Genomic DNA, 57671 nt, shown 5'->3' with positions numbered 1-57671 from the left:
GCCGGCCGGTGCTGGGCGTGGTGCGCCCGGTGCCCGGCACCGACTGGTATCTGGTGGTGCAGATCGAGCGCGAGGCGCTGCGCCGCGAAAGCCTGGGCCGCGCCGCCTGGGTGTTGGGCCTGGCCGCGCTGGCGCTGCTGGCCACCTGGGTGAGCGCCTCGCGCCTGCGCGACCGCCAGGCGCTGCAGGCCGCGGGCATCCGCCAGGCCGAGCGCGAACGCGCCGAGGCCGAGTTGCGCGACAGCGAGGCCACCCAGCGCGCGCTGCTGGCGGCCATCACCGACGGCATGTTCGTGGCGCAGGATGATCGCTTCGTGTTCGTCAACCCGGCGCTGGAGGCCCTGCTGGGCTGGCCCGCCGGCGGCCTGCTGGGCCAGGGCTTTGCGGCCGTGGTGGCGCCCGACGACCTGGCGCTGTGGCACCTGCGCCTGCAGACCCGTGCCATGGCACACGGAGCGCCCGACGAGCTGCCGGCCCAGCGCCTGGCGGTGCGCCTGCTGCCGCGCGGCCGGCACACGCCGCTGTGGGTGGAGGTCAATGCCTGCGGCATGGTGCACCGCCAGCAGGCCGCGGTGCTGGGCCTGGTGCGCGACATCAGCGCCCAGCGCGAGGCGCAGGACGAGCTGGCGCGCCACCGCCACCAGCTCGAGCAGCTGGTGACCGCGCGCACCGCGGCCTTGCAGCAGGCCAATGCCGCGCTCACCGAGAGCGAGCGCTTCCTGCACACGGTGGCCGACAACCAGCCCGGCCTGCTGGCCTACTGGGATGCCGGGCTGCGCTGCCGCTTTGCCAACCGCGCCTATTGCGACTGGTGGGGGCGCAGCGCGGCCGAGCTGGACGGCCTGCCGCTGCAGGCCCTGGTGGGTAGCGAGCGCAGCGCCGACATCGAGGCGCTGCTGCCGGCGCTGGCGCGTGGCGAGCTGCAGCAGTCGCTGCGCCTGTCGCGCAGCGTGGCCGGGCGCGAGATGTACGGCATGGTGAGCTACATCCCCGACCGCGTGGACGGCCAGCTGCGCGGCCTGCTGCTGCTGGTGTCGGATGTCAGCGAGCTCAAGCGCGCCGAGCTGCAGCTGCAGCAGGCCAATGCCGAGCTGGTGCGCTCGCGCGATGCGGCCGAGGCCGCCAGCCGGGCCAAGAGCGCCTTTCTGGCCAACATGAGCCACGAGATCCGCACGCCGCTCAACGCCATCACCGGCCTCACCCACCTGCTGCGCCGCGAGGCCGGCGACGAGCGCACCCGCGAGCGCCTGGGCAAGGTGGCCGATGCCGCGGGCCACTTGATGCGGGTGGTCAACGACGTGCTCGACCTGTCCAAGATCGAGGCGGGCGCGGTCGAGCTGTCGCGGCTGCCGTTCTCGCTGGCAGCGGTGCTGGCGCATTGCGAATCGCTGGTTGGCGAGCGCGCGCGCGCCAAGCAGCTGCATTTGCGGCTGGACCGCGGCGCGGCGCCCGATGCGCTGTGCGGCGACGCCACTCGCCTGACCCAGGCGCTGCTGAACCTGCTGGGCAATGCGGTGAAGTTCACCGAGCAGGGCGAGGTCTCGCTCGAGGTCACGGTGCAGGCGCAGCAGGCGCAGCGCATCGGCCTGCGCTTCACGGTGCGCGACACCGGCCTGGGCATCACCGAGGCGCAGCTCGAGCAGTTGTTCGAGCCCTTCGTGCAGGCCGACGCCTCCACCACCCGCCGTTTCGGCGGCACCGGCCTGGGCCTGGCGATCACCCGCCATCTGGTGCAGCTGATGGGCGGCGAGGTGGGCGTGCTGAGCCAGCCCGGGCATGGCAGCGAGTTCTGGTTCAGCGCCTGGTTCGACCGGGTCGAGGCGCGGGGGCCGGCGCGGCTGGCGGCCGGCTCAGGCGCTGCAGAGGGTGATGGTGAAGGTGAGGGCGAGGGCAAGGGCGAGGTTGATCGCGCGGCCCGTGGCGAAGTGGGTGGCGAGGTGGACGGCGAGTTGGATGGCGAGGCCCGCCTGCGCCGCTGCCATGCCGGGGCCCGCGTACTGGTGGCCGAGGACAACGCGGTCAACCAGGAGGTGGCCACCGAGCTGTTGCGCGCCGCCGGCCTGCAGGCCGCGGTGGCACCCGACGGTGAACTGGCCCTGGCCATGGCCCAGGCGCAGCCCTTCGACCTGGTGCTGATGGACATGCACATGCCGCGCATGGACGGCCTGGAGGTCACGCGCCGCCTGCGCGCGCTGCCGGCGCTGGCCGGCGTGCCGATCATCGCGATGACCGCCAATGCCTTTGCCGAAGACCGCGCCGCCTGCCTGGCCGCCGGCATGAACGCCCATGTGGCCAAGCCGCTTGATCCGGCGCGGCTGTATGCCGCGCTGCTGCAGTGGCTGCCGCCGCGCCCGGCAGGCGCGGCCGGCGTGGCCGACGCGCTGCGGCCCGAAACGCCACCCGAACCGCCGCCTGAACCGCCGCCTGAACCGCCGCCTGAACCGCCACCATCCCGCGCCGCCGCCTGGGCCGAGCCCGCCGTGGCCCTGCCGCTGCCGCTGCCGCAGATCGCCGGCCTGCATGCCGCGGCCGTGGTGGCGCAGCTGGCCGGGCGGGTGGACCTGTACCGGCGCGTGCTGGCGCAGTTCGTCAAGACCTATGGCGATGCGCAGGGGCCGTTGGCGCGGGCGCTGGCCGACACGCCGCCCGCGGCGCTGGGCGAGGCGGTGCACAGCCTGCGCGGCGCGGCCGCGGCCATCGGCGCCGAGCCGCTGGCTGCGCTGGCCGGGGTGATCGAGGGCCGCGGCGGTGGCCAGGCGCTGTCGGCCGCGCAGCGCGCGCTGGCGGTCGGCCAGTTGCAGCAGGCGCTGTCGGAGCTGCTGACCGAATTGCGCCACTGGCTGGCCGAGACCGAAGCGCCGGCTTCGCCACCACCACCCGTCCCGCCACCGGTGCCGCCACCGGCGCACTCGCCAGCGCCATCGCCACCGCCAGCGCCACCGCCATCATCGCCGTGACCGGCCGGCTGGCCGCGGCGGCCGCTCTCAGCGGCCGTGAAACTGCGCCAGCCGCTTCTCGGCCAGTGCACGCTGGCCTTCCTGCAGGTCGTCGCTGGCGGCGCACAGCGCCTCGCGCTCGCGCAGCACCGACAGGTGGTACTCGGCGCGGGCCACCTCGTTGAGCGAGCTTTTCATGCCGCGCAGGGCCAGCGGCGCGCCGGCGCCGAGGGCCGCCACCAGCTGCGCCACCTCGGCGTCCAGCCGGTCGGCCGGCACCAGGCGGTCGAGGTAGCCCATGGCCAGCAGCTGCTCGGCCGCCACCTCCTCGGCCAGCAGGAACAAGCGCTTGGCCTGCTGCAGGCCCAGCCGTGTGACGTATCGGCGCAGGCCGCTGGCGTAGTAGTGCAGGCCGATGCGTGCGGCCGGCATGCGCAGCACCATGCCCTGCACGCCGACGCGGAAGTCGCAGGCCAGCGCCAGATCGGTGGCGCCGCCGTACACGCCGCCCTGCAGCCGGCACACCGTGGGCACCGGCAGCGCCTCGAGCGCATCCACCGTCTCCTCGAACAGGCGCGGCCCGGCGCCCACCGCACCCGGCGTGCCGCTGTCGGCGGCGGCCAGCGCGCCCAGGTCGAAGCCCGAGCAAAAGCTCTTGCCACCGGCGGCCAGCACCACCACGCGCAGCTCGGGCAGGGCCTGCAGGGTCTGCACATGCTGTTGCAGGGCCAGCAGGTCTTCCACCTGCAGGCGGTTGTGGTGGGCCGGGCGGCTCAGCGTGATGGTGGCGTGGCCCGCGCTGATCTGCAGGCGCGGCGGGCCGGGGGGCAGGGCATCGGTGTTCATGCGCCGATGGTAGCCAGCCGGCGTGACGCGGCGCTGGTGGCCGGGCCCGGCCTCGGCTCAGGCCCCGGCTCAGGCTCAGGCTCAGGCTCAGGCTCAGGCTCAGGGCCCCAGCTGCTGCACCCGCTGCTCGGCAGCGCCCACGTCCTTGGTCAGCTCGGCCAGATAGCGCGAGCGCTCCTCGCTGGTCCACTCGGTGCTGGCAAACGCGGCCAGGCTGGCCACGGCCGACTGCAGCACCAGGCCCGGCAGGCGCGGCAGCATCACGCGGTCGGGTGTGGTGTCGGGCAGCAGCAAGAAGGCCTCGACATCGCGCAGCCGCAGCGGCAGCGCCGGCCGGCGGTCATGCACCAGGCGGCCGTTGACCGGCAACCTGAAGCGCGTGGCGCCCGCCGGCAGCTCGCCGTTGAAGCTGATCAGCGCAAAGGGCTGGCCCTGGGCATCGTCCACCCGGCCGCTCACCACGTAGCGGCCGGCCAGGCGGATCTCCACCGGCAGCACAAAGTGCAGCGCGCCGTCTACCAGGGTTTCGTGGGCGCCCGGGCGCCATTCGGCGGCCGTCTGCGGGCTGTAGATCAGGTCGAAGTAGATGAAGCCCGGCTGGCCGGCGTGTTCGAGCAGCAGCTCCAGGCGGATCAGGCCGGCGTAGGCGCCGAAGCCCTGCGCCGCGGGCCGCATCACCGCGGTGAACACGCCGTCGCCGGCCAGCAGGTCGCCGGCCACGCCGCCATCGTTGACCGGCATCGCGAACTCGGCGGTGCTGGCGGTGCGCCCGGGCGGCGTGACTTCGCGCATCACCGCGCGGCCCACGCGCAAGGGCAGCTTGCGGCCCTCGCCGTCCACCAGGGCCAGGGTGATGCGGCTGCTTTCGCTGCCGGCGGCAAACACGCGCTCCTGCGTGGTCTGCAGCCGCACGCCCTGGGCCACGCTGCCGCCACCGGGCATGCGCAGCGGGTGGCTTTCGGCCACCGGTGCAAAGGGCTGCTGCTGGTCGGGGTGCTCGTCGATCGGGCGGCTGTCGTGCGGGTAGCGCGCGGCCTTCTGGTAGGCGGCCAGGGCTTCGCGTGCGCGCTCGAGCTGCTGCCGGGCCAGCGCCAGCTGCTCGCGGCGCAGCGCCTCGCCCTGGGCGCTGAAGGGTGCGGCCGACGCCGCGGCGCGGGCCGGCGCGGGCGGTGTGGCGGCCAGGCCGGCGGGTGGAGCCGGCGTGGCCGCCGGGCCGGCGATCACGCGCACGGCCTGGTGCGCAGCGGCCGATTGCAGCCGCCACAGCAGGCCGCCGCCCAGCAGCAGCACGGCCACCACCGCCACGGCCAGCAGCAGCCGCCCGGGCGCGCGGCCGCGCGCCAGGCTCATTGCGCGTTGGCGGCCATGTCGGCGCGGGCACGGCCCACCACGCCGGCCCAGTTGCCCTGGGTGTAGTGGTTGGCGGCCTCGGCATCGTCGCGGAACACCACCGAGTGGTTGCTCCACTTGGCGCGGCCGCCCTGGGCCGCGGCGGTGCCCAGCGTCAGGTCATTGCACAGCCAGTCGGAGGGGTTGCAGTAGCTGGCGCCACCGCTGCCCGAGATGCCGCCCGACGAGTGGTAGGCAATGGCCTCGTCGTCCTGCCCGGGCAGCACAAACGAGTACAGCGTGCCGCTGGCACCGGCGTACATGTAGAACATGCGGCCACCGGTGGCGTTGTGGTTGTACATCGCGCGGGCGGTGCTGGTCTTGAGGTCGGCCACCAGCGGCTCGCTGAGCGCCCAGTCGCCGGCATTGGCCAGCTCGCTGCCACCGGCGGCGCCGCCGGCCACGTTCACCCACTTGATGTTCCAGCCGGTCTGCGTGCCGCCGTCGCTGTTGCTGCACTGGCCGCCGGCATTGGGGCTGGGCGTCTTCTTGTAGCGCGCGCTGGTGCCGTACAGCGACAGCGCGTAGCCGATCTGCAGGTTGCCGGCCGAGTGCGCGGCCACGTAGCACCAGTTGCTGCCGGTGCAGTAGCAGTCGAGCGCATCGCGCACGATGCCGTTGGTGTTGGCGATGTTGTTGTAGCCGTCCCAGTTGATGGCCTTCTTGTTCACGCCGGCGGCGGTGGTGGCCGGGCCCCAGTAGCTGAAATCGGCATGGTTGTGCACCTGGCCGCCACCGGTGCGGCCATTGATCCACAGGCTGTAGTTGGTGGCCTGGGCGGCCAGTGCCAGGGCGCCGGCCAGCGCCATGGCGCCCAGCATCAAGGTGCGACGAATCGTGGACATGGGGCTCCTCCCGCAGGGTGCGGCCGGCGCCGGGCGGCGCAGCCGGACACGGAGTGTTCGTGAAGCGCCGGCGATGCTGCCTGAGGATTTGCCATGATTGCGTGACAGCCCGAGCCGGCTGCAAGTCCGCCCGCGGCAACAGCGCGCTATCCCGGGGGTGGCGGGCCGCGGCAACAGCGCGCTATCCCGGGGGTGGCGGGCCGTGGTGGCAACCCACAATCGGCGGCATGCGCACGGCCCTCAACCCTCCGCCCGAGCCGGGCCCCCAGCCCGATTCAGCGGCCGCCTGGCGCCGGCTGATGATCACGCTGGCGCTGATGACCATCGGCTCGGCCGGCATGTACGTGGTGTCGGTGGCGCTGCCGGCGGTGCAGGCCGAGTTTGGCGCCACGCGGGCCGAGGCCTCGCTGCCCTACACGCTGCAGATGATCGGCTTTGGCCTGGGCTGCCTGCTGGCCGGACGCCTGACCGACCGCTTCGGCCTGGTGCCGGTGGTGCGCATGGGTGCGGTGTGCCTGGGCGCGGGCTTTGCGCTCAGCGGGCTGGCGGCCAGCCTGTGGCTGTTTGCGCTGGTGCAGGGCGTGCTGGTGGGCCTGCTGGGCGCGGCCACCAGCTTTGTGCCGCTGGTGGCCGACACCACGCTGTGGTTCGTGCGCCGGCGCGGCATCGCGGTGGCGGTGTGCGCCAGCGGCAACTACGTGGCCGGCGCGCTGTGGCCGCCCATCGTGCAGCCGGCGGTGCAGTGGCTGGGCTGGCGCCACACCTACATGGCACTGGGCCTGTTCTCGCTGCTGAGCATGCTGGCGCTGTCGCGCGGGCTGCGCGGGCGCTCACCGGCGGCGCCGGTGCAGGCCGTGGCGGCCGGGGCCGCCGGCCACGCTGGCGCAGCCGCGCCGGCCGGCCAGGTGCCGCACGGTCAGCGGCCCTTCGGCCTGGCGCCCAGGCTGGCGCTGGCCCTGCTGTGCGTGGCCGGCACCGCCTGCTGCGTGGCCATGGCCATGCCCCAGGTGCACATCGTGGCCTACTGCGGCGATCTGGGCTACGGCGTGGCGCGCGGCGCCGAGATGCTGAGCCTGATGCTGGGCTGCGGCATCGTCAGCCGCCTGGTCTCGGGCGCCATCTGCGACCGCATCGGCGGCGTGCGCACCCTGCTGCTGGGCTCGCTGCTGCAGGGGCTGGCGCTGCTGCTGTTCATCCCCTTCGACGGCCTGCTGTCGCTGTACCTGGTGTCGGCGCTGTTCGGGCTGTTCCAGGGCGGCATCGTGCCCAGCTACGCGATCATCGTGCGCGAGCACTTTGCGGCGGCGCGCGCCGCCACCACCACCGGCTGGATCATCATGTTCACGCTGTTCGGCATGGCGCTGGGCGGCTGGATGAGCGGCAAGGTGTTCGACCTCACCGGCAGCTACCACGCGGCCTTTCTCAACGGCATCGCCTGGAACGCGCTGAACTTCAGCGTGGCGCTGTTCCTGTGCTGGCGCACCGGCGGGCGCGGACGCGCGGCGCCGCCGCTGGTGCTGCCGGCGGCCAGCAAGGCGTGATTCACGCGCTGCGGGCGGGAGGGTGCCGTGCGCCGCCTGTCACCAGCTTTCCGAGTAGGGCCGCAGGTCGAGCTCGAAGCTCCAGGCATCGCGCGGCTGGCGGTGCAGCTGCCAGTAGCTCTCGGCGATGTGCTCGGGGTTCAGGATGCCGTCCTGCGCCTTGAGCGCATACCGCTCGGGAAAGTTGCTGCGGATGAACTCGGTGTCGATCGCGCCATCGACCACCACATGCGCCACATGGATGCCCAGCGGCCCCAGCTCGCGCGCCATGCTCTGCGCCAGCGCGCGCAGCGCATGCTTGGCGCCGGCAAAGGCGGCAAACCTGGCGGCCCCGCGCAGCGAGGCGGTGGCGCCGGTGAACAGGATGCTGCCGCGGCCGCGCGCCACCATGCGCCTGGCCACCTCGCGGCCATTGAGAAAGCCGCCAAAGCAGGCCATCTCCCAGATCTTGAAGTACTTGCGCGCCGTCTCGTCGAGGATGCTGCAGGGCACGTTGGCGCCGATGTTGAACACCAGCACCTCGATCGGTCCGATCTCGCGCTCGATGCGCTCGACCAGGGCCACCACCTCGTCCTCCTGGCGGGCGTCGGAGCTGAAGCCGTGTGCGCGGCCGCCAGCGGCCTCGATGGCCTGCACCAGCGGCACCAGCTTGTCGGCGGTGCGCCGGGTGACGCAGGCGGTGTAGCCACCCGCGGCAAAGCGCCGCGCAATGGCGCCGCCGGTGGCATCGCCGGCGCCCACCACCAGGGCCACGCCGGGGCGGGGGTCGGGGGCGGGGTGGGCGCCGCTGGCCGGGCGGGCCTGGGTGCTGCGGTCGGGGTCGGTGGCGGTGTCGGTGTCGGTGTCGGTGTCGGGGTTCATGGCCTGTCTCCGGCAAACGGTTCAAGCGGGGCTGGACGCGGCGTCGCCGGGGCCTGCGGCCGCGGCCAGGGCCACGCGCCGGTTGGCGGCCAGGATCTCGTGGCGCGTGCGGTCGCTTTGCACCACCCGCGCCAGCATCAGGGCGCCCACGCACTGCGACAGCAGCGCCCAGGCAGTGTCGCCATCGCCCGCCAGCGCGCCGGCCCATTGCTGCTGCAGTTGCCGCAGCGACTGCTCCACGCCCGTGCGCACCGCCGGCCCGGCGCGGGCGATCTCGGCGCCCAGCGCCGGCAGCGCGCAGCCGGCCTCGGGCTGCTGCGCATGGGCGTGGCTGAGGTAGCGCTTGAGGCTGCGCGCCAGCTGGCTGCGGGCGGCGGCGGCAGTGCGGCCGGCCGGCGGCGGCCCGGCGGCCTGGCCCAGCAGGGCCGCGCTGTGTTCGAGCTCGCGTTCCACCAGGGTCGCAAACAGCTCGGCCTTCGAGCCGAAGTGGCTGTAGAACGCGCCACCGCTCAGGCCCACGGCCTGCATCAGCGCATCGACCCCGCTGCCGTCGAAGCCGCGGCGCTTGGCGATGGCGCGGCTGCTGTCGAGCAGGCGCTCGCGGGTGGCCTGCTTGTGCGTGGCGGCATAGCGCATGGGCTGGGGGATTCTCGGGTTGACGTTGAGGCGGTGGCCAGCATACGCTGGCTTTGACAAACGGTCGTTCAGTCATAACCCGCAAAGACGCAGGGCGACCCAACGGCCTGTCAATCCAGCGACCTGGCGACCTGGCGCCTCAGGAGATCCCCATGAACACCCGGCAGGCAGAGTTCTTCTTCGACGTGGGCAGCCCGGCCAGCTACCTGGCCTGGACCCAGCTGCCCGCGATCTGCGCCGCGGCTGGCGCCGAGCTGCTGCTGCGGCCCATGCTGCTGGGCGCGGTGTTCCAGGCCAGCGGCAACGCCTCGCCGATCACGGTGCCGGCCAAGGGCCGCTACATCATGCGGGACTTCCAGCGCTACGCCCGCCGCTACGGCGTGCCGCTGCTGATCAACCCGCACTTCCCGATCAACACCCTGGTGCTGATGCGCGGTGCGGCGGGCCTGCAGCGCGAGCAGCCCGAGCGGCTGGACGCCTACCTGCGCTGCGTGTTCGAGGCCATCTGGGTGCACGGCCTGAACATGAACGACCCGGCCGAGGTGGCGCGCGTGCTGGCGGCGGCGGGCCTCGATGCCGCGGCGCTGCTGGCGCTGGCCAACGCCGATGCCACCAAGGCCGCGCTGCGCGCCAGCACCGATGAGGCCGTGGCGCGCGGCGTGTTCGGCGCGCCGAGCATCTTTGTCGGCGGCGAGCTGTTTTTCGGCCAGGACCGGCTCGATTGGGTGCGCGAGGCGCTGGCCGGCTGACACGCGGTGAACGGCCGTGCTGCGCGGGCCCGTTCACAGCTTGCGGGGCCTGGGTTGGCCCGAGCGGCCGCCGCAAGCCCTCACAGGTGCAGGTCGCGCTCCAGTGCGGCCAGCACCGCGTCGATCACCACCTGCGTGCCCAGCCGGCAGGCCAGGGTTTCGCTGCCGGCCAGCGTGCCCAGCTCGGCCAGCTTGTTGGCCGGCGCGCCGCCCAGGCACAGCCGCCAGTGCGCGCAGCCGCTGCGGCAGGCGGCCACGCCGGTGTCGATCTCGGCCTGCCAGCGCCGCAGCGCGGCCTGCTGGCCCAGGCCAGGCCAGTCGATCGCGTCGCTGGCCAGGTTGCCCAGCAGCGCCGGCCCAAGGCGCGCATGCCGCGTGCCCAGCAGCTCGGGCGACCAGAAGCAGTAGCCGCCGTCGTGGGCCACGCTGAGCAGCTGCCCGGCCTGGTTCTGCACATTGCCGTGGCGCTGGCCGAAGGCCGGGTCGCGCAGGCCGGCCAGCACCTGGGCCACCTCGCGCACACGCAGCGCGCCCGGCGCGGCGGCCAGGCGCTCGATCAGGCGTTGCCAGAAGGCGCGCGCCGCGGCCTCGGCGCCCGCGGCCTGCAGCGTGGTGTGGCCGTGTGCGGCCTCCAGCTCCTCGGTGTTGAAGCCGGCCTCGCGCGTGCCGAGTGCGGCAAAAAAATCGAACACTGCATCGGGCTGATCGAGGGCCGGGCGGGTGAGCACGGCAATGGTGTGAAAGCCGATGCCGGCCTCGCGCAGCGCTGCGATGCCCTGCAGCACCCGGGCATGCGTGCCGCGGCCGCTGCGGGTGCGGCGCTGGGCGTCGTGCAGCACGGCGGGGCCGTCGATGCTGACGCCCACGCGCACGCCGTGGCGCTGAAAAAACGCACACCAGGCCGCGTCGATCAGCACGCCATTGGTCTGGAAGTGGTGGGTCACCGGGCGGCCGCCGGCATGGCGGGCGATCACGGCAAAGGCCGCCTCGTACCAGCGCCGCGGCACGGCCATTGGCTCGCCGGCGTGCCACACCACGCTGAGCCGGTCGCCCACCAGGCCACTGGCCATCACCTGGGCCATCACGCGGTCGAGCACCGGCAGGGCCATGCGCGCACGCTGCTGGCGGTCGGGCAGGTAGCAGTAGCCGCAGTCGAGGTTGCAGAACGGGCTGGGCTGCAGCACCAGCAGCTGCAGGCCGCCGGCCCGCAGCGCGACCGGCGGCGCCTGGACCCACGGTGTGGCTGCGCTGCGTGCTGCGGGCATGGCCAGCGCTGCGGGCCCGGCAGGCAGGGCGCGCCGGATGGGCAGCGGCACCCGGCTCAGGCGCATGGCGGCCCGCTGCGCCGGCGGGCGCTCACAACTTGCCCCAGTTGTTCCAGTTGTTCCAGTTGGCCCACTTCGACCAGTTGGCCCAGTTGGGCCAGTTGAACCACTGGCCCAGCTCGCCGGCCTGGCCGGCAGCCTCAGCCGAGGCGGTCGTGTTGCTCGCGCCAATCGCGCCGGGCGTGCCAGGTGTCGCGCTGCCGGCCTGGTCGGCGGCCAGCAGGCGGCTGCGGATCGCGTCGAGCCGGCTCACCACCGGCGCCTCGGGCGGCGTTGCCGCGGCCTCGGCCGCGGTGGCGTTGGCGCCTGCCGCGCTGCTGGCCCCGGTGGCGCCCAGCAGCGCCAGCAGCGCGGCCAGCCAGCGTGGCCGGGCACGGCGTGGGCGCGGGGGTGGGCGATGGCGGCGGGGTCATGGCGGGGGGGCTTGGTGCGGGCGTGATGCAGGGCGTGGTGCAGGGCGGCGGGGTGGCCGGATCAAGGGCTCTTGGGTGGCGTGGTGGCCGCCGCGCCGGGTGCCGCGCTGGCCGGGGCATGGCGCCGGTGGTCTTGCAGCACCTCGGTGCCCAGGCGCAGCAGCGCGCCGGTGCTCCAGGGCACGCCCAGCAGGCGTGGCAGCGGGTTGTGGGCATCGGGGCTGCGCACCACCACCAGCCAGCCGTCCCACGGGGTGCCGGGCCGGCCGACGCGGAAATCGGTGGCGCTGCGCGGCAGCCGGCCGAAGTTCAGGCTGGCCAGCGGCACCGGCGGCGTGGTGGCCTGGCCGGCATGCGATTGCACCGCTTGCAGGGCGTAGGCGCGCACCTGCACCGTGTCGCGCAGGTTGGCGCCTTGCCCCACCGGCAGGCCGCGCAGCAGCACCAGGCAGTGCGCGTCGCTGCGGTGCACGCTGATGCGGAAGCTGCTTTCGCCGGCGTCCACCAGCTCGCGGGCCAGATCGTCGCGCAGCGTGGCGCAGCCGTCGCCGGGCTGGGGCGCGGCCAGGCTGTCGAGGGCGTCGGCGGCCGGGGCCGGCACCAGACGCTGGGCGCCGTCGGTCACCACGCGCCAGGCCTCGCCGCCAATGCGCATGGCGCGGCCACCGGGCATGCGCCAGGTGGCGGCGGCCATGCCAATGGTCTCGGGTGCCTGGCGGCGCAGGGTTTCAGCCACGCGGTCGTTGTAGACCACGGCCAGCGGCTGCGACAGCTCGGCGCTGTGGCCCAGATCGGGGTTGTCCCACTGCAGCCGCAGCAGGGTGACGGTGGCCGGCGTGGCCGGCCGGCCGTCGTTGCCCGGGGGGTCGCCGTTGGTGGCCATCAGCACATGGCCCATCAGCGCGTCGAACACCAGCGCCGGCTCGCGTTCGCGTGGCAGCGCGGCGATCTGCTGGCCCAGCACGCACTGCCCGTTGGCATGCAGCGTGGCGCTGAACATCAGGCCGTTGCGGGTGTCGACCATCGGCGCCTGGCGCGTGTCGACGCGCGCCCGGCCGAGATCGTCGCGGGTGACGAACACGCCGCGGCGCGGGTAGGTGTTCTGGCGCGCGCCCTCCACCGGCAGCAGCACGCCGGGCAGGCCGTCGCAGACATCGCGGTAGCGCGGGTCTTCGCCCTGCAGGTCGACGATGCGCGCGGTGTCGCCCACCGGCATCACCGGGTCGGTGTGCCACAGCGCACGGGTGAGCACGGCGCGCAGCTTGCCGTTGACGTTGGGCTCGATGGCCCGCATGGCCAATGGCAGCACGCGGCTCAGGGCCGAGGCCTTGCCGGGCGAGTAGCGGTCGGCCAGCACGCCGTCGGACATGCCGGCAAACGACACGCCCAGGCCCTGGCGTGCGGTCTCGAACTGCTGCGCGGCCTGCAGCAGCTCCTGCAGCTCGTGGGCGCCGCCGCCGATCTCGGGCCAGGCATTGCGCAGCGTGGCCAGGTTGGCCGCGTCGGCCGATTCGAAGTACAGCGCCGCGCGTTCGATCACCGGGCCCTGCACGCCGTAGATGAAGGCCAGCGCCAGGCCCATCAGGGCCAGCGCACCCAGGCCGGCGGTGGCCAGCGCGGCCTGCCTGCGCAGGCTGTTGCGCTCTTTGCCCGAGGCGGCCAGCAGGCTGCTCTCGGAGCGCTGGAAGAAGCGGGCCACCTCGTCGAAGCCCAGGCCGTCCAGCTCGGGCCCGCGCGGTGTGCGCGGCAGCCAGGCTTGCCACTCGCGCCAGGCCTCGGCCGGATCGCGCGGCGGCAGCACCCAGCCCGATGGTGCGGCCCCGGGCGTGCCGGGCGTGGCGGCTGCTGCCGCGGTGGCCACCTGTGCGGCTGCCGCCGCGGCGGGGCCGGTGGTGGCGGGCGCCGTGGCGCTGAACACCGCGGCCAGGCCGGCGTCCTTCATGCGGCGCAGCAGGCGGTCTTCCATCAGGTCGGCCGCGGCCTGGCCGCGGGCCTGCCAGTCGCGGCAGGCGGTCATCAGCTCGAGCACGCGGGTGAACTGCAGCGCGCCGGCATCGGCCAGCGCGCGCAGGCGCTGCCAGCCGCGGATGAAGGACTCGTGCGAGACCTTCAGCGTGATGCGGTCGGGGTTGTCGTCGTCCCAGTACAGGTAGTTGACCGAGTGGATCCAGCGGCCATGCAGCAGCGCCGAGAGCGCGTCGGCGCCGGCCGGATGGCTGGCCACGTACAGGCGCTGCTGGTTGTAGGTGCCGCTGGCCGGGTCTTTGTAGACCAGGCGGCGCAGCACATCGGCCAGCAGCATCTGCTGCGCGGCCGTGTGCTGGTGGAACTCATGCTCGGCCCAGCGCTCGAGCGCCAGGCGCAGCAGGTTGTCGGTGTGCGCCGGCAGCGTGGCGGGGGTTTCTTCGGCCAACGCGGCGCTGCACAGATCGTGGAAGTTGAGCTCGCCCGGCACGTCGCCCACCGCGCGCTGCTCGCGCCGCAGCGCGCGCTGCCACAGCCGCGCCAGCAGGTGCTGCAGCAGCGGCAGGTGGTCGGGGTCGTGGGCGATCTTGCGGGTGTCCTCGACCAGGCGCTCGACCACCGACGGATCGAAGCGCACCGTGCGTGGCAGCTCGGCGGCGCTGGCGTCGCGGCGCTCGCGCTGGCGCAGGCGCAAAAAGCGCTGCGCGGGTTTTTCGATCACCTCGCGCACCGCGGCGTCGTCGAGCCGGCTGACCAGAAACGCGCCGGCGTTGATGGCCTCGGGCAGGCCCAGGAAACCAGCGCAGTCGTTCAGGTGCTCGCTGCGCATGGTGATGGCCAGAAAGCAGCGCGGCGAGCCATTGCCGGCGCGGGCCTGGTGAAAGTGGTCGATCACGCGCTCGATCAGCTGCCGCGCATCGACCACCTCGCGGTTGCTGTGGTGGAACAGCTCCTCGAACTGGTCGATCACCACCAGCACGCAGGCCTTGGCGGCATCCACGCCCTCGGGCAGGTTGAGCTCGGGGCCGTAGGTGTCAACCACCCGGCCCAGGCCACCGGGGCGGCGCAGCAGCTCGGCAATGGCCTCGCGGCGCGCCGCGTTGGGGCCGCCGCGCAACGTGGCATCCAGACGCCAGGCCAGGCGGGTGATCGGCGTCTCGTCGGCAGCGGGCGCGCTGCGCTCGTCGCCGCCCGAGAAGTTGGTGCCGGGCGTGAAGACCACCGGCTCCCACAGATCGCCGACCTCGGCGATGCCGAACTGGCGCAGGTGCGGCACCACGCCGGCACGGATCAGCGAGCTCTTGCCCGAGCCCGAACCGCCGATCACCGCCACGAAGCGGGTGAGCGGCTGCGCCACGCCGGCAGCGGCCAGCATGGCGCTGTGGGCGCTTAGTGACAGCGTGCGGCCGGCGTCGTCGTGGTCGGCATCGGCCAGCACGCGCGGCAGGCGCTGGTCGTCGCCGGCCAGCGCGCCGTGGCCCAGCCGGCGCACGATCTCGGTCACCTGGGTGCGGCGGCCGTGCATCAGCATGTCCTCGTGGTCGAGGAAGGGCCGCAGGCCGGGGTAGGGCGTGCGCGGCAGGCGCTTGAGCAGTTCGTGTTGTTGCAGCGCGGACATGGCCTGGGCCTGGGTGCGGGTTCAGACCGGCGAGAGCTTGTGGCGCCGGCTGGTGCGGTCGAGCACGTCGTTCAGAAAGCGCGTCAGCTCGATGGCATCGCCCTGCTCGGGCAGCACCGCCTTGGGTGGCGGCGCCTCTTGCTGCTGGAAGCGCAGCACCTGCCAGCCCAGCGCCGGCACCGCCTGCTCGGCCTGCGGCTTGGGCGGGCTGAGGTAGGCCACGATGGCCGGCGCCAGCTCGGTGAGCCGGTCTTCCACCAGGTTGATCTGGCTGAGCAGCGAGCGCGCCTCCTTCTGGCCCCACAGCAGGATCAGGCCGTCGGCGTCGTCGAGGTTGAACAGGTCGATCTCGTCGATGTTCAGGCCGCTGGGCCGCAGGTTGAGCGGCACATGGATCTGGCGCTCATCGAGCAGCTTCTGCCACAGCGGGCGGATCTGCTCGCCCAGCAGCTTCCATTGCCAGGGCTCGTTGCGGTTGCTCTCGATGTACAGGCGCACCGGCCGCGCCGCCGCGGCCACCGCCTGCCCGACCACCGCTGGCGCGGCGGGCGGAAACAGCCGCGTCAGCAAGGCCGCCGGCAGCAGCTTGGGGCAGGCCAGTTTGGCCAGCCACTCGAGGTGCTCGGGCTCGGCGGGCTCGGTGGGCGGCACCTCGGACAGGTCGAGCGCAAACACCTGCTCGTCGGGCTTGCCCATCTTGCGCCAGCACTCCAGCAGCACCGCCAGCTGGCCACCGGCCACGGCCCACATGCGCGGCTGGCCCTGGTGAAAGGGCAGCACCAGGCGCTCGGCGTCGCGCAGGCGCGCGGCCAGCTGGGCGCGCTGGTCGAGCGCGGCAAAGTCGAGCAGCGCCACGCTGGGCTCGTGGGCCCGCGCGCTGGCGGCAAAGCCGGCGATGGCGGTTTCGAGCTCGGGCGCGCCCACGCCGATCAGCAGCCGCGTGGCCTGCGGGTTGGGCTGGGCGCCACCCAGATCGGCCTTGATCTTGCCCACCAGGTCGTCGCGCAGGCGGTCGAAGCGCCGCGCAAAGGCCTGGGTGGGGGCCTTGCCGTCGTCGCGCATCACCGCCACCGGGCGCGCCACCGCGTCGTCTTCGAAATAGGTCTGCCACACCGGGTTGCGGCCGGCAAACACCTGGCGCCACACCGGCTTGGCCGCGGCCAGGGTGATCGGCTCCTGTGCCAGCGCCACGATGTAGAGCCGGCCGTTCAGGCCCGCGTTGCCGAAGGCCTGCTGGAAGTACGCCAGCTCCTGGCCGCACCAGGCCGAATCGACATAGTGCCGGCCCACCACCACCACCACCGCAAACGAGCGCGCCACACGCGCCTTGAGCTGCTCAGACAGCTCGCCGGCCAGCGGGCCGTTGTCTTCGCTCAGGTGCACCGGCGGCAGCACGGCGCGGCCGGTGGGCACACGCGCCAGCTCGGCTGCGAGATCCTTGGTGAGCTCGCTGGCGAAGTCGCTCACCCAGTTGCCGTACACCTCGTTGTCGGCGTGGGCGTAGCTGACGAACACGCTGTGGTCGCAGTCGCGAAAGCGTACGAGCGGAGACATGATGGGTTGCCGGTTCCGGGGTCGGGCACGCCACAGGGCGTGCTGCTGTGCAGCGGGCCGCCACGCCCACCACCACGCATGGTGCGATCAATCGGCGGCACCCCGCATCCCTAGTTGTACCGAGCGTGGTGAATCCGCATCCTCAGGCCGGGGCAGGCGGTGGTGCGGGGTTGTGGCGGCGGTGCCGGGCCCGCCGTGTTCGCGCGGGGTGCCGCACATCGCCTGGGTTGGGTGGCCCGGCACCGGGCGGCGGGTGGCTGCATCCTGTTGCAGGCCCACAGGGCCGGGGAGCAGGGTGGGCGCTTGAATCGGCCGACAATCCCGGCCGTGTTGTCCACACCCGCCGTCTACCTGTTCACCGACATTGCCGACAGCACGCGGCTGTGGGAGCGCGATCCCGAGCGCATGGGCGCCGCGCTGGCCGAGCACGATGCGCTGGTGGCCCAGGCGGTCGACGGGCATCGTGGCCGGCGCGTCAAGGGCACGGGCGATGGCGTGCATGCGGTGTTTGCCGAGGCGGCCGATGCACTGACCGCCTGTGTGCAGCTGCAGCTGGCGCTGGATGCCGCCGGCCGGCGAAGCGGCTGGCCGCTGTGGGTGCGCTGCGGCGTGCACCAGGGCCTGGACCAGCGCCGGGATGGCGACTTCTTCGGCACCGAGGTCAACCGCGCGGCCCGCCTGATGGGCGCGGCACATGGGGGCCAGGTGCTGGTGTCGGATGCGGTGGCGCGAGCCCTGGGCGCGGCGCTGCCGGCAGGGCTGGGCCTGCAGCCGCTGGGCACGCTGCGCCTGCGCGGGCTGGCGCGGCCCGAGCCGGTGCACCAGCTGCTGGCGCCGGGCCTGCCCGCACAGTTTCCGGCCCTGCGCGCGCTGGAGGCACCGCCGCACAATCTGCCGCAAGCGCTCAACCGCTTTGTCGGCCGCACGCAGGAGCTGGCCGAGCTGCAGGCGCTGGCCGCCACGCATCGCCTGGTCACGCTGTGCGGGCCGGGCGGCATTGGCAAGTCGCGGCTGCTGCTGCAGTGGGCCCATGCCCGGCTCGATGCCCATCCCGATGGCGTGTGGTGGCTTGAGTTGGCACCGCTGCGCGAGGCGGCGCAGATCGCACCTGCCGTGGCGGCCGTGCTGGGCGTGAAGGAGGAACCGGTCCAGAGCGTTACCGAGGCGCTGCTGCGCCATGTGCGCGATCGCCAGCTGCTGCTGGTGCTGGACAACTGCGAGCATGTGCTGGTCGGCGCCGCGGCGCTGGCCAAGGCACTGCTGCAGGCCGGGCCGGGTGTGGCGCTGGCGGCCTCGAGCCGCGAGCTGCTGCGCATGGCCGGCGAATGCGCCTGGGCCGTGCCGCCGCTGGCCGTGCCCCCGGTGTTGGCGCCGGGGGCGCCCGGGGCGCCGGTGGTGCCTGAGACCTGGCAGGCGCTGCAGTCGCTCGACGCGGTGCAGCTCTTTGTCGACCGTGCGCAGGCCGCCAACCCTGCCTGGCAGCTGGATGCCGCCACCGCGCCGGCGGTGGCCGAGATCTGCCGCCGCCTCGACGGCATTCCGCTGGCGCTGGAGCTGGCCGCCGCCCGCCTGCGGGCCTTGCCGGTGAGCGAGCTGGCCGAGCGTCTGCGCAGCGGCTTTGCGCTGCTCAGCACGCGCGACGAAACGGTGGCGCCACGCCAGCGCACGCTGCGCCTGCTGATCGACTGGAGCCACGACCTGCTGGCCGACGACGAGCGCCGGCTGTGGCGGCGCCTGTCGGTGTTTGCCGGCGGCTGGACCCTGGCCCAGGCCGAGGCGGTGTGTGCCGATGCGGCGCTGCCGGCCGATCAGCTGATCGAGGGCCTGGGCGCGCTGGTGGACAAATCGCTGGTGGTGGCCGAGCCGGCACGCGGCCGCTGGCATCTGCTTGAAACCATGCGCCAGTACGCGGCCGGTCGGCTGGCCGAAGCCGAGCAGGCCGGCGATGACGATGCGCTGGCCCTGCGCCTGCGCCATGCCGCGGCCTACCGCACGCTGGCCGAGACGGCGCGCCGCCAGCTGGCCAGCCGCAGTGCCGCCGGTTGGCTGGCGCGCCTGGACACCGAGCGCGACAACCTGGCCCAGGCGCTGGCGTTCGCGGCCCGGCATGCCGAGGGCGGCGGCACCGGCCTGGCGCTGTGCGCCGCGCTGTGGCCGCACTGGCTGCACCGCGGCCTGGTGTCGCAGGCGCTGGCGGCCACGCTGGCCGCGCTGGCCCACCCGCAGGCCCAGGCGGCCGATGTGGCGCGCGCCCGCGCGCTGTTCGATGCCGGCCAGATGTGCAACTGCCTGGGCCACTGGGCACAGGCGCGCGGGCACCTGGAGCAGGCGCTGGCCCTGCTGCGCGCACTGGGCGACGAGGAGCGGGCGGCCGATGTACTGCCACCACTCGGCCTGGCGCTGATGGGCCAGGGCGACAGTGCTGCCGCGGGGCTGTGCTTTGGCGAGGCGCTCGATGCGGAGCGGCGCCTGGGCCGCCCGCACAAGCGGGCGATCGCGCTCACCCGGCTGGCGCTGTGGCACCGCAGCCAGGAGCGGCTGGATGCGGCCGAGCCGCTGTTCGAGGAGGCCCTGGCCATGGCGCGCAGCGATGGCGACGAAGCGGCCGAGGCCACCACGCTGCTCAACCTGGCGATGGTGCAGCTGAGCCGCGGCCACATCCGCGGGTCGGCAGCGCTGACGGCGCGCGCCTGGCTGCTGGCCCAGCACAACGGCGCCCAGCTGCTGCACCTGGCGGTGCTGGATCTGGCCTGCGGCCTGGCGGTGGCGCTGGGCGATGGCGCCACGGCGCGGGGCTGGCAGGCCGCGGCCGAGCGCTTGCGCGCACGCACCGGGCTGCAACGCGATCCGGCCGACGCGGCGTTTCTGGCGCCCTGGCTGCTGCGCCTGGAGCAGTTGTCCGCCGAGCCAGGGCAGGCATCGGCGATGGCGCCGGACTCAGGCGTCGGCCTGGACGGCGACGCGGCGATGGCGCCGTGGTTGGCCGCGGTGGGCGACGGCCGGCCATGAGCTGCGGGCGGCTGCGCTGGCGCGTGGCCACCCCGGCGTGCCCTTTGCGGCGTGTGAACAGGCCTCAGTCCATGAAGCCGATGATCGGCGGATCGAGCTCCTTGAGCTTGCCGTCGATCATCAAGCGCATCGTGTACTTGTAGCAGCCGGGCTTCGCATTGGCGTACTTGCACTGGTAGTCGCCGGCGCGCTCGCCGCGGCCGCAACTGAACACGCCCTCGGGTGAGTCGTATCCCTTGGGGCACAGCTTGGCCAGCGCCGGCTCGGGCGCCAGCGGCTTGCGCCGGGGGTCTTCGATCACCACCGCCGGGTCGGCCAGCGTGACGCCGCTGCGCGCATCCAGGCGCCAGGTGATGGTGACCGGGCCTTCGCTCTTGCGGTAGCGCAGCACCTCGGGCTGGATGACGATCTCATCGCCCTTGAGCGTGACCCGCGGGACCAGGTTGCTGCCGGCCTGGGGGTCGGTCTTGGGATCGAACAGGCTGCAGCCGGCCAGCAGGCCGGTCACGGCCAGCGGCAGCAGCGCCAGACCGGCGCGCCGGCCACGGGTGTTGCCGGCCGGCCGGCCGGTCTGGGTGGGCCCGCTGGGGCGACAGGGTGTGTGGGTCATGGTCCATCCTCCAACGCGGCAGGTGCGCGTGCTTGCAGTGTGTGGGTCGGGGCGCATGCTAAGCCGCGCACCGGCGTCCCGACACCACGCATTGGGGATGCCCGGTTCAGAACCCGGCCGGTGTCATCGCGAGGCCGGCCGCGGCAGCGCGGCGCTGGCCGCCGCCACCGGCGACTGCGGCACCAGCCGCGCATCCTCGAGCAGCTTGTCGAGCGGCGCCACGCAGGGCTGGCAGGGGCCCAGCAGCACGGTGCCGTCGTCGCTGGCCGAGGCGATGCGGCCATCGGGGTGCCAGGCCAGCGCCGGCACGGCGTCGCCGTGGCGGTGCAGGGCCGAGATCTCCCAGCCCTGGCGGGCGTCCCACACGCGCACGCTGTTGTCGGCGCCGCCGGTGGCCACAAAGCGGCCATCGGGGCTGAACACCGCGCTCATCACCGCGGCGCTGTGGCCGCCCGACAGCAGCACGGCCGGCGGCAACGCGCCCGCGCCCACCGCCTTGAGCGGCCAGACGCGCGCCGTGCGGTCGCCGCTGGCGCTCAGCAGGGCCTGGCTGTCGGCGCTGAAGGCCAGGCTGCGCACCGTGCCGGCATGGCCGCGCAGTCGCAGCGGTGGGGCCTGCGCCGCCTGGCGATCCCACAGCAGCACGTCGTTGTCGTCGGCGGTGGCCAGCCAGCGGCCATCGGCGCTGATGGCCGGGGCCAGGTGGCCGGTGGGGCCGCGCAGGCGCAGCAGCGGTGTCGGCTCGGCCTCGGCCAGTGCCGCCACGGCCCACACGGCCAGCTCGCCCTCGGGGGCGTCGGCGCCGCCGCGCCGGCTGGTCACCAGCTCGGGGCGCAGCGGGTTGAAGGCGGCGGTCGTCCAGCGCTGCAACCAGTCGGGCGTGATGCGCCGGCGCGTGGCGGCATCCCACAGCACCGGGCGCCGGCGGGCGTAGATGTCGTGCGTGTCGGCCAGGGCCAGCACCTGGCTGCCATCGTGGCGCCAGCTGCCGGCGCTCACGGTGTCGGCCGGTGCGGCTTCCAGCCGTTCGTCATCGGCCTGGTCGCGCCGGCCCAGATCGGCCAGCGGCGCGATGCGGCACTGCCGCGCCGGGGCGTTGCCGGGCCTGGCCTTGGCGCCGGCTTCGTGCCGGGCTTCGCCGCAGATCAGCGCCCGATCGCCGCGCGGGTTGAAGGCCACGCTCTCCTGCCAGTGGCCGGCGGCATCCAGCACCGCCGGCGCGGCAATGCGCCAGCGTCGCAGCGTGTGGTCGGCGCTGACGGTGAACACCTGGCCGCCCGGGCCGAAGAAGGCGCGCCGCACCTCGTTGCTGTGGCCGCGCAATACGGCCATGGGCGTGACGCTGCGGGTGGACCACACCCGCGCCGTGCCGTCGGCCGAGGCCGAAACCAGCAGCTCGCCATCGGCCGACACGTCGGCGTCCATCACCCAGTCGTCGTGGCGGCGCTGGTCGCTGGTGGTGGCATTGGTCCAGAAGATCACGCGCTTGTCCGACACGGTCATCAGCTTGTGCTGGTCGTCGCTGCGGCGCACCCAGCGCACGCGCAGCACCGGGCGGTCGTGGCTCAGCTGCTCCATGGGTTTGACCACGCTGCCATCGTCGGCCTTGCCGCCCTCGGCCAGCAGGCCGCGCTCGAGATCAAGCCGCCAGACGCGTGCGCTGCGGTCGTCGCCGGCGCTGGCCAGCAGCGAGGGCGTGTCGGGGTGGAAGGCCAGGTCGCGCACGGCCGTGTCGTGGCGCAGCGCCGACGCGCCGGCCGAGCCCTGGCCGATCCAGGCGCGCGCCGCGAGCCCGCGTTTCCACGCCCGCACCTGGCCGGTGTTGTCGCCGGCGGCCAGCCAGTCGCCATCGGCGGCAAAGGCCAGCGCCGTGACGGTGTGCTGCTGGGGCGATGTGGGCAGCAGGGTCTGCGCTTCACCCAGGCGCCCGTCGGCCAGTGAGGCCAGCAGCAGCGAGCCATCGGAGCAACCCAGCGCCAGCTGCGGCGTGGCGCCATCGTCCACCGCCACGGCGCGTGCGGTGCCATGGGTGCCGGGGCAGGCCAGGCTTTGCGGCTCGGCGGCGGCACCCGACGGCAGCGGCAGCAGGTGCACGCGCCAATCCTGGGTGTAGACCAGGACGCGCTCGGCCGCGCCCTGGCCCAGCACCCAGGCCTGCGACACCGGGGCCGGTGCGCTGAGCGTGTGTTTCACCGCCAGCGTGGCGGGGTCCAGCAGCCACACCGTGCGCCCGCCGGCCGCCAGCAGCCAGCGCTGGCCGGCCGAGAAGCGCGCGTCGGCCAGCGCTTCGCCCAGCGGCACGATGGCCTCGGGCCGCGCCACGGCCAGCGCCGTCATGGCCTGGCGCAGCGCGTAGTCGGCGCGGCGGTTGCCGTCATCGCCACTCAGCGCGGCCAGCGCCAGGTGGGCGCTGGCGGCGGGGTCGCGCGGCAGCTCCAGCAAGGCCTGGTTGGTGAGTTCGCGGGCGCGCGCCAGGCGCTGCTCGCGCGCGCTGTAGAACGCGAAGGCAAACACGCCCAGCACGCCCAGCACCATCACCGCCTGCCAGCTCAGGCGCTGCAGGCGGTGCCGGCGCAGCGCCTTGTGTTCGGCGCTGTTGCTGTCGTCCACGAAGGCCTGCAGCGCATCGCGCTGGGCCGCGCCATCGCCACCGGCCACCAGCTGCACCCAGCCGGCCGAGGGACGCTGGGCGGCCAGCCATTCGCGCGTGCGCGCCAGGTCGGCGCCGCGCAGCGGCTCGCCCTGGCCATCGCTGCGGCGGCGGGTGGCGGCGAGCAGGCGCTCGAGCTCGGTGGCGGCCTCGGCCTCGGCGGCCACCCAGGCGCGCAGCTGCTTCCACAGCCGGATCAGGCTTTCGTGCGAGATGTCGATCACCGGCGCGTCATCGAGGCTGATCTCGGCACCGGGCAGCAAGAAGGCGGTGTCGGCGCGGCGGTAGCGCTCGACCACCTCGCGCACCGCGGCCTGGCCGGCCTCGCTGCCGTCGCCGGCAATGGCCAGCAGCTGCGCATAGGGCAGCGGGCGGCGCACCTCGGTGCCGTCGCCCACGCGCTCGGTGAGGGCACGAAACACCCGCTCCACCGTGCCGCCGGGCGCGCCCAGCGGGCCCAGCGAGGTGCGCGCCTCCTCGGCATGGTTCTCGAGCGCCTGGGCCGCGGTGCCCACGGCGTCGTAGTCTTCGAGGTCGAGCGGGCGGCTGCCGGCGCAGGCCTCGGCCCAGCGCTGCCAGGTGCGCGACAGCACATGCTGCATCACCGGCAGATCGTCGAAATCGTCGCTCACATCGTTGAGCAGGCGCTGCACCAGGCGGGGTGCGATGCGCGCGCCGCGCCATTCGATCGGCCGCACGATGGCTTCCTTACGCTGCTCGCGCTTCAGGCGCGGCACCAGGTAGCCGCCGCGGCTCACGGCCTCGGGCAGATCGTGGAACTCGGCGCAGTTGCCCAGCGCATCGGAACGCAGCGTGATCACCACGCTGACCGGCGAGGCCGGGTCGTGCGCCGCGGCCAGCAGCAGCTTGACGAAGGCGGCCGATTCGTCGGGGTCGCTCATGCGCTTGAAGCGGAACACCTCCTCGAACTGATCCACCACCAGCAGCACCCGCGCTGCGGGCGAGCGCCGCGCCAGGCGCGACTGGCGCACCGCCTCGACCAGGCCCTGGCCACCCAGGCGCAGCTGGCCGAACAAGGCGCCGCTGCGCGCCAGGCGCTGCTCGGCCAGATCGCCCAGCGTGTGGTCGAGATCTTCGTCTTCATCGTCGTGCAGCACATGCGCCAGGGCCTCGGCCAGGCGCTCGATCGGGCGGTTGCCGGGGCGCATGACCACCGGCCGCCAGTCGGCACCGTGGCCGTCGGCATGGCGCTCGCGCAGCTCGGCCAGCAGGCCGGCCAGCACCAGCGAGCTTTTGCCGCAGCCCGAGGCGCCCGAGACGGCCAGAAAGGGCAGCGCGTCCAGGTGCGTGGCCAGCTCGGCGATCTGTTGGCCGCGGCCGAAGAAGCGGTCGGACTCACCAGGCTTGAAGGCCCGCAGGCCCGGAAAGGGGTTGGCGGCGATGAGGGCCAGCGCGTGCTCGCCGGCCATCAGACGGACCCGTCCGGCCAGGCCTTGACGAAGGCGGCCAGCTCGGCCTCGGCCGGGCTCACCAGGGCCCGGATCAGGCTGGCCTGCGGCGTGGCGAAGTCGGTCTTCATGTCGTTGCCCTCACCCATGACATACACCGCCAGGCGCTCGGGGCTGGCGTGCCCGGCCAGCACCTCGCTGTCCAGCAGGGCCTGCACCCAGTCGTCATCTTGTCGGTGCCACACCACCAGCGCCTGCGGGCAGTCGGCCAGCACCTTGGCCAGGCGCCCGGCGTCCTTGGGCGTGCTGCCGGTGAAGCGCTGCACCAGCGGCTTGACGCCCAGCTTGGCGGTGAGCAACTGCTTGAGCGCGTCGATCTCGGCCGCCTCGCCGTCTTCGACCAGCACGGCCATCTCGCGCGGCTTGGCCACGGCCCGGGCGGCGGTCTTGGGCGCCGGCTTGGGCAGCTTGCCGAACATGTCCGACTTGAGCTCTTCGAGCGAGCCCTCGAACAGCTCGATGCCCTTGTCGGGCATGACGTTGCGGATGTACTCCACCAGCGGCTGCGTGGCGGCATCGACCGTCTCGGACTTGAGCATGCGCACCAGTGGCGCGGGGCGGCCATGGCGGGCCATGGCCTCGGCGGCCAGCTGCAGCTGGATGCGGCTGCGCTCGGCCGACAGCGGCTCGGTGGACGCGGTGCCCGACACCAGGTGCACGGCCAGCAGCGAATCGGCCAGGTCTTGCGCGATGCGGTCCTGGTAGTCGTCGGCGTTCCACAGGTATTCGCGCTCGGGCACCACCACGAAGTTGCTCAGCCGCAGATCGCTGCGCAGGCGCTCGCGGTCGCTGTTCAGCTCGGGCGGCACGGTGGCCAGAAACACCTTGCCCAGTGCCTGCTTCTTTTGCTGGCTGTGCAGGGCCTCGATGGCCTCGGCCAGCTCGAACAGCACGCGGCCCATGCGCTCGTGGTAGGGCCCGTAGTCGCTGGCCAGCTTGGGGTCGAGTTCGCGCCAGGGCTTGGGCTCGCGCACGAAGAACTCGTGGTGGCCGATCTCGGCCAGCTCGCGCGGCAGCTCCTGGTCGGGCTTGGGCGGATGCTTGAAGATCGGCACCAGCTTGAGGCCGTCGCCCGCGCCGGCCTTGAGCCGGCCGAGAAAGCGGTCGAACTCCTTGCGGCACTCGGGGCTGTCGAAGTAGGTGCGCGAGATCACCGCCAGAAACAGGCCCGAGGTGTCGATGCCCTCGGCAATGGCCGGCCGCCAGGCCTCGCCGGCGTTGAGCTCGTCCTTGTCGCGCCAGATGCTGATGTCGCCCACGCGGTCGCGCAGCACGGTCTCGACCTGCGTGCGAAAGGTGTCGATCCAGGCGTCGGGGCCCTCGTTGCTGGCGCGGCGGTAGCTGAGGAACAGGTCGTTCTTGAACTGCGGCAGGTAGCCCATGCCTCACTCCTGATGCGGCGCGGCTGGCGTGGGGCGGTGCCCGGCGGCAGCCAGCACGCGGCTCGGGCGCGGGCTCAGGCCGCGGGCGGCGGGCCAGTGCAGCGCGGCATCGCGCCGGGCGGGCGGCACGGCCACGGCAGGGCCGGTCGGGGCGGGTATGGGCATGGGCTGGCGCACTCCATCAACAGCCAGATGGCAATCGGCCGGCCCTGGCAATGGCCGGCCGTCTCGGCCCCAACGACACCCGGCCCCGCATCTGTGGCGGGGTCGAAATCAGTATCACATGGCGTAACCGGATGTGAGCCCGCGCCGCCCGGCCGGCGGTGCTTCAACGTGGGGATGGTGCCTGGCGGCGCGATGGCGGCCGGCGGCCACGCGGGCCCGGCGCGTCAGAGCTCGATGACCTCGACACGCATGCCGCGGCCCACCAGCATGGCCTGGGCGCGCTCGGCCTCGACCAGCGAGGCAAAGGGCCACAGCGCGGCGCGCCAGCGGCCCTGGTGCAGCAGCACCTCGCCCTGGTCGGGGGTGGGCGGCCTGAGGCGCACGCGCACCGACATCATCTGCGCCAGGATGGCCTCGGCCGCCTCGCGCTGCGGGATGCCCGGCGTGACCACGGCATACACCTTGGCCGGCGGCTGGGCCACACGCACGGCCGTTTCCAGCGGGCCGGTGGGGCGCGGGCCGCCGGCCTGCACCGGCAGGCCGGGCGCCGGGCTGGGCGCGGTATTGCCGGCTGGCTCGGGGGCCGTCACCGGCGCGGCCGTGGCGCCGCCCTGGGCCGCGGCCCGTGCGGCGGCCACCTGCTCGCGGGCGGCCTGCTTCTCGTCGTCGGACAGGCGCCAGCGGATGGCCACCACCGGGCCCGAGGCACGGGTCACCGGGTAGGGTGGCGGCGGCGTGCGGGTGACCGTGACCACGCTCACCGGCGCTGCCGGCGCTGCCGGCGGGGCGACTGCACTGGCGGCGGGCGTGGCGCTTGGCGTCGCCGCCGCTGCTGCTGTGGCGGCATGCGCTTCGTCTGCCTGCGCGGGCGTGGTGGCCAGTGCGCTGACGGTGGGGTGGGTGGCCGGGTGGGCGGCGGTGGCCGTTGCGTGGCCCGTTGGCTGGGCGACTGGCTGGGCGACTGGCTGGGCTACTGGGTGGGCCGCGGCATGGATGTCGGCCGGATACGGCCCGGGCGCCGAGGCGGCGGCCGGGTCGGCGTGCGCCATCGGCAGCGCCGCGTCCGGTGCAGAGGCCGTGCCGTTGGCGGCGCTGGCCGCTGCCACGGCCGCCGAGGCTGATGCGGCGGCTGATGTGGCGGCTGATGCGGCAGCGTCTGCGGCGGCGGCCTGCGAGGCTGCGGCCGCGGCATGGGCCGCGGCCAGCGCCGTGTCGTCAGCGGCCGGGGCGGCATGGCGCCAGGGGCCTAGCACCGCGGTCAGCAGCGCGGCGCCCAGCAGGCTGCCGCCGGCCGTGGCCAGGGTGCCGATGCGCCGGCGGTCGTAGGCGCGCGGGCCGAGGATGTGACCGTCGGCATCGATCAGCAGACGGATGCGGCGATCGCCCACGCCGATGGCGGCGGTGAGCACATGGCGGGTCACGACATGCGGCCGGCCCTGGCGGCGGGCGGCCTGCAGCAGCGCGGCCTCGGGCCCGACCGGGCGTTGCGGCCAGTCGGGCGCGGCCAGCGGCTGCAGGCTGCCATGGCGCTGCACCCAGCGCGCCACCTGGCGCGGCGTGCGCGGCCACATGAAATCCTGGCTGAACAGGGCTGCCAGTGCCTGGCGCCGCGGGCCGGCGCTGCCGCGCTGTGGCCAGCGCGAGCGCAAGGCCTGCCAGGCCGCTGCCAGGCGGGCGCGCCAGCCCGTGGCCGATGCGGCGGCCAAGGCCGTGGCCGCTGCGGCGGCACCCGCACCACCCGCGCCGGCAGGGCTTGACGGCGCCGGCGCACCGGCGGCCGGCGGGTCGGTGACCGCGGCGGCCGGCGTGGCGTGCGCGCCGTCGGTCGCGGGGTCGAGGTCAGGTCGAGATCCGGCGCCGCGGGGCCGGCCATCGCCCGCTCGCGGGCCGCTTGCAGGCGGGCCGCCAGGGGGCGCGGGCTGGCGTCGGCGGCGTGGGCCGCGTCGGTGGCCAGGGGCTCGGTCGGGGCCTCGGGCAGAGGCGGCAGCGCGGCCTGCGTGCCATCGTCCACCGCTGCCTCGGCTGGCGGCATGTCGTCCGACGGCGCCTGGGCATCGGCCGCCTGCGGCAGGGCCTCGGTGGGGTCGTCGGGGCCGGGGGCCGGGGCTTGCGGGGCATCGGCAACGGCCTCGGGATCGGCCTGGGCCTGTGCGTCGTCGCCGCTGGCATCGTCGGCGGCCGGATCGGGGCTGGCTGCGGCCTCGGCTTCAGGCTCGGATTCGGATTCGGACTCGGACTCGGACTCGGACTCGGCGGCCGGGGCGTCTGCGGCGGCCGTGGCGTCGGTCAGCTCGTCGTTGGCCGGGGCGTCTGCCGGGTCGGTCTCGACCCCGACCTCCACCTCGACCTCAGGGCCCGGTTCAGGCACTGTGGCCGGCTCGTCGAGCGCCATGTCCAGCTCGATGGCGTCGGCATCGGCGTCGGCGTCGTCGGGCGCGGGCCCGGTGGCGTCAGCGCGGTCGGAGTCGGGCTCGGTGCCGGGTTCGGCGCCTGTGTCCGCCGCGGGTGCGGCAAACGCGTCGTCGGCAGGGTCGACTTCGGGCAGCGGTGCATCGGCCGCGGCCTCGGGTGCATCGGCCGGCAGCGCGAGGGTTGGCAGCTCGGGCAGCGGTGGCAGCGGGGTGTCGTCGCCCGGGTGGCCGGTGTCGGCGTGGGCTGGCCAGGCGTCGGCACCGGCTGGCGGGTCGAGGGCGGGCGGCCCGGTGTCCGCGGCGTCGGCGGTGGCTGGGTGGGGGTGGCCGGCCCGGTGGGCAGGGCCGGGGCCAGCAGGTCGGCCAGTGCCACGGCCGGTTGGCCGGGCGGGGCGGGCGCATCGGGCGTTGCGCTGGCAAAAGGCAGGGCCACGCCGCCGATGCTGTGCACCTGCTGGGGGGAGATGCGCAACGCAAGCGGGTGGCGGTTGTGCCATGCCACCACACGTGCGAGCACCTCATGGAGCTGCTTGGCCTGCATGATCCCGGTCGATTCTGCGCACCGGGCCGGAATGCAAAACGCCGAACAGGCGGGCCTGGACCCCCTTGTTCGGCGCTGTGGCCTGGGTTGGACGGCAGCCGGCCGAGCGCCCGGCCGCCCGAAGCCGGCCGGAACCCACGGTCAGCCCTGCAGCGCTGACCGCTGCGCCAGACACAAGCCGTCCTCAGGACGCCTTGTGTCCGGGCTCAGCCCGCGAGGCGGGTGGTTCTGCGTACCCGCAGAACCGGGTGCCCCGGTTCTTACATGCCGGCGTAGTTGGGGCCGCCGCCGCCTTCGGGCGTGACCCAGACGATGTTCTGCGTCGGGTCCTTGATGTCGCAGGTCTTGCAGTGCACGCAGTTCTGGGCGTTGATCACCAGCTGGTCAGCGCCGTCCTTGTTGACGAACTCGTACACGCCGGCCGGGCAGTAGCGGCTCTCGGGGCCGGCGTACTTGGCCAGGTTGATGGCCACCGGCACCGAGGCGTCCTTCAGGGTCAGGTGCGCCGGCTGGTTCTCTTCATGGTTGGTGCTGCTGATGAACACCGAGCTCAGGCGGTCGAAGGTGAGCTTGCCGTCGGGCTTGGGGTAGTCGATCTTCGGGCTGTCGGCCGCGGGCCGCAGCGCCAGATGGTCGGGCTGGTCGCGGTGCAGCGTCCACCAGGGCGTGAGGCCCAGCTTGGGAAACACCACCTGCTCCAGGCCGAAGCCGATCTTGCCGATCAGCGGGCCCTTCTTGAACCACTGCTTGAAGTTGTTGTCGCGCTTGAGCTCGGCATGCAGCCAGCTTTGCTCGAAGGCCTCGGGGTAGGCGCTGAGCTCGTCGTGGCTGCGCCCGGCCGTGACGGCGGCATAGGCCGCATCGGCCACCAGCATGCCGGTCTTGATGGCGGCGTGGCTGCCCTTGATGCGCGCGGCGTTGAGCATGCCGGCGTCGCAACCGATCAGTGCGCCGCCCGGAAACACCAGCTTGGGCAGGCTGAACAGGCCGCCGTTGTTGATGGCGCGCGCGCCGTAGCCGATGCGCTTGCCGCCCTCGATGTGCTGGCGGATCGACGGGTGGGTCTTCCAGCGCTGCATTTCCTCGAAGGGGCTCAGCCAGGGGTTCTTGTAGTCGAGGCCGATCACGAAGCCGAGCGTGACCTTGTTGTCCTCGAGGTGGTACAGGAAGCCGCCGCCAAAGGTCTCGTCGTCCATCGGCCAGCCGGCGGTGTGCACCACCAGGCCGGGCTGGGCGCGCTCGGGCGGCACCTCCCACAGCTCCTTGATGCCGATGCCGAAGCTCTGCGGCTCGCGGCCGGCATCGAGCTTGAACTGCGCGATCAGCTGCTTGCCCAGATGGCCGCGCGCGCCCTCGGCGAACACGGTGTACTTGCCCAGCAGCTCCATGCCGAGCTGGAAGTTCTCGGTCGGCTCGCCGTCCTTGCCCACGCCCAGGTTGCCGGTGGCCACGCCGCGCACGCGGCCCTGCTCGTCGTACAGCACCTCGGCGGCGGTGAAGCCGGGGAACACCTCCACGCCCAGGCCCTCGGCCTGCTCGCCCAGCCACTTGACCACCGCGCCCAGGCGCACCACGTAGTTGCCATGGTTCTCGAAGCAGCGCGGCATGGCCCACGGCGGCGTGTAGGCGGTGCCGCCATCGCCCGACAGGATCAGCACCTCGTCGTGCGTGACCGGCTGGTTGAGTGGCGCGCCCAGTTGCTGCCAGTTGGGCAGCAGCTCGCTGATGGCCACCGGGTCCATCACCGCGCCGCTGAGCGTGTGCGCGCCGGGCTCGCTGCCCTTCTCGAGCACCACCACCGAGATGTCCTGGCCCTTCTCGGCTGCCAGCTGCTTGAGGCGGATCGCGGTGGCCATGCCGCCGGGGCCACCGCCGACAACCACGACGTCGTATTCCATCGACTCGCGGGGGCCGAATTGCTCAAGGATCGCCTGCGGGCTCATGGGTGTTTTTTCCTGTGGGGTAGTCGCGAAACCGGCGGGCATGCGTGGCCCTGATCGAGCGGCATTCTACCCAGCAGGCCTTCAAAATAGAACGACCGTGCTTTTTTGTCGCGGGGGCGACAAGGCCCGGCGGGCGGGCCGATCCGGCGGCGGCTGAATGCGGCGTTTTTCATGGGCGTTTCGCGGCCAGCGGGGCGGGGGCTGCGTGCTATCGTGATCTGGTTCACCCGAACCGAGCACCGACGACCATGAGCTACAACATCGATCTTTCCGGCCGCGTGGCCTTTGTCACCGGCGCATCCAGCGGCCTGGGCGCGCAGTTTGCGCGCACGCTGGCCAAATCCGGCGCCGCGGTGGTGCTGGCTGCCCGCCGCGTGGAGCGGCTCAAGACCCTGCGCGCCGAGATCGAGGCCGCTGGCGGCGACGCGCACGTGGTGGCGCTCGACGTGACCGAGCACGACAGCATCAAGTCGGCCGTGGCGCATGCCGAGACCGAGGTGGGCACGATCGACATCCTGATCAACAACTCGGGCGTCAGCACCACGCAGAAGCTGGTGGACGTGAGCCCCGACGACTTCGACTACACCTTCGACACTAACACCCGCGGCGCGTTCTTCGTGGCGCAGGAGGTGGCCAAGCGCATGATCGCCCGCAGCCGCGGCGCGGCGCCCGGCACCTTCACCGGCGGACGCATCGTCAACGTGGCCTCGATGGCCGGCCTGCGCGTGCTGGGCCAGATCGGCGTGTACTGCATGAGCAAGGCGGCCGTGATCCACATGACCAAGGCCCAGGCGCTCGAGTGGGGCAAGTTCGGCATCAACGTCAATGCCCTGTGCCCGGGCTACATCGACACCGAGATCAACCACCACCACTGGCAGACCGACGCCGGCCAGAAGCTGATGCAGATGCTGCCGCGCAAGCGCGTGGGCAGCCCCAAGGACCTGGACTCGGCGCTGATGATGCTGTGCGCCAACGAGAGCCACTTCATCAACGGCGCCATCCTCAGCGCCGACGACGGCTTCGGCGCCTGACCGGCCCATGCGCACACTGACGCCTCTTGAAGCCCGGGTGCTGGGCGTGCTGGTGGAAAAGCAGGCCACCGTGCCCGACACCTACCCGCTGACGCTCAACTCGCTGGTGGCCGGCTGCAACCAGAAGACCGCACGCGACCCGGTGATCAACGCCAGCGAGTCCGACATCCTGGCCGCCATTGACGGCCTGAAGAGCCAGAGCCTGGTGTTTGAAAGCTCGGGCGGCCGCGTGGCACGCTACGAGCACAACGCCGCCCGCGGCATCGGCGTGCCCGGTGCCGCCGCGGCGCTGCTGGCGGTGCTGATGCTGCGCGGCCCGCAAACCGTGGCCGAGCTGCGTGCCAACGCCGAGCGCCTGCACCGCTTTGCCGACATCTCCAGCGTGGAAGGCTTTCTCACCGAGCTGGCCGAGCGCTACCCGCCCCGCGCGGTGCTGCTGCCGCGCGCGCCCGGCGCACGCGAGAGCCGCTGGGCGCACCTGCTGTGCGGCGAGGTGGTGCCGGCCACGCTGGCGCCGCGCGAGACCGGCGGCAGCGACGACGACGCGATCAGCGTGGGCGAGCTGGTGGCACTGAAGACCGAGATCCGCCGCCAGGGCGACGAAATCACCGCGCTGCGTGCCCTGGTGCTGCGCATGGCCGGCGAGCTGGGCATGGCCGTGGAGGATGCGGCGGCTGCGCCTTCTTCTGCGCCTGAAGCTTGAGGTCTGATTGACCTCGGCCTCGGCCTTGCGACATGCGACGCACGGCGAGTGCCTGGCCAGGGCGATGGACGCCGCCCCTCATTCGCGATAGGCGTCCCGCAGCTCACGCTTGAGGACCTTGCCGATCGCACTGCGCGGCAGTTCGTCGATCAGGCGCAGCGCATGCAGCCGCTGGGTCTTGCCGACACGGGCGTTCATCCATTGGCGGATGCTCTCGGCGTCGTCGGCCGCAGCCGCCTTGCGCACCACAAAGGCCACCGGCGTCTCGCCCCACTCGCGGCTGGGCACGCCGACCACCGCCGCATCGGCCACCGCGGGGTGCTGGCGCAGCTCGGCTTCCAGATCGCTGGGGTAGATGTTGAAGCCGCCGCTGATCACCATGTCCTTGCGGCGGTCCATCAGGATCAGGAAGCCGTCGGCATCGAAGCGGCCCACGTCGCCGGTGCGGATGAAGCGGTTGCCCGCAGCGTCGAACCACTCGGCCTCGCGCGACTTGGCTGGCTGCTTGTGGTAGCCCAGCATCATGCTCACCGAGCGGCCCACGATCTCGCCCAGCACCGGCTCGGCGCCTTCGGCCTGGCGCGGCAGCTCGACGCCGTCTTCGTCGATCAGGCGCATGTCGTGGCCTTCGGCCGGCTGGCCCACCGTGTGCAGCTTGTCAGGGTGCAGGTGGCAGTACAGGATGCAGCTGCCGCCGCCCTCGGTCATGCCGTAGTACTCGGTCAGGCCGCCCGGCCAGCGCGCCAGCACCTGGGCCTTGAGATCGGCGCGGAAGGGCGCGCTGGTGCAGGCCTTGAACTGGAAGCTGCTGAGGTCATAACGCCCGAAGTCAGCGTAGTCCATCAGGCGTTGGTACTGCACGGGCACCAGCATGGTGTGGCTGGCGCGGTGGCGCTGCGCCAGCTCGAGGTAGGCACGGGTGTCGAACTTGGGCAGCAGCACCAGCGTGCCGCCACGCGCCAGCGTGGGGATCACCACCACCAGCGTGGTGTTGCTGTACAGCGGCGTGGCGATCAGGGTCACGCTGCCCGGGCCGTAGCCGGCGGCCTCGGCGCGCCGCACCTGGCCCCAGCGCATGCCGTGCGACTGCACGATGCCCTTGGGCGTGCCGGTGGTGCCGCTGCTGTAGATGATGTTGAAGGGCAGGGCCGGGGCCAGCGCCACCGGCTGCGGCCGCGCACCGGCCGGGGCCAGCCAGTCGGCCAGGCGCAGATCGGCGGGGGCGGCGGGGCCACCGGCGGCACCGGTGGCATCGGCGCTGTCGTCCAGCCGGATGCGGCGCAGCGTGGCGCCGGTCAGGTCCGCGCTCACCAGCGCGGCATTCGGCGCATCCAGAAACAGCTGGCCTGCGCCGGCGTCCTGGGCCATGCCGGCAATCTGCGCTGGCGTGCTGCTGGGGGCCAGCGGGGCCACCGCCAGGCCGGCGCGCAGCGCGCCCATGAACACCGCCACATAGGCATTGCTGGCAAAGGCGCAGATGGCGATGGTGTCGCCGCGCCGGGCGCCGTCGCGCTGCAGCGTGGCGGCCACGCGGTCGATCAGGGCGTCGAGCTGGGCATAGCTGAGCGTGTCGTCGCCCGTGACCAGGGCGGCGCTGTCGGGCCGGGCGCGGGCGTGTTCGGCAATCAGCTCGGGCAGGGTGCGAAAGTCGGCCAGTGCGGCGGCGCTGGCTTCGTCAAAGCTGAGCGGGCCGGGCGCGGCGGGCGTGGGGGAGGCAACAACGGCGGTGGGTGAGCTCATGGTGCGGGGCTGCGCGCGCGCTTGCGCGGGGTGGGGGCCGGCATGGCGGGGCCAGCACGGGGCATGCTGCACGCTAGCGCGGCATCGCCCCGCGGGGCCGCCACCTCGGCGACAGCGGGCGCTGCATCGCTGCCGGGCCAGTCGGCCGGCGCGCAGCGCAGGCCGGTGAACAAGGGCATCGCAAACAGCGCAAAGGCGTTGCCGGCATGCAGGCCGGGCACCCAGCGCTCCATCTCGGCGGTGGCATTGATCATGCCGCTGACCACCTGCGCCGCCACCGAGGGATCCACCACCCGCACCGAGCCGTCGGCCAGGCCGTCGATGACGAAGCTGGCAAAGCGCTCGCCCAGGCGGCGCATGGTGCGCTGGGTGTCGCGGCGGATGGCCTCGGGCAGCGCGGTCCAGGCGGTGATGCGCAGCAGCGGGCCCTGCGGCCCGGTCTGAAAGGCCAGCAGGCTGCGGCAGGCCAGCGCCAGCCGGGCCAGGCCGCTGTCGGCCTGCGCGGGGCCGGCGGCCATGGCGGCGCTTTGTGCGGCCCGCATCACCGCGAAGCTGCGCGCAAAACACGCGGCGATCAGCTCCTCCTTGGTTTCATGGTGGTGGTAGAAGCTGCCCTTGGTGAGCTGCAGCTCGGCGGCAATGCGCTCGACCGAGGCGCCGTGGTAGCCGTGCTCGTTGACCAGGCGCGTGGCCGCGCGCAGGTAGGCCACGGCGGTGTCGTCGGTGCTGCCGGTGGCCTCGGGCGCGATCGGCAAGATGGCCTCAGGCAGGGCGGGATCGGGCCAGGCGGCATCGGGCGGCGCGGCACCGGCACCGGCCACGGCCTGGCCGGGCCGCGCCAGCGCGCCGGGGCTGGCCAGGCCGTCGAGCAGCAGCGTGGCCATGCGCTCGGCCACCAGGGCATAGTCGATCGGCTCGAAGCGCAGCAGCCAGACCCGCGCCCACGAGACGGTGGACAGCAGCAAATGGGTGCGCGCATTCAGCGCCGCGCGCGGCAGCGCCGGCGCGTCGGCGGTGTCGAGCAGCTGGCGCAGCTGCTTGAACATCAGCGTGTAGGCGCAGGCCACCTCGGTGCCGTGCGGCGGCGCCAGCGTGCGCAAGTCGGCAAACACCACCAGCTCGGGGTGGCGGCCCTCGGCAATGTCGGCCAGGCGCGCCAGGTGGCGGCCGAGAAAGCCGCGCACGCGGCCGGCCAGCGTGTCGTCCAGCGCCATCGCGGTGGCGGCATCGGTGCTCAGCGCGTCGATGGCGCGCTGCAGGCAGGCGCAGGCCAGGTCTTCCTTGCGGCGGTAGTAGTAGGTGATGCTGTTGGTGGCCAGGCCCACGCTGCGCGCCACATCGGCCAGCGTGCCGCCCCGGATGCCCTGCTGGTTGAACAGCCGCGCCGCGCCATCCAGGATGGCCTCGCGCTTGGCCTCGAAGCGGGCGGTGCCGGCGCCGCTCATCGCCGGCGCGCCGGGCGCGGCGACGGGGCAGGGTGGCCGGGCAGCGCGGCAACGCGGCGGGGCGTGAACGAGCGGCGGCAGGGCGCCTGGGTGGGGCAGGATGGGCGGGCGGCAGGCATGCAGGATGGGGCGGCGCGTGGCGCCCGAAGCATCCGACATTCGCAGCGGCGCCCTGTACAGGGAAAACACCGCCGGCAGCGCACGGCGGGGCCGGCGCCGCCGCGCCGCTCAGCGCTTGGCGGCCAGCAGCGCGTGCACCCAGCGCACCGGAATGGCGTAGGTGATGCCGGTGGGGTTGGTCAGCGCCGATTCGCGGCTGCCCTTGACGAACACCATGTTGACCACGCCGTGCACCTGGCCGGTGTCGGCGTCGAACACCGGGCCGCCGCTGTTGCCGGGATAGGCGGTGGCATCGAGCTGCAGGATGTCGAACGCGCCGCGGCGCACGCGGGCCACGGCCGCAGCGTCGAGCTGGCGCGCATTGGCCGGTGGCAGCACGATGGGCGTGATCGAGGCCACGATGCCGCGGTGCGTGACCGGCGAGAAACCCAGCACGCCGCCGATCGGAAACCCCATCAGCCCGATGGCCTGGCCTTCGCGCACGGCTTCGGTCTCGGCCAGCACCACGGCGGGCAGTGGCGCGCCCGAGAAACGCAGCAGCGCCAGATCGTGCTCGCGGTCGATGGCCAGCAGCGTGAGGGTGCGCACATCGAACTGGCCACCCGATTCAAGCCGCACACGGCCCACCTGGATGGCCAGCTTCTGGTCACCGGTCAGCTCGGGCAGCACATGGGCGTTGGTGATCAGCAGCTGGCCGTCATCGACCACGAAGCCGGTGCCGCGAAAGCTGAAGCGCGGGTTGGCCAGCGGGTCGTAGGCGCCCACCGCCACCACCGAGCGCTTGATGACCGCGGTGGTGGCCGGCAGATCGGCCCGGGCCGGAGCGGACAGGCTCAGCAAGGCCAGCAAGGCGGCCGGGCCCAGGCTCAGCAGCAGGCGGCGAGACGAACAAGGCATCGAAGGATTGGCCGGCCCGTGGCGGGCGGCGGCATCAGCGCGGGGAGGGGGCCACTCTAACCGCTGGCCGGCGCCACCTGCCGGGCAGGGTTGCACCGCACATCGCGGCGGGCCGTTGCGGCCATGGGGGCCGGTGGGGCGCTTGGGCCGCTTGGGCCGCCATGGGCCCGCGCAGCAGGTTCATTCACACCTTGTCAGGCCTCGTCGCGCGGCGCCACCACCGCGCTGCGGTAGGCATGCCAGGAGGCATGGCCCAGCACCGGGCCGGCCAGCAGCAGGCCGGCAAACCAGGGCAGCATGGCCAGCACGATCAGCCCGGTGATCAGGGCGCCCCACAGCAGCATCACCAGCGGCTGGGTGAGCACCAGGCGCAGGCTGGTCAGGCCGGCGGTGATGGCATCGGTCTGCTGGTCGAGGATCATCGGGATGGAGATCACGCTGATCGCGAAGATCAGGCCGGCAAACACCGCACCTACCAGCAGGTAGGCCACGATGAACTGCAGGTTCTCGGGGTCGAGCAGGGCCATCAGCGAGCCCTTGAAATCGGGCATGCCGTCGAAGCTGACCGCAAACACGATCAGCGAGGCGCGGCCCCACAGCATCTCGAGCACCAGCAGCACGAAGCCGAAGATGGCCAGCGTGGCCAGCTTGCGGTCCCAGGCCAGCAGCGACTCGCCCAGGTCGGGCCGCAGGCCGGCCTCGAGCTGGCGGCTGGCGTGGTACAGGCCCAGGCACAGCAGCGGCCCCACCAGCAGAAAGCCGGCCGACAAGGCCAGCACATAGGCCGGCGCCTGCTGGTAGACGGTGATCAGCGCCCAGCCCATCAGCGCGAAGCAGGCGCCGTAGAACAGGCCGATGGCCGGGCAGCGCATGAAGTCGCGCCAGCCCGCAACCAGCCAGCGCAGCGGATCGAGCAGCCCCAGCGGGCGCAAGCCGATGTCGAAGGCCGAGGCGACCGGGGTCTCGCCAGCCGCCGGGCCGGCGCCTTCGGGGGTGCGTGGGCTGGCGCTGGGCGGCACGGGGCGGGACGGCTCGACTTCGGTCATGGCGCCCGAGGCTAAGCAAGCAGGGGGGCTGCGTCCAGTCGGGCTGGCCCTAGGCCGGGTCACGGGGCCGGGCCGGGTCGGAGGGCTTGGCGGGTTTGACGGGCGCGCCCGCGCGTAACGCAGTGCCGTGTCGCGATGCACGGCCACCCGTGTGTGCCGATAGGCCCAGGCCATGCGCCCGATGGGCCACGCCGCGCGTCAACACCGCATCACGGGCGCTGCCTACGCTGCACTTCCACCGTTTGCCGGTGCGCGGCCCGGGCTTGAGCGGGCCGCGCTGCCCAACCCCATCTTGATACAGGACAAGTCATGAGCAATCGCCGCGATTTTCTACAGCGTCTGGCCGGCGTGGCCGGCCTGAGCTCGCTGCCGCCGGTGCTGCAGGAGGCGCTGGCCGTTCCGGCGGCCAACCGCAGCGGCTCGCTCAAGGATGTGGCGCACATCGTGGTGCTGATGCAGGAGAACCGCAGCTTCGACCACTACTTCGGCACCCTCAACGGCGTGCGCGGGTTTGCCGATCCGTTTCCGATTCCGGTGCCCGACCGCGCCGGCGTGGTGAGCGGCAAGACGGTGTTCGCGCAGCCCACGCTGAACCCCACGGTCAACCTGCCCGGCCGGCCGCCGGTGGTGGGCGGGGTGCCGATGGCGATTGCGCCCTTTCATCTGAACACGGTGCAGAACTTCGCCCACATGCGCGTGGAAGGCACGCCGCACAGCTGGGGCGATGCCCAGGCCGCCTGGGACCACGGCCGCATGGCCGCCTGGCCGGCGGCCAAGCAGAACCACTCGATGGGCTACTTCAAGGCGCAGGACCTGCCGTTCCAGTTCGCGCTGGCCAATGCCTTCACGATCTGCGATGCCTACCACTGCTCGTTCACCGGGGGCACCAACACCAACCGCCTGTTCCTGTGGACCGGCAGCAACGACCCGCTGGCCACCGGCAACGGCCCGTCCACCGACAACAGCCACGACTGGTTCACCGGCGGCGTGGACTACACCTGGACCACCTACCCCGAGCGCCTGCAGGCCGCCGGCATCAGCTGGCAGGTCTACGAGAACATGTCCGACCAGTTCACCGACAACGCGCTGGCCGGCTTCAAGGTGTTTCGCGATGCCTGGTTCGGCCGCAGCGGCTACTCGCCGGCGCTGAAGGCGCGCGGCATCAGCACGCGCGATCTCGACCTGCTGCGTGCCGACGTGCTGGCCGACCAGCTGCCGCAGGTGAGCTGGATCGTGGCCACGGCCGAAGGCTCCGAGCATCCCGGCCCGTCGAGCCCGGCGCAGGGCGCCGACTACACCGCCAAGGTGCTGGAGGCCCTGGTGGCCAACCCGGCGGTGTGGGCCAAGACGGTGCTGTTCATCAACTTCGACGAGAACGACGGCTTCTACGACCATGTGCCGCCGCCGGCCGCGCCGGCCATCCTGAGCGTCGACGCCAATGCGCGCAAGTCCACCGTGGCCGGCGGCTCGACGGTGGACACCACCGGTGAATACCACCACCACCTCAACGGCAGCTCGGCCACCTACCAGCACCGCCCCTACGGCCTGGGCCCGCGTGTGCCGATGTACGTGGTCTCGCCCTGGAGCAAGGGCGGCTGGGTCAACTCGCAGGTGGCCGACCACACCTCGGTGATCCGCTTCATCGAGCAGCGCTTCGGCGTCATCGAGCCCAACATCAGCCCCTGGCGGCGTGCGGTGTGCGGTGACCTGCGCGGCTGCTTCAACTTCGTCGATCCCAACGACACCAGCTTCTTCGCTGCGCTGCCCCAGACCCTGGCACTGGCCACGCGCGCTCGCGCATTGACGGCCACCACCACGCCTGCCACGCCCGGCAGCCTGGTGGCCCCGGTGCAGCTGCCCGGCGTGCGGCCGGCGCGCGCGCTGCCCTACGAGCTGGCGACGCTGGCGCGCGTGCTCAGCATCCCCGGCCGGCCGGGCACGGCGCGGGTGGAGCTGCGCTTTGCCAACACCGGCAGCGCGGCCGCGGTGTTCCATGTGTACGACCGGCTCAACCTCGCCGCCGTGCCGCGCCGCTACACGGTGGAGCCCGGCAAGCAGCTGGCCGACGCCTGGCTGCCCGATGCCGCCGGTGCCTACGACCTGTGGGTGCTGGGCCCCAACGGCTGGCACCGCCACTTCACCGGCAACGCCGTGCGCGCCCTGGCCGCGGGCCAGCCCAATGCCGAGGCCGAGGTGCTGGCGCAGCGCAGCGACGGCCTGCTGGCCCTGACCCTGCGCAACACCGGCAGTGCCGTCGGCAGCTTCGTGCTGCAGGCCAACAAGTACGTGGGCACGGCGGCACAGAGCTTTGTGCTCCACCCCGGCCAGGTGCTGGTGCAGCGCCTGGACACCAGCGCCGCCAAGGGCTGGTACGACTGGAGCGTGCGCCTGCAGGGCCAGGCCGACTACAGCCGCCGCTTCGCCGGCCACGTGGAGACCGGCGCCGATTCGATCAGCGACCCGGCCATGGAAGGCGCGGCGCAGCTCGAGCGCTACCGCCTGGGCTGAGCGGCTCAGTGGCTTTCACCAACCCCCCCTTCACCCGTTCATTGAACCCGCCTGGAGAACCTGCACCATGTTCCTGCGTCAAACCCTTCGCCTCACCGTCCTGGCCGCCGCCGCGCTGGCCGCCGCCAGCCAGGCCCAGGCCACCCGCCTGGGCAGCAACCTGATCGTCAATGGCGATGCCGAGGCCGGCACCAGCGGCTGGACGGCCTTTGACGGCACCGCCATCTTTGGCAGCGTGGCATACAGCTCGAACTGGGTGACGCCCAGCCAGCCCGGCCCGGCGGACCGCGGCAGCCGCCTGTTCGTGGGTGACGGCGGCAATGCCTTTGCCGCCGGCTACCAAGCGCTGGATGTGAGCGACCTGTCGGCGCAGATCGACCTGGGCCAGGTGAGCTACAGCCTCAGCGGCTGGCTGGGTGGCTGGACCACGCAGAACGACAACGCGCTGCTGTACGTGCAGTTCTTCGGTGCCGGCAATGCCGATCTCGGCAACGCCCAGCTCGGCCCGGTGATGCCGGCCGACCGCGACAGCGCCACCGGCCTGGTGCTGGTGGGCACCAGCGGCGCGCTGCCCACCGGCACCACCAGCGTGGTCTTCTCGCTGTCGATGGAGCGCTTCAGCGGCGGCGACAACGACGGCTATGCCGACAACCTGGCCTTTCAGCTGCAGGCCGTGCCCGAGCCGCAGACCTACGCGCTGATGGGCCTGGGCCTGCTGGCGGTGGCGGCTGCCGCGCGCCGCGCCCGCCGCTGATCGGCCCTCAGGCGCCGTTGCCGTTGCCGCGTCGGCGGCCGCCCAACAGCAGCCACAGCGAGCCGGCCACCGCGCCGGCAAAGCCCAGCAGCCCGAAGGCCGGCAGGCCCAGCAGCTCGGGCCCGCCGCGCACGGTCATCACGATGGCCGAGCCGACGATCAGCGCCGCCACCACCAGGCCGACGGCAATGCGCTGCGCGGCACCGTCGAGCTGGTCGGCCACCTGCCGCAGGTCTTGCACGTCGATGTGCACCTGGATGCGCCCGCGGCGCGCGGTGGCCAGCAGCCGCGACAGGTCGCGTGGCAGGCTGCCCAGCACGCCCACGCTGCGGCGCAACACGTCCCAGCCGCGCCGCGCCAGGGCCTCGGGCCGGTAGCGCGCATGCAGCGCCTGGCGCAGCATGGGCGTGGCCTCCTCGGCCATGTGGAAGCCGGGATCGAGGCCGCGGCCCAGGCCTTCCAGCGTGATGAAGGTCTTGATCAGCAGCGCCAGGTCGGCCGGCAGCGCCAGGCGATGGCCACGCAGGATGCCGGTCACATCGCCCAGCATGCGGCCGATGCTCAGCTGGGCCAGCGGCACGCCGTGGTACTGGTCGACGAAGGCATCGATGTCGCCGCGCAGGCCGTCTTCATCGAGCGCGTCTTCGCCGTCGCCGTGGTCATGGGCCCAGGCCAGCAGCACGTCGGCCACGGCCTCGGCGTCGCGCTGCACCAGGCCCAGCATCAGGCTCAGCAGCTGCTCGCGGCGCTCGAGCGTGACGCGGCCGACCATGCCGAAGTCGATGAAGGCAATGCGCGAGCCGGGCAGGAAGAACAGGTTGCCGGCATGCGGGTCGGCATGGAAGAAGCCGTCCTCGATCACCATCTTCAGCACCGCGCGCGCGCCGCGGCGGGCCAGCTCGCGGCGGTCGATGCCGGCCGCGGCCATGGCCGCCGGGTCTTCGGCCGGCACGCCGCGGATGCGCTGCTGCACATTGATGCGCTCGTGCGTGAAATCCCAGTGCACGCGGGGAATCACGATCTCGGGCTGGGCCGCAAAGGCCTGCGCAATGCGCTCGGCGTTGCGGCATTCGCTGGCCAGGTCGAGCTCGCGGCGCAGCGAGCGGCCCAGCTGCTGCGCCAGCGCCACCGGCCGGTAGGGCTTCAGCTCGGGCCACTGGCGTTCGGCCGCAGCGGCCAGGCGCGCCAGCAGGCGCAGGTCGGCTTCCACATCGGCGGCAATGCCCGGGCGCCGCACCTTGACCACCACCTCGCTGCCATCGGCCAGCGTGGCGGCATGCACCTGGGCGATGCTGGCGGCGGCCAGCGGTGTGTCGCTCCACTGCGCAAACACCTGCTCGGGCGGCGCGCCCAGGTCTTCGGTGATCTGCGCGCGCAGCGCGGCCAGATCGGCCGCCGGGGCGCGGCTGTGCAGCTTCTCGAACTGGGCGATCCAGTCGGGGCCGAACAGGTCGGCCCGGCCGGCCAGCACCTGGCCCAGCTTCACGAAGGTGGGGCCCAGCTCCTCGAGCGCGCTGCGCAGCTGCTCGGGCGGTGTCAGCCGCGCCAGCTCGGCGGCATGCGGGCGGTGCAGCACATGGCCGGCCTTCTCGAGCGCGTCGGCCCAGCCCAGGCGCCGCACCGCATCGCCCAGGCCGTGGCGCATGAACACCGCGGCAATGTGCTGCAGCCGCCCCAGATCGCGCGCGCTGACCAGGGTTTGCAGCAGCGGCATGTGCTCAGCCCCGCCGGGCCGCCCCAAGGGGCTGAGAGCCCCCTCGGGGGGCAGGAGCGAAGCGACGTGGGGGCATCTTCTCAGCCCCGCCGCACCCGCAGCAGCTCGTCGAGGATCAGGCCGATGGCGCCGGCGGTGATGGCGGCATCGGCCACGTTGAAGGCCGGAAAGAAGCCGCCATGGAACATCGGCGCCAGCCAGTCCCAGTGGAACTGCAGGAAGTCGATCACGTGGCCGTGCAGCAGGCGGTCGATGACATTGCCGATGGCGCCGCCCAGGATCATCGTGATCGCAAAGCAGAACAGGCGCTGCTCGGGGTGGCGGCGCAGCATCCACACGATGAACACCGAGGCCACCGCGCCCAGGCTCACGAAGAACCAGCGCTGCCAGCCCGAGGCGCCGGCCAGGAACGAGAAGGCGGCGCCGCTGTTGTGGGCGCGCACCAGGTCGAAGTAGCTGGTGAGGCTGAGCACGTCGCCCAGCGCGAAGCGGCCCACGATCAGGGTCTTGCTGAGCTGGTCGGCCACGATCACCAGCAGGGCCAGGCCCAGCCACAGGGCGAGCGAGGTGGACGTGGCGCGGGTGGCGCGGAGCGGGCGGACGGAGCGCTTGGCTGAGGACATCGGCGGGCCGGCGACAGCGGCCGGCAACGGGAGCGGAAACGGCCGCTACTGTAGCGCCGACCGCAGCCACCCCCGCCGCCGCCCGCCCTGGCCGCAGACATGACAGTGGTGTGAACTGGCCCCCGCCGAGGCGGGTTTTCAAGCCTTTGCCGCTGACGGGCTGGGCGAAGCTAGCGCCATGGATGTGCGGCATGCGCACATGCCGAGCAAAACACCCGGTCACGTTGGGAGAGCTGTCATGACCATGGCGAATCTGGATTTCACGGTGCGCCTCGTGCGCGGCGAGCGCGAGCTGCGCGAGGTGTGCGCGGTGCGCGCCCACTCCTACGGCCACCATGTGCCCGATCTGCAGGCCGGGCTGCTGGTGCCTGACGCCACCGACCGCCAGGCCGGCACCGTGGTGCTGGTGGCGCGCGACAAGGCCAGCGGCCGGGCCATCGGCACGGCGCGCATCCAGCGCAACCATCCGCAGCCGCTGGCCATCGAGGCCAGCGTGGCCCTGCCCGAGGCGGTAGCCGGCCAGACCCGCGCCGAGATCACCCGCCTGGCCATCGTGCCCGGGGCCGACGGCCTGGTGCGGCCGATGCTGGTGAAGGCCTGCTACCTGTATGCGGTGGCGGCACAGATCCGCTGGCTGGTGATCGGTGCGCGCAGCGAGGCGCTGATCCGCATCTACCGCGGCCTGGGTTTTGCCGATCTGCTGCCGGGCAGCGGCCGCGTGCCGCTGGCCCATGCCGGCGGCCTGCCGCACCAGGTGCTGGCCTTCGACGTGGTGGCGGCCGAGCGCACCTGGCATGCACTGCAGCACAACCTGTACCCGTTCATGGTGCAGACCTGGCACCCCGATCTGCAGCTGGTGGCCGAAGCCGCGGTGGACGAGGCGGCGCTGGGCCTTGCCGCCTGACAGGGGTGAACGCGCCTGCGGCGCGGGCTCAGGGCGCAGGTGAGGGGCCCGGGGCGGCGTCGGCCGCAGGGCCCGGCATCGGCACCAGCGGGCTGCGCCGCACCATCGCATCGCGCATCGCCTGGGCCAGCTGCTCGGGCGTGAAGGGCTTGCCCACCACCTCGTCCATGCCGCTGTCGAAGCAGGCCTTGCGCTCGGCGTCGGTGGTGGTGGCGGTGAGCGCCAGGATCGGGATGCGCGGCAGGCCCAGCGCCCGCTCCTGACGCCGGATCTCGGCGCTGGCCGCCAGGCCGTCCATCAGCGGCATGCGGCAGTCCATCAGCACCAGCTCGGGCCGCTCGGTCTCGCGCAGTGCGTGGCCCACCGCCTGCTTGCCGTCGGTGACACGCTCGCTGCGCACGCCCAGGCCGTCGAGGAAGGCGTGCACGATCAGCGCATTGACCTCGTCGTCTTCGGCCACCAGCACGCGGCGTGGCAGTCGCGCATGCGGCGCGGCACCGGCGGCGTGCCCATCCACCGGGCTGGCCGGCGGCAGCAGCGGCTCGACCGTGAAGCGCGCACCGCGGCCGGGCAGGCTGCTGACCTCGATGTCGCTGTGCATGGCCTGGGCAATCTCGCGGGCGATGGTCAGGCCCAGGCCCACGCCCTCGGTGGACGGCCCCACGCGGCCCTCCTGGCCCTGCTGGAAGGCCTGGAAGATGCGCGACTGCAAGGCCACGTCGATGCCCTCGCCGGTGTCGGTGACGCTCAGGCGCACGCGTTCGGGTGCGGCCGCCGGGCCGGCCTCCAGCGTGATCGAGCCGCGCTCGGTGAACTTCACCGCGTTGCCCAGCAGGTTGTTGAGCACCTGGCGCAGGCGCGCCGCGTCGCCGCGCACCCATTGCGGCCGCCGGAAGCCCAGGCGCAGCGAGAAGCTGAGCCCCTTGTCGGCGGCGCGCAGCGCAAACACCTCGGCCACCTGGTCGAGCAGGGCGGCCAGGTCGAACGGCTCCTCGCGCAGCACGAAGTGCCCGGCGCCGATGCGCGAGACCTCCAGCAGATCGTTGATCAGTGCCAGCAGGTGGGTGCCCGAGTCTTCCACCAGCTCGAGCCGGCGGGTGTTGAGCGGGTCGCGCGACTCCAGGTGGATCAGCCGCGTGAGGCCCAGCATGCCGTGCAGCGGCGTGCGCAGCTCGTGGCTCACCTTGGCCAGGAAGCGGTCGCGCTCGGCGCTGCGGTCTTCGGCCAGTTTCAGCGCGTCCTCCTTCTGGCGCAGCAGCGCCGCGGCATGCAGGCGCAGCAGCATGGCACCGGTGAGCTGGCGCGAGGTGCCGTAGGCGGTGCTGAGCAGCAGCGCCGCCAGGATCAGCTGGCCCGGGGCGCCGAACCAGCCCACCTCATCGTGGCGCAGCGCCAGGCCCATGGCCATCGGCAGCAGCATCGGCACGGTGTAGGCCGCGGTGGCGCCCAGGCGCACCTGCAGGCCGAAGGTGGCCACGCAGCTCACGCCGTCAAGCGCCGCGGTGGCCAGTGCCGCCACCGGCACCGGGCCATGCACCAGGTGCCAGCCGGCCAGGCCCCACAGCCCGCCATCGAGGGCCAGCATGGTCAGCATCAGCTGCTGCCAGCGCGGGCTGATGAAGCCCGGGTGCGTCTGGCGGTCGGCATGGCGCACGTACAGCTGGGCCAGCACGATGCGCGAGACGGCCACCGCCAGCTTGGCCAGCAGCCAGCCCAGCAGCAGCGTGTCGGCCACGGTGCCGCGCAGGTGCCACACCAGCAGCGCCGCAAAGAGCATGGCCGCCACCGTGCCCACCCGGGTGTGCAGCAGCACCATGCGCAGCTGCTCATGGGTGATCTGCGCGCGCTGGCCGTCGCTGAGCGCAAGTCCCAGGTCAAGTGCAGCGCGATCGAGCGCGGGCCGGATCGGCCAACGGTCACGGGGGGTCAGCTCAGGCTCCCAGCAGAGGTGGCGTGGCCACTGCGGCGCTGGCGTGCTGCCGTTGCCAGGCCGAGGGCCGGGTCAGTATCGCCCAGAATGCACGGGCTCGGAGGGGCCCTCGGCAGCGGCGCCGCAAGCCCCGCTTGCGGGGCCCTGGCGGTGCAAACAGGGGATTGCCAAGCGCCGGCCGGGCGGCCGCGCGCGCGGTGGCATCATGCGGCGCTCGTTGATCGACGCTTTTCGCAGCACCCCACGAAGGGGCCGCCCAACGCTGCCAAACCCATGGACGCCATCACCAATCCCCTGCTGCTTGACGCCGACCAGGCGCTGGCCCTGCCCGCCTTCGACCGCATCCGCGCCGAACACTTCGGCCCCGCCTTCGAACGTGCCATGGCGCTGCACCGCGCCGAGATCGCGGCCATCGTCGCGCACGGCGCGCCGCCCGACTTCGACAACACCGTGGCCGCCTTCGACCGTGCCGGTGCCTTGCTGAACCGGGTGGAGGCGGTGTTCAGCAACCTCACCGCCTCGGCCACCACGCCCGAGCTGCAGGCGGCGCAGCGCCAGCTGGCCGGCCCGGTGGCGGCGCACTGGAGCGCGGTGCACCAGGATCTGGCGATGTTCGCGCGCATCGACGCCGTGCACGCCGGCCTGCAGGGCGGCAGCGGGGCGGGTGCCCTGACGCCCGAGCAGCGGCGCCTGGTCGAGCGCCTGCACCGCGACTTTCAGCGCGCCGGTGCGCAGCTGCCCGACGCGGCCCGCGCTGAATTTGCCGCGCTGGCCCAGCAGCATGCCCAGCTGACCACCCGCTTCGGCCAGAACGTGCTGCACGACGAGGCCAACTTCACCCTGCCGCTGCCCGACGAGGCGGCCATGGCCGGCCTGCCGGCCTTTGTGCGTGCGGCAGCACGCCAGGCGGCGGCCGAGCGCGGGCTCGAGGTGCCGGTGATCACGCTGTCGCGCTCGCTGATCGTGCCCTTTCTCGGCTACTCCGAGCGGCGCGACCTGCGCGAGACCGCCTGGCGCGCCTGGGTGGGCCGCGGCGAGCAGCCGGGCGAGCACGACAACCGCGCGCTGGTGCGCGACATCCTGGCGCTGCGCCGGCGCCAGGCGGCGCTGATGGGCTGTGCCAACTACGCCGACTTCAAGCTCGCCGACACCATGGCCCAGACGCGCCAGCGGGTGTGGGCCCTGCTCGACGAGGTGTGGCAGCGCGCCGTGCCGGCGCTGGCGCGCGAGCGCGAGCTGCTGGCGGCGGCCATGGCCCAGGCCGGTGTCAGCCACGCGCTCGAGGCCTGGGACTGGCGCTTCTGGGCCGAGCGGGTGCGCCAGCAGCACTACGCGCTCGACGATGCCCAGCTCAAGCCCTATTTCGCGCTGCCCAACATGGTGGCGGCGGCCTTCGAGTGCGCGCAGCGCCTGTTCGGCATCGTGCTGCGCCGGCGCGCCGACCTGCAGGCCTATCACCCCGATGTCGATGTGTACGAGGTGCTGCCTGAGGCCGGCGGTGCGCCGATGGGGCTGTTTCTGCACGACAACTTCTCGCGCCCGGCCAAGCGCAGCGGCGCCTGGATGAGCTCGCTGGCGGTGCAGCACCGCAACGGCGACGCGCCGGGCGGCGTGGTGGCGCCGGTGGTGCTCAACAACAACAACTTCGCCAAGTCGGCGCCTGGCCAGCCCACGCTGCTGTCGCCCGAGGATGTGCGCACGCTGTTCCATGAGTTCGGCCATGCGCTGCACGGCCTGCTGTCGGACGTGGGCTACCGGCGCGTGTCGGGCACGCGGGTGCTGCGCGATTTCGTCGAACTGCCCTCGCAGCTGTTCGAGCACTGGGGCACCGAGCGCGAGGTGCTGCGTCGCCATGCGCGCCACTGCCAGACCGGCGAGGCCTTGCCCGATGCACTGATCGACCGGCTCGAGGCCGCGGGCCGCTTTGGCCAGGGCTACGAGACGGTGCGCTACACCGCCAGCGCCATCGTCGACCTGGCCGCGCACGAGCAGGGCGAGGGCGATGCGCCGATCAGCGACATCGTGGCCTTCGAGCAGCAGGTGATGCAGGCCCGCGGCCTGCCGGCCGCGGCCGGCCTGAACCACCGCCTGCCGCACTTCCAGCACCTGTTCTCGGGCGACAGCTATGCCGCCGGCTACTACGTCTACCTGTGGGCCGAGGTGCTGGAGGCCGATGCCTTCGACGCCTTCACCGAAGCCGGCAGCGCGTTCGACGCGGCCACCGCGGCGCGGCTCAAGGCCTGCATCTACAGCCGTGGCGACAGTGTGGAGCCGGGCGCCGCGTTTCGCGCCTTCCGCGGCCGCGACGCGGTGATCGAGCCGATGCTGCGCGGCCGCGGCCTGATCTGAACCAGGCCCCGGGCTGTGACGACCGCGCGGGCGCCGGCTGGCCGGCGGCGCGCGGCCGGCTACACCGGTGGATTGGCGCTGCCTTCGGGCAGCGGCCCGGGCAGCGGCGCGGGCTCAAGGGCTGCCGTGGCGGGTGGGGTGTCCGCCGGGCCGAACAAGGTGTCCAGCGCCTGCAAGAAGGCGGTCATCTCGAGCGGCTTGGTCCAGTAGCCGTCGAAGCCCGCCGCCTGCGCGCGGCGGATGTCCTCGGGCATGGCATTGGCCGACACCGCGATGCAGCGGATGGCGGCCGTGGCCGGATCGGCGCGCAGGCGCGCCAGCACCTCGTGGCCGTCCATGTCGGGCAGGTGGATGTCCAGCAGGATCAGCTGCGGCCGCTGGGCACGGGCCTCGGCCAGGCCGCTGGCGCCGTCGACGGCGCCGATGAAGTGCAGGTCGGGGCGGCGCGCCACCAGCTCCTGCACGATCAGCATGTTGACCTCGTTGTCCTCGATGTAGAGCAGGCGGCCGTTGCCGCCGCGCTGCGCCGGCAGGCCGTCGCCCAGGCGCACTGCGGGGCCGGCCTGCGGCGGTGGCTCGGCCATCGGCAGGCGCACCTCGAAGCTGCTGCCTTCGCCCAGCCGGCTGTGCACGCGCACCTGGCCGCCCATCTGCTCGACCGCACTCTTCACGATGGCCAGGCCGATGCCGGTGCCGGCGATGCCGTCGCGCTCGGCGCCCAGGCGGTTGAAGGGCTCGAACATGCGCGCGATCTGGTCCTCGGTGAGGCCGCGGCCGGTGTCGTGCACGGTGAGCACCCGCTGCATGCCGGCGGGTCCCTGGGCGGTGCGGGTGCGCACCGTCACGCGGCCGCCGGGGCGGTTGTACTTGATGGCGTTGCTCAACAGGTTCAGCAGCACCTGGCGCAGGCGCACCGGGTCGGCCTGCACCCAGCCGTCCACGGTGTCGAGGTGCAGGCTCACGCCGAGGTCGTGGCCCAGCAGCTCGACCAGCGGCACGGTGCCGCGCACCAGCGGCGCCAGCTCCACCGCCTGCAGCTGCTGCGGCAGCTCGCCCGACTGCAGGCTGGACAGATCGAGCACATCGTCGATCAGCGACAGCAGGTGGCGGCCCGAGGTCTGCACCTGCTCGACGCGGCGGCGCCAGACCTGCGGATCGCTGTCGGTGCCGTCGTGCAGCAGCAGCTGGGTGAAGCCCAGCACCGCGTTCAGCGGCGTGCGCAGCTCGTGGCTGATGCGCGCCAGCAGGCGCGACTTGGCCTGGCTCTCGCGCTGGGCCAGCGCGCGCTCCTGGCGCGCTTCGTCGGCCAGGCGGGCATCGGTGCTGTCCCAGTTGATGCCGATGCGGCGCAGCGGCCGGCCCAGCTCGTCGCGCACCGCGGTCGAGCGCGAGGTCAGCCAGCGCACGCTGCCATCGGGCCAGATCACCCGAAACTCGTGCTGCGAGGGCTGGTCTTCGCCGAGTGCGCGCAGCAGCTCGGCCTGGCTGCCGTCGCGGTCGGCCGGGTGCAGCCAGTGCTGCCACTCCTCGCGGTGCACCGGCCCGGGCCGCGGCTCGAGCCCGCGCAGGCGGAACATCTGCGCGTCCCACCAGCACTGCTGGCCGCTGGCATCCACCTCCCAGGTGCCGATGCCGGCACCGCGCGCGGCGAGCGCGGCGCGCTCGGTGGCCTCGCGCAGCCGGGCCTCGGCGGCATGGCGCTCGGTCACGTCCAGGGCCACGCCGTAGAGCCGGCGCTGGCCGTCGGGGCTGGTCTCGACCGCGCTGCGCGTGGCCAGGCGGCGCAGGCTGCCATCGGGGCGCACCACGCGCAGATCCAGGTCGATGCGGCCGTCGCGGCGCGCCAGCATCGTGGCAAAGCCCTCGCGCACCGCGTCGCGGTCCTGCGGGTGCACATGCTGCTGCAGGTAGTCGTCCAGGTGCGGCGGCATGGCGTCGCCGGGCAGGTCGTGCAGCGCGTACATCTGCGCGTCCCACTGCAGGCGCTGGGCCACCGGCGCATCGGGGTTGGAGCTCCACACGCCCACGCCGGCGGCCATGGTGGCCAGCTCGAGCCGGCGGGTCAGCGCCAGCGCGCGCTGCTGCTCGTCGAAGTGCTCGGTGAGGTCGAGTGCCACGCCGGCCAGGCCACGCAGGCGGCCGCGCTCGTCGCGCCAGGCCGTGCGCCGCACCATCAGCCGCCGCCAATGGCCATCGCCCAGGTACAGGCGCAGCACGCAGTCCAGCGGCGCGCCGCCGCGCAGTGCCGGGCGGTCGGCCAGGCCGGGCGGCTGCAGCAGCGCCAGATCATCGGGATGCACGCGCTGCAGCCACTGCGCCATGGGCATGCCCTGGGCCGGCGGCGCCAGGTCCATCAAGGCCCAGCTGCGCGCATTGGCCACCAGCCGGCCCTGGCCGCGCGGCAGGCGCCACGAGGCCACCTCGGCCAGGGCCACCGCCTGGCGCAGGGCCGACGGGTCGTCGTCCAGGCCGGCCGTATCGGCGGGCGCTGCAGCGGTGGGGGAGGGTGGGCGTGGGTTCGGCATCGTGGTTTGGCGCCGATTTCCGGCGCGCGAAGTCTACGGTGAGCGCAAGGCTTGCGCGCACGGCCACCGCCGTGTTGGCCGCGGGCCGCGCCGGCATCAACCCGCGGCTGCAGCGCGCGCCTGCAGGCCTGCAGGGGGGGCTGGCCCACAATCGCCGTCCGGCCGGGCCTTGTGCTTGGCCGTGTTTGCGAGCCGTCTCCTGCTTCATCCGTTCCTTCTGCGCCTGCCCGTGCCATGACCCTGCCGCCGCCCCTGACCGCCCTGTCCGACCTCGATGCCCAGCTGGCCGGCAGCGGCTACGCGGTGCTGGATGCCGAATCGCTGGCGCGCTGCGTGGGGGTGCGCAGCCACGAGCTGGCCGCCTGGGCCCCGCTGTGGCACGACCTGCCGCCCGACCAGCACCTGAAGGACGGCGGCCGCTACCGGCGCCGGCGCCACGGCTGCTTCGTGCTCCAGCCCGGCGCGCCGGGCCACGAGCCAGGCCAGGGCCAGGGTGTGATGCAGGCCGTGCCGCACCGCGCGCACTGGCAGCCGGTTGAATACAACGCGCTGCATGGCGGCATCGAGCGCTGGTTTGATCCGCTGCCGGCGGCCATGGCCGAGGCGCCGGCCTGGTCCCGGCTGCTGGGCGGGCTGGCGCAGCAGGCCGCGCGCCTGCGCGGCGGCGCCGACCAGCCCTGGTACGTGGAAGCGCACCCCTTTCGCATCGATACCACCGACGGCATCGGCCGGCCCACGCCCGAGGGTGCGCACCGCGACGGCGTCGAGCTGGTGGTGGTGATCCTGGTGGCGCGGCAGGGCATCAAGGGCGGCGAGACGCGGGTGTTCGACGCGCGCGGCCCGCAAGGCGTGCGCTTCACGCTGGCCGAGCCCTGGAGCGCGCTGCTGCTCGACGACACCCGGGTGATCCACGAATCCACCCCGATCCAGCCGATCGATGCCGCCGCCGGGGGCTACCGCGACACGCTGGTGCTCACCTTCCGCCGCGGCGGCTTCCAGGGCCCGGCGCTGTGAGCCAGGGCCTGCGCCGCGCCGGCCGCCCGTGATGAGCCGGCACTGGATCGGCATCGACTGGGGCACCACCCACCGGCGGGCCTGGTGGTTCACCGATGGCCTGCTGCAGCGCCAGCTGGCCGATGACCAGGGCCTGCTGGCCGCAGCGCCGCACTTTGCCCCGTCGCTGGCAGCGCTGCGTGCCCGCCTGGGCGCGCCGCTGGAGGCCACGGTGGTGATGGCCGGCATGGTGGGCAGCGCCAGCGGCTGGCAGGCCGTGCCCTACCTCGACGCCGGCCGGCCGCTGGCCGACTGGGCGCAGCAGCTGGTGCCGGTGGCCGGACAGGCGCAGTGCTTCATCGTGCCGGGCTGCTGCTGGCGCGAGGCCGGCGCCGAGGCGGCGGTCGACGTGATGCGCGGTGAAGAAACCCAGTTGCTGGGCGCCTGGCAGCTGGCACCGCAAGACGGCTGGGCGCTGCTGCCCGGCACCCACAGCAAATGGGTGCTGCTGCAGGGCGGCGCCGTGCAGCGCCTGCACACCTACCTGAGCGGCGAGCTGCATGCGCTGCTGTCGGCCGGCGGCACGCTGGCGCCACTGCTCGCTGCCCAGGCCGGCAGCGATCCGCTTGACCGTCCCGAGGCCTTTGCGCAGGGCGTGCGGGCCGCGGGACGGGCGGCGCTGAGCCGGGCGCTGTTCGGCCTGCGTGCCCAGGTGGTGACCGGCGCGCTGGCGCCCGAGGCGGCGGGCGCCTACCTCAGCGGCCTGCTGCTGGGTGCCGAATGGCACGAAGCCCTGGCCCGCGGCCTGGCCGCGCAGCAGCCGGTGCGCCTGATCGGCAGCCCGGCCCTGTGCCGCCTGCATGCGCGCTGCGCCGAACTGCTGGGCCGCCAAAGCCTCACGCTGGACATCGAGGCGGTGCAGACGGCCGCCTGGCGGGCGCTGGGCGCCGGCGCAGCGGGCGAGCCCGGCGCCGGGCCGGCTGTGGCGCCGGGTGGCACCCAGGCCACCGCGCTGCCGCGGCCCTGATCCACCATCGCCAGCCCGCCTTGTGAGCCGAGTCCCTGCCCAGATGAACGACACCGCGCCCCTGGCCAGCACCGCGCTGGCCGCCGACCGCCCCGTCACCGCCGACCGCCCCGAGCGCCCCGCCTGGCCCCCGGCCCAGCCCTTGGTGGCCATCCTGCGCGGCCTGCCGCCAGCCGACGCCGCCGCGGTCGGCCAGGCCTTGTTCGACGCGGGCTTTCGCACGCTGGAGGTGCCGCTCAACCGGCCCGGGGCGCTGGAAAGCCTGGCCATCCTGGCGGCCATGGCTCCTGCCGATGCCCTGGTGGGCGCCGGCACGGTGCTGGACACGGCCCAGGTCGATGCGGTGGCGGCGGCCGGTGGGCGGTTGATCGTGATGCCGCATGCCGATGTGGCGGTGATCCGCCATGCCCGCGCGCATGCCGCCGGCCTGCGCGTGGCGCCGGGCGTGTTCACCGCCACCGAAGCCTTTGCGGCGCTGGCCGCGGGGGCCGATGCCCTGAAGCTGTTTCCGGCCGAGGTGCTGCAGCCGGCCGGGCTCAAGGCCTTGCGCGCGGTGCTGCCGGCCGAGGTGCCGCTGTGGCCGGTGGGCGGGGTGTCGCCCGGCAATCTGGCGGCCTGGCGCGCCGCGGGCGCCCACGGCGCCGGCCTGGGCTCGGCGCTGTACCCCGAGGGCGCCGGCGCGGCCGAGGTGGCCACGCGCGCGGCGGCCTTCATCGCGGCCTGGCGGGGCGGCCAGGCCGGCTGAGCCGCAGGGCGCGGCCGGCCTGCCGGCAAGCCGCCCTGGCCACAAAGCGCAAAGCCCACCGCAAGGGTGGGCTTCGATCAGCCAGGATGCAGACGGGCCGCGCAGCGCGGCCGGCCGATCACTTCAGCTTGATTTCCTTGAACAGGACGTGCTTGCGCGCCTTCGGATCGAACTTCATGAATTCGAGCTTCTGGGGCGTGGTCTTCTTGTTCTTGTTGGTCGTGTAGAAGAAACCGGTACCCGCGGTGGATTCCAGCTTGATCTTTTCGCGTCCGCCTTTGGTGGCCATGGTGTGCTCCGAGAGTGCGTGGGGTTAGCGAACGGCGATCAGAGCGCGTTCTTGGCGCGCAGGTCGGCCACGACGGCGTCGATGCCCACCTTGTCGATGAGGCGCAGCGCCGCGTTGGTGATGCGCAGGCGCACCCAGCGGTTCTCGCTCTCGACCCAGAAGCGGCGGTACTGCAGGTTGGGCAGCCAGCGGCGCTTGGTCTTGTTGTTGGCGTGGGAAACGTTGTTACCCACCATCGGGCCCTTGCCCGTGACTTGACAGACGCGTGCCATGACGCTTCTCCAGACTCTGAATGACTGTTGCAGGCACGGCAGCCAGAGCACGGGAAGTGGACACTGCGGTCCGCGTCGCCTGGTGGCTGCCCTTCGAATTGCGATCTGAGCCGACCCCGTTTGGGGCTCGCTTGGAACCCGCGTGGAACGCAGGTGTTGCCCTGAAAAATCAAAAGCAACGCGCCGGCCGAATTCGGCAAAGACGATGATTATAGCCAGAAATCGCCAGGCGGGCCAAACAGCGCTTTTGCAATGGCCCGGGCGCGCGCCGGGCCGCGCTGAGCCGGCCCGCGTCCGCCCGGCGGGTGAGCCCGCGCACCCGCGAGCCCGGGAGCCCCGGCTTCAGCCCTGCTGCTCGAGAAAGCGCTGGGCGTCGAGTGCCGCCATGCAGCCGGTGCCGGCCGAGGTGATGGCCTGGCGGTAGATGTGGTCCTGCACATCGCCGGCGGCAAACACGCCGGGCACGCTGGTCATCGTGGCCAGGCCGTTGAGGCCCGAACGGGTGACGATGTAGCCGTCCTTCATCTCCAGCTGGCCCTGGAAGATCTCGGTGTTGGGCTGGTGGCCGATGGCGATGAAGCAGCCCTTGAGCGCGAGCTCTTCGCTGGCGCTGCCGTCCACGGCCTTCAGGCGCACGCCGGTCACGCCGCTGGGGTCGCCCAGCACCTCGTCGAGCACGCGGTGGGTGTGCAGCACGATCTTGCCGGCCGCCACCTTGTCCATCAGCTTGTCGATCATGATCGGCTCGGCGCGGAACTTGTCGCGGCGGTGCACCAGGTGCACGGTGCTGGCGATGTTGGACAGGTACAGCGCCTCCTCGACCGCGGTGTTGCCGCCGCCCACCACCGCCACCACGTCGCCGCGGTAGAAGAAGCCGTCGCAGGTGGCGCAGCCCGACACGCCGCGGCCCATGAAGGCCTGCTCGCTGGGCAGGCCCAGGTACTTGGCCGAGGCGCCGGTGGCGATCACCAGCGCATCGCAGGTGTAGGTGGCCGAATCGCCGGTGAGGGTGAACGGGCGCTTCGAGAAGTCGACCTGGTTGATGTGGTCGAACACGATCTGCGTGTTGAAGCGCTCGGCGTGCTTCTGGAAGCGCTCCATCAGCTCGGGGCCCTGCACGCCCATCACGTCGGCGGGCCAGTTGTCGACCTCGGTGGTGGTCATCAGCTGGCCGCCCTGGGCCATGCCGGTGACCAGCAGGGGCTTCAGGTTGGCGCGGGCGGCGTAGATGGCCGCGGTGTAGCCGGCCGGGCCGGAGCCCAGGATCAGCAGCTGGGCGTGGGTGGGAGTAGCGCTCATGGTGAAACTCGGTTGATGGCCACCAGCGCGGGTTGGCCGGGGCAAGGCGCAAATTCTGTCACGCGGGCTTGTCCGGCGTGGCGCAGGGCAATCAATCGGCACAATAGAGAAATCCGTACAGAAATGCGGTGGTATGTCGCCGTTGCTTTGCGTTACGGCGCGTCGAAACCACCAGCACACTGCCGGCACACGGTAGGAAGGGAATCACGATGTCGATGTTGAGCAACCTGGATCTGATCCGGCGCGTGCCACTGTTCTCGATGCTGACCAATGATCAGGCGCAGGCGATCGCCGACAGCGTGGTCAAGCGGCGTTTTCGCCGCGGCGAGCTGGTGGTGGAGCAGGGCCGCAAGAGCAACGCGCTGTTCATCCTGCTCAACGGCCGGGCCCGCGTGCTCACCGCCGACAACCGCGGCCGCGAGGTCATCCTGGCGGTGCTGGAGGCCGGCGACTACGTGGGCGAGATGAGCCTGATCGACAACGAGGCGCATTCGGCCACGGTGCGCTGCGAGGTGCAGACCGACATGCTGATCCTGGGCCGCGCCGATTTCCAGCGCTGCCTGCCCGAGCATTCGTCGCTGAGCTATTCCATCCTGCGCGGCCTGGTGCGGCGCCTGCGCCATGCCGACCGGCAGATCGAATCGCTGGCGCTGCTGGACGTGTACGGCCGCGTGGCGCGCACGCTGCTGGAGATGGCCGAAGACGTCAACGGCGTCAAGATCATCCGCAGCAAGGTGTCGCGCCAGGACATGGCCAAGGTGGTGGGCGCCTCGCGCGAGATGGTCAGCCGGGTCATGAAGGACCTGGAGGAGCGCGGCGTCATCGAGACCCAGGAAAACGGCTCGGTGATCATCAAGGAACGTGCTACCCAGGAGTAGCCCGAGGGCAGGCCCGGCGCGCCGCACGGCGTGAGCCGGTTCCGCCTGAATCCACGGCGCGCCGCACGGCGTGAGCCGGTTCCGCCTGAATCCCCGGCCCGCCGCCCGGCGTGAGCCGGGGGTGGCACATCCCCATGCGCCACAATCCGGCGCATGACTTATCCGCTCGGTTCCCTGCGCGGCGAGGGTGCTGCGGGCCTGGCCTCGCAGCGCAGCGCTGACGCGGCCGCCACGCCCTCGCGCCTGCGGGCGCAGTTCGCGCTGCTGGTGGGCGGCCTGCTGTGGCTGCTGGCCCTGCTGGCCCTGGCCACGCACAACGCCGCCGACCCCGGCTTCTCCACATCGGGCACGGGCGGCGCCACCGCCAACCGCGCCGGCCTGCTGGGGGCCTGGTTCTCCGACCTGAGCCTGTTCGTCTTTGGCTACTCGGTGTGGTGGCTGATGCTGGCCAGCGCGCGCGCCTGGCTGGCCACGCTGGCGCGCTGGCTGCGTGGCGAGCAGGGCGCCGACGCCGTGAGCCGCCCCGAGTGGGCCGTGTGGCTGGGCGTGGCGATGCTGATGCTGGGCAGCTGCGGCCTCGAATGGACGCGCCTGTACCGCCTGGACGGCATCCTGCCCGGGGGCCAGGCCGGTGGCGTGCTGGGCGCGGTGGTGGGCCAGCTGTCGATGAAGTGGCTGGGCTTTGCCGGCTCGGGCGTGCTGTGGATCGCGCTGGGCGTGGTGGGCGCGGCGCTGGCGCTGCAGTTCTCGTGGGCCCGCGCGGCCGACCGGCTGGGCACCGCCATCGAGGGCCTGTGGCAGCGCCGTGAGCAGGCGCGCGAGGTCAAGGAAGACCTGCGCATCGCCGAGGAGATGACCCGCGAGCGCGAGCAGGTGGTCGAGGAAGACCGCGCCGAGATCGAGGACCACGTGCCCATCGTGATCGAGCGCGAGGTGGTCGAGGTGCCCAAGAGCGCGCGCGTGGCCAAGGAGCGCCAGCAGCCGCTGTTCAAGGAAATCTCCGACACCAAGCTGCCGCAGG

The 57671-nt window shown here is 73.1% G+C and carries 40 protein-coding genes (2 of these 40 only partly in view); 15 read left to right on the top strand and 25 right to left on the bottom strand.

Annotated features, from left to right (window positions below; translation table 11 throughout):
* Positions 1-2957: the 3' portion of an ATP-binding protein gene (locus tag N4G63_RS10985; protein WP_314599669.1), read on the top strand. The gene continues 829 nt to the left of window position 1, outside the view; the window shows 2957 of its 3786 coding nt (coding positions 830-3786); its start codon lies off the left edge, out of view; its stop codon occupies positions 2955-2957.
* A 27-nt stretch (positions 2958-2984) separates the two neighbouring features.
* Here N4G63_RS10985 and N4G63_RS10980 read toward each other — a convergent pair whose 3' ends face one another.
* The 3 genes from N4G63_RS10980 to N4G63_RS10970 all read right to left on the bottom strand — a co-directional run bounded on the left by N4G63_RS10980 (position 2985) and on the right by N4G63_RS10970 (position 6016).
* Positions 2985-3782 carry an enoyl-CoA hydratase/isomerase family protein gene (locus tag N4G63_RS10980; protein WP_260788455.1) on the bottom strand — a complete coding sequence of 266 codons (798 nt, stop codon included), beginning with the start codon at positions 3780-3782 and terminating at the stop codon, positions 2985-2987.
* A 99-nt stretch (positions 3783-3881) separates the two neighbouring features.
* The gene (locus N4G63_RS10975; protein WP_314599668.1) at positions 3882-5132 is read right to left on the bottom strand and encodes a hypothetical protein; all 1251 of its coding nucleotides are present in this window, start codon (positions 5130-5132) and stop codon (positions 3882-3884) included.
* Positions 5129-6016, bottom strand: a complete 888-nt coding sequence (locus N4G63_RS10970) for a hypothetical protein (protein ID WP_260788453.1) — start codon at positions 6014-6016, stop codon at positions 5129-5131. Before N4G63_RS10970 ends, N4G63_RS10975 begins: the two co-directional genes overlap by 4 nt.
* 227 nt (positions 6017-6243) lie before the next feature.
* Between N4G63_RS10970 and N4G63_RS10965 the strand changes: the two genes are divergently transcribed.
* Complete coding sequence (locus N4G63_RS10965) at positions 6244-7557, top strand: MFS transporter (protein WP_443112026.1); 1314 nt, start codon at positions 6244-6246, stop codon at positions 7555-7557.
* A 39-nt stretch (positions 7558-7596) separates the two neighbouring features.
* Here the strand turns inward: N4G63_RS10965 and N4G63_RS10960 are convergent, their stop codons facing one another.
* Positions 7597-8418: an SDR family oxidoreductase gene (locus N4G63_RS10960; protein ID WP_260788452.1), complete on the bottom strand. Its 822-nt coding sequence runs from the start codon at positions 8416-8418 to the stop codon at positions 7597-7599.
* Between the two features lie 21 nt (positions 8419-8439).
* A complete protein-coding gene (locus N4G63_RS10955) occupies positions 8440-9054 on the bottom strand; it encodes a TetR/AcrR family transcriptional regulator (protein WP_260788451.1) in 615 nt (204 codons plus the stop codon).
* Positions 9055-9206: 152 nt separating this feature from the next.
* Here N4G63_RS10955 and N4G63_RS10950 point away from each other — a divergent pair, with 152 nt between their 5' ends.
* Positions 9207-9803, top strand: a complete 597-nt coding sequence (locus N4G63_RS10950) for a 2-hydroxychromene-2-carboxylate isomerase (RefSeq protein ID WP_314599667.1) — start codon at positions 9207-9209, stop codon at positions 9801-9803.
* Between the two features lie 80 nt (positions 9804-9883).
* On the opposite strand, the gene grrM is transcribed toward N4G63_RS10950, so the two are convergent.
* The 4 genes from grrM to N4G63_RS10930 form a co-directional block, all read right to left on the bottom strand.
* Positions 9884-11134, bottom strand: coding sequence for a cyclophane-forming radical SAM/SPASM peptide maturase GrrM/OscB (gene grrM, locus N4G63_RS10945; RefSeq protein WP_314599666.1), 1251 nt, complete (start codon positions 11132-11134; stop codon positions 9884-9886).
* Between the two features lie 25 nt (positions 11135-11159).
* A complete protein-coding gene (locus tag N4G63_RS10940) occupies positions 11160-11381 on the bottom strand; it encodes a hypothetical protein (RefSeq protein WP_260788727.1) in 222 nt (73 codons plus the stop codon).
* A gap of 221 nt (positions 11382-11602) precedes the next feature.
* Complete coding sequence (locus N4G63_RS10935; RefSeq protein ID WP_260788450.1) at positions 11603-15124, bottom strand: nSTAND1 domain-containing NTPase; 3522 nt, start codon at positions 15122-15124, stop codon at positions 11603-11605.
* Positions 15125-15145: 21 nt separating this feature from the next.
* On the bottom strand, positions 15146-16678 hold the full coding sequence (locus tag N4G63_RS10930) for a TIR domain-containing protein (RefSeq protein WP_260788449.1): 1533 nt from the start codon (positions 16676-16678) through the stop codon (positions 15146-15148).
* Between the two features lie 327 nt (positions 16679-17005).
* Between N4G63_RS10930 and N4G63_RS10925 the strand changes: the two genes are divergently transcribed.
* Entirely contained in the window at positions 17006-19687 is a 2682-nt protein-coding gene (locus N4G63_RS10925; protein WP_260788448.1) for an ATP-binding protein, read from the top strand.
* A 64-nt stretch (positions 19688-19751) separates the two neighbouring features.
* Here N4G63_RS10925 and N4G63_RS10920 read toward each other — a convergent pair whose 3' ends face one another.
* From N4G63_RS10920 to N4G63_RS10900, 5 genes are all read right to left on the bottom strand, one after another.
* Positions 19752-20297: a hypothetical protein gene (locus tag N4G63_RS10920; RefSeq protein ID WP_260788447.1), complete on the bottom strand. Its 546-nt coding sequence runs from the start codon at positions 20295-20297 to the stop codon at positions 19752-19754.
* Between the two features lie 123 nt (positions 20298-20420).
* Positions 20421-24377: an nSTAND1 domain-containing NTPase gene (locus N4G63_RS10915; protein ID WP_260788446.1), complete on the bottom strand. Its 3957-nt coding sequence runs from the start codon at positions 24375-24377 to the stop codon at positions 20421-20423.
* Positions 24377-25798 carry a toll/interleukin-1 receptor domain-containing protein gene (locus tag N4G63_RS10910; RefSeq protein WP_260788445.1) on the bottom strand — a complete coding sequence of 474 codons (1422 nt, stop codon included), beginning with the start codon at positions 25796-25798 and terminating at the stop codon, positions 24377-24379. Before N4G63_RS10910 ends, N4G63_RS10915 begins: the two co-directional genes overlap by 1 nt.
* 389 nt (positions 25799-26187) lie before the next feature.
* Entirely contained in the window at positions 26188-27669 is a 1482-nt protein-coding gene (locus N4G63_RS10905) for a hypothetical protein (protein WP_314599665.1), read from the bottom strand.
* Positions 27670-29175: 1506 nt separating this feature from the next.
* Positions 29176-30858, bottom strand: a complete 1683-nt coding sequence (locus N4G63_RS10900) for an electron transfer flavoprotein-ubiquinone oxidoreductase (RefSeq protein ID WP_260788443.1) — start codon at positions 30856-30858, stop codon at positions 29176-29178.
* Between the two features lie 248 nt (positions 30859-31106).
* Here N4G63_RS10900 and N4G63_RS10895 point away from each other — a divergent pair, with 248 nt between their 5' ends.
* Positions 31107-31889 (top strand): SDR family oxidoreductase, encoded by a 783-nt coding sequence (locus N4G63_RS10895; protein ID WP_260788442.1) that lies wholly within the window; start codon positions 31107-31109, stop codon positions 31887-31889.
* Between the two features lie 7 nt (positions 31890-31896).
* The gene (locus N4G63_RS10890; RefSeq protein WP_260788441.1) at positions 31897-32592 is read left to right on the top strand and encodes a YceH family protein; all 696 of its coding nucleotides are present in this window, start codon (positions 31897-31899) and stop codon (positions 32590-32592) included.
* Between the two features lie 78 nt (positions 32593-32670).
* On the opposite strand, the gene N4G63_RS10885 is transcribed toward N4G63_RS10890, so the two are convergent.
* From N4G63_RS10885 to N4G63_RS10870, 4 genes are all read right to left on the bottom strand, one after another.
* A complete protein-coding gene (locus N4G63_RS10885; RefSeq protein ID WP_260788440.1) occupies positions 32671-34332 on the bottom strand; it encodes a class I adenylate-forming enzyme family protein in 1662 nt (553 codons plus the stop codon).
* The gene (locus tag N4G63_RS10880; protein WP_260788439.1) at positions 34329-35777 is read right to left on the bottom strand and encodes a TetR/AcrR family transcriptional regulator; all 1449 of its coding nucleotides are present in this window, start codon (positions 35775-35777) and stop codon (positions 34329-34331) included. The genes N4G63_RS10885 and N4G63_RS10880 overlap by 4 nt, the downstream gene beginning before the upstream one ends.
* 228 nt (positions 35778-36005) lie before the next feature.
* The gene (locus N4G63_RS10875; RefSeq protein ID WP_260788438.1) at positions 36006-36794 is read right to left on the bottom strand and encodes a S1 family peptidase; all 789 of its coding nucleotides are present in this window, start codon (positions 36792-36794) and stop codon (positions 36006-36008) included.
* A 194-nt stretch (positions 36795-36988) separates the two neighbouring features.
* Complete coding sequence (locus N4G63_RS10870) at positions 36989-37840, bottom strand: DUF2189 domain-containing protein (RefSeq protein ID WP_260788437.1); 852 nt, start codon at positions 37838-37840, stop codon at positions 36989-36991.
* 309 nt (positions 37841-38149) lie between these two features.
* Between N4G63_RS10870 and N4G63_RS10865 the strand changes: the two genes are divergently transcribed.
* Both N4G63_RS10865 and N4G63_RS10860 read left to right on the top strand, forming a co-directional pair.
* Positions 38150-40348 (top strand): phosphocholine-specific phospholipase C, encoded by a 2199-nt coding sequence (locus N4G63_RS10865; protein ID WP_314599664.1) that lies wholly within the window; start codon positions 38150-38152, stop codon positions 40346-40348.
* Positions 40349-40415: 67 nt separating this feature from the next.
* The gene (locus N4G63_RS10860) at positions 40416-41102 is read left to right on the top strand and encodes a PEP-CTERM sorting domain-containing protein (protein ID WP_260788435.1); all 687 of its coding nucleotides are present in this window, start codon (positions 40416-40418) and stop codon (positions 41100-41102) included.
* 7 nt (positions 41103-41109) lie between these two features.
* Here the strand turns inward: N4G63_RS10860 and N4G63_RS10855 are convergent, their stop codons facing one another.
* Both N4G63_RS10855 and lspA read right to left on the bottom strand, forming a co-directional pair.
* Positions 41110-42816 carry an ABC1 kinase family protein gene (locus tag N4G63_RS10855; RefSeq protein WP_260788434.1) on the bottom strand — a complete coding sequence of 569 codons (1707 nt, stop codon included), beginning with the start codon at positions 42814-42816 and terminating at the stop codon, positions 41110-41112.
* Between the two features lie 80 nt (positions 42817-42896).
* Positions 42897-43439, bottom strand: coding sequence for a signal peptidase II (gene lspA, locus N4G63_RS10850; protein ID WP_260788433.1), 543 nt, complete (start codon positions 43437-43439; stop codon positions 42897-42899).
* A 238-nt stretch (positions 43440-43677) separates the two neighbouring features.
* On the opposite strand from lspA, the gene N4G63_RS10845 reads away from it, so the two are divergent.
* On the top strand, positions 43678-44343 hold the full coding sequence (locus tag N4G63_RS10845) for an N-acyl amino acid synthase FeeM domain-containing protein (protein WP_260788432.1): 666 nt from the start codon (positions 43678-43680) through the stop codon (positions 44341-44343).
* Between the two features lie 28 nt (positions 44344-44371).
* Here the strand turns inward: N4G63_RS10845 and N4G63_RS10840 are convergent, their stop codons facing one another.
* On the bottom strand, positions 44372-46159 hold the full coding sequence (locus N4G63_RS10840; RefSeq protein ID WP_260788431.1) for an ATP-binding protein: 1788 nt from the start codon (positions 46157-46159) through the stop codon (positions 44372-44374).
* A gap of 387 nt (positions 46160-46546) precedes the next feature.
* Between N4G63_RS10840 and N4G63_RS10835 the strand changes: the two genes are divergently transcribed.
* Complete coding sequence (locus tag N4G63_RS10835) at positions 46547-48622, top strand: M3 family metallopeptidase (protein ID WP_260788430.1); 2076 nt, start codon at positions 46547-46549, stop codon at positions 48620-48622.
* 59 nt (positions 48623-48681) lie between these two features.
* On the opposite strand, the gene N4G63_RS10830 is transcribed toward N4G63_RS10835, so the two are convergent.
* Positions 48682-51147, bottom strand: a complete 2466-nt coding sequence (locus tag N4G63_RS10830) for a PAS domain-containing protein (protein ID WP_314599663.1) — start codon at positions 51145-51147, stop codon at positions 48682-48684.
* A gap of 234 nt (positions 51148-51381) precedes the next feature.
* Between N4G63_RS10830 and N4G63_RS10825 the strand changes: the two genes are divergently transcribed.
* Genes N4G63_RS10825 through N4G63_RS10815 form a run of 3 tightly spaced genes read left to right on the top strand, consistent with a single transcriptional unit; the run spans position 51382 to position 53912 of the window.
* On the top strand, positions 51382-52161 hold the full coding sequence (locus N4G63_RS10825) for a 2OG-Fe dioxygenase family protein (protein ID WP_260788428.1): 780 nt from the start codon (positions 51382-51384) through the stop codon (positions 52159-52161).
* A gap of 31 nt (positions 52162-52192) precedes the next feature.
* Positions 52193-53167 carry a 2-dehydro-3-deoxygalactonokinase gene (locus tag N4G63_RS10820; RefSeq protein WP_260788427.1) on the top strand — a complete coding sequence of 325 codons (975 nt, stop codon included), beginning with the start codon at positions 52193-52195 and terminating at the stop codon, positions 53165-53167.
* A 43-nt stretch (positions 53168-53210) separates the two neighbouring features.
* A complete protein-coding gene (locus N4G63_RS10815) occupies positions 53211-53912 on the top strand; it encodes a 2-dehydro-3-deoxy-6-phosphogalactonate aldolase (protein ID WP_314599662.1) in 702 nt (233 codons plus the stop codon).
* A gap of 118 nt (positions 53913-54030) precedes the next feature.
* Here the strand turns inward: N4G63_RS10815 and rpmG are convergent, their stop codons facing one another.
* The 3 genes from rpmG to trxB all read right to left on the bottom strand — a co-directional run bounded on the left by rpmG (position 54031) and on the right by trxB (position 55772).
* A complete protein-coding gene (rpmG, locus tag N4G63_RS10810; protein WP_260788425.1) occupies positions 54031-54201 on the bottom strand; it encodes a 50S ribosomal protein L33 in 171 nt (56 codons plus the stop codon).
* Positions 54202-54239: 38 nt separating this feature from the next.
* The gene (gene rpmB / locus N4G63_RS10805) at positions 54240-54473 is read right to left on the bottom strand and encodes a 50S ribosomal protein L28 (protein WP_260788424.1); all 234 of its coding nucleotides are present in this window, start codon (positions 54471-54473) and stop codon (positions 54240-54242) included.
* Between the two features lie 342 nt (positions 54474-54815).
* Entirely contained in the window at positions 54816-55772 is a 957-nt protein-coding gene (trxB, locus tag N4G63_RS10800) for a thioredoxin-disulfide reductase (protein WP_314599661.1), read from the bottom strand.
* A gap of 209 nt (positions 55773-55981) precedes the next feature.
* On the opposite strand from trxB, the gene N4G63_RS10795 reads away from it, so the two are divergent.
* Both N4G63_RS10795 and N4G63_RS10790 read left to right on the top strand, forming a co-directional pair.
* Positions 55982-56650 (top strand): Crp/Fnr family transcriptional regulator, encoded by a 669-nt coding sequence (locus N4G63_RS10795; protein WP_260788422.1) that lies wholly within the window; start codon positions 55982-55984, stop codon positions 56648-56650.
* 153 nt (positions 56651-56803) lie between these two features.
* A protein-coding gene (locus tag N4G63_RS10790; RefSeq protein WP_314599660.1) for a DNA translocase FtsK crosses the window boundary here: on the top strand, positions 56804-57671 show its 5' portion. It continues 1475 nt past the right edge of the window; the window shows 868 of its 2343 coding nt (coding positions 1-868); the start codon lies at positions 56804-56806; its stop codon lies beyond the right edge, outside the window.

Source organism: Aquabacterium sp. OR-4 (assembly GCF_025290835.2).
Classification (GTDB): domain Bacteria; phylum Pseudomonadota; class Gammaproteobacteria; order Burkholderiales; family Burkholderiaceae_C; genus Pseudaquabacterium.
Note: the sequence above shows the minus strand (reverse complement) of the source record. Positions and strands in the feature narration are given on the sequence as shown.

Excerpts from the sequence above, each read along its gene's own strand:
- N4G63_RS10980 (WP_260788455.1), bottom strand. The coding sequence starts at position 3,782 with ATGAACACCGATGCCCTGCCCCCCGGCCCGCCGCGCCTGCAGATCAGC.
- N4G63_RS10975 (WP_314599668.1), bottom strand. The coding sequence starts at position 5,132 with ATGAGCCTGGCGCGCGGCCGCGCGCCCGGGCGGCTGCTGCTGGCCGTG.
- N4G63_RS10970 (WP_260788453.1), bottom strand. The coding sequence starts at position 6,016 with ATGTCCACGATTCGTCGCACCTTGATGCTGGGCGCCATGGCGCTGGCC.
- N4G63_RS10965 (WP_443112026.1), top strand. The coding sequence starts at position 6,244 with ATGCGCACGGCCCTCAACCCTCCGCCCGAGCCGGGCCCCCAGCCCGAT.
- N4G63_RS10960 (WP_260788452.1), bottom strand. The coding sequence starts at position 8,418 with ATGAACCCCGACACCGACACCGACACCGACACCGCCACCGACCCCGAC.
- N4G63_RS10955 (WP_260788451.1), bottom strand. The coding sequence starts at position 9,054 with ATGCGCTATGCCGCCACGCACAAGCAGGCCACCCGCGAGCGCCTGCTC.
- N4G63_RS10950 (WP_314599667.1), top strand. The coding sequence starts at position 9,207 with ATGAACACCCGGCAGGCAGAGTTCTTCTTCGACGTGGGCAGCCCGGCC.
- grrM (WP_314599666.1), bottom strand. The coding sequence starts at position 11,134 with ATGCGCCTGAGCCGGGTGCCGCTGCCCATCCGGCGCGCCCTGCCTGCC.
- N4G63_RS10935 (WP_260788450.1), bottom strand. The coding sequence starts at position 15,124 with ATGTCCGCGCTGCAACAACACGAACTGCTCAAGCGCCTGCCGCGCACG.
- N4G63_RS10930 (WP_260788449.1), bottom strand. The coding sequence starts at position 16,678 with ATGTCTCCGCTCGTACGCTTTCGCGACTGCGACCACAGCGTGTTCGTC.
- N4G63_RS10920 (WP_260788447.1), bottom strand. The coding sequence starts at position 20,297 with ATGACCCACACACCCTGTCGCCCCAGCGGGCCCACCCAGACCGGCCGG.
- N4G63_RS10915 (WP_260788446.1), bottom strand. The coding sequence starts at position 24,377 with ATGGCCGGCGAGCACGCGCTGGCCCTCATCGCCGCCAACCCCTTTCCG.
- N4G63_RS10910 (WP_260788445.1), bottom strand. The coding sequence starts at position 25,798 with ATGGGCTACCTGCCGCAGTTCAAGAACGACCTGTTCCTCAGCTACCGC.
- N4G63_RS10900 (WP_260788443.1), bottom strand. The coding sequence starts at position 30,858 with ATGAGCCCGCAGGCGATCCTTGAGCAATTCGGCCCCCGCGAGTCGATG.
- N4G63_RS10895 (WP_260788442.1), top strand. The coding sequence starts at position 31,107 with ATGAGCTACAACATCGATCTTTCCGGCCGCGTGGCCTTTGTCACCGGC.
- N4G63_RS10890 (WP_260788441.1), top strand. The coding sequence starts at position 31,897 with ATGCGCACACTGACGCCTCTTGAAGCCCGGGTGCTGGGCGTGCTGGTG.
- N4G63_RS10885 (WP_260788440.1), bottom strand. The coding sequence starts at position 34,332 with ATGAGCTCACCCACCGCCGTTGTTGCCTCCCCCACGCCCGCCGCGCCC.
- N4G63_RS10880 (WP_260788439.1), bottom strand. The coding sequence starts at position 35,777 with ATGAGCGGCGCCGGCACCGCCCGCTTCGAGGCCAAGCGCGAGGCCATC.
- N4G63_RS10875 (WP_260788438.1), bottom strand. The coding sequence starts at position 36,794 with ATGCCTTGTTCGTCTCGCCGCCTGCTGCTGAGCCTGGGCCCGGCCGCC.
- N4G63_RS10870 (WP_260788437.1), bottom strand. The coding sequence starts at position 37,840 with ATGACCGAAGTCGAGCCGTCCCGCCCCGTGCCGCCCAGCGCCAGCCCA.
- N4G63_RS10865 (WP_314599664.1), top strand. The coding sequence starts at position 38,150 with ATGAGCAATCGCCGCGATTTTCTACAGCGTCTGGCCGGCGTGGCCGGC.
- N4G63_RS10860 (WP_260788435.1), top strand. The coding sequence starts at position 40,416 with ATGTTCCTGCGTCAAACCCTTCGCCTCACCGTCCTGGCCGCCGCCGCG.
- N4G63_RS10855 (WP_260788434.1), bottom strand. The coding sequence starts at position 42,816 with ATGCCGCTGCTGCAAACCCTGGTCAGCGCGCGCGATCTGGGGCGGCTG.
- lspA (WP_260788433.1), bottom strand. The coding sequence starts at position 43,439 with ATGTCCTCAGCCAAGCGCTCCGTCCGCCCGCTCCGCGCCACCCGCGCC.
- N4G63_RS10845 (WP_260788432.1), top strand. The coding sequence starts at position 43,678 with ATGACCATGGCGAATCTGGATTTCACGGTGCGCCTCGTGCGCGGCGAG.
- N4G63_RS10840 (WP_260788431.1), bottom strand. The coding sequence starts at position 46,159 with ATGGTGCTGCTGCACACCCGGGTGGGCACGGTGGCGGCCATGCTCTTT.
- N4G63_RS10835 (WP_260788430.1), top strand. The coding sequence starts at position 46,547 with ATGGACGCCATCACCAATCCCCTGCTGCTTGACGCCGACCAGGCGCTG.
- N4G63_RS10830 (WP_314599663.1), bottom strand. The coding sequence starts at position 51,147 with ATGCCGAACCCACGCCCACCCTCCCCCACCGCTGCAGCGCCCGCCGAT.
- N4G63_RS10825 (WP_260788428.1), top strand. The coding sequence starts at position 51,382 with ATGACCCTGCCGCCGCCCCTGACCGCCCTGTCCGACCTCGATGCCCAG.
- N4G63_RS10820 (WP_260788427.1), top strand. The coding sequence starts at position 52,193 with ATGAGCCGGCACTGGATCGGCATCGACTGGGGCACCACCCACCGGCGG.
- N4G63_RS10815 (WP_314599662.1), top strand. The coding sequence starts at position 53,211 with ATGAACGACACCGCGCCCCTGGCCAGCACCGCGCTGGCCGCCGACCGC.
- rpmG (WP_260788425.1), bottom strand. The coding sequence starts at position 54,201 with ATGGCCACCAAAGGCGGACGCGAAAAGATCAAGCTGGAATCCACCGCG.
- rpmB (WP_260788424.1), bottom strand. The coding sequence starts at position 54,473 with ATGGCACGCGTCTGTCAAGTCACGGGCAAGGGCCCGATGGTGGGTAAC.
- trxB (WP_314599661.1), bottom strand. The coding sequence starts at position 55,772 with ATGAGCGCTACTCCCACCCACGCCCAGCTGCTGATCCTGGGCTCCGGC.
- N4G63_RS10795 (WP_260788422.1), top strand. The coding sequence starts at position 55,982 with ATGTCGATGTTGAGCAACCTGGATCTGATCCGGCGCGTGCCACTGTTC.